General features: G+C 29.0%; 45 protein-coding genes and 1 other annotated feature (1 of these 46 only partly in view). Of the genes, 7 read left to right on the top strand and 38 right to left on the bottom strand.

Annotated elements, in window-relative coordinates; genetic code table 11:
- Nucleotides 1-69 precede the first annotated feature (69 nt).
- The 4 genes from HMPREF2782_RS09155 to cls all read right to left on the bottom strand — a co-directional run bounded on the left by HMPREF2782_RS09155 (nucleotide 70) and on the right by cls (nucleotide 4,483).
- The gene (locus tag HMPREF2782_RS09155) at nucleotides 70-1,323 is read right to left on the bottom strand and encodes a hypothetical protein (protein ID WP_070642581.1); all 1,254 of its coding nucleotides are present in this window, start codon (nucleotides 1,321-1,323) and stop codon (nucleotides 70-72) included.
- Nucleotides 1,323-2,186, bottom strand: a complete 864-nt coding sequence (locus HMPREF2782_RS09150) for an ATP-binding cassette domain-containing protein (RefSeq protein WP_070642578.1) — start codon at nucleotides 2,184-2,186, stop codon at nucleotides 1,323-1,325. Before HMPREF2782_RS09150 ends, HMPREF2782_RS09155 begins: the two co-directional genes overlap by 1 nt.
- The gene (locus tag HMPREF2782_RS09145) at nucleotides 2,158-2,550 is read right to left on the bottom strand and encodes a GntR family transcriptional regulator (RefSeq protein ID WP_070642575.1); all 393 of its coding nucleotides are present in this window, start codon (nucleotides 2,548-2,550) and stop codon (nucleotides 2,158-2,160) included. The genes HMPREF2782_RS09150 and HMPREF2782_RS09145 overlap by 29 nt, the downstream gene beginning before the upstream one ends.
- A gap of 331 nt (nucleotides 2,551-2,881) precedes the next feature.
- Complete coding sequence (gene cls, locus HMPREF2782_RS09140) at nucleotides 2,882-4,483, bottom strand: cardiolipin synthase (RefSeq protein WP_083304918.1); 1,602 nt, start codon at nucleotides 4,481-4,483, stop codon at nucleotides 2,882-2,884.
- Nucleotides 4,484-4,641: 158 nt separating this feature from the next.
- On the opposite strand from cls, the gene HMPREF2782_RS09135 reads away from it, so the two are divergent.
- The 3 genes from HMPREF2782_RS09135 to HMPREF2782_RS09125 all read left to right on the top strand — a co-directional run bounded on the left by HMPREF2782_RS09135 (nucleotide 4,642) and on the right by HMPREF2782_RS09125 (nucleotide 7,151).
- Nucleotides 4,642-5,430 carry a bifunctional hydroxymethylpyrimidine kinase/phosphomethylpyrimidine kinase gene (locus HMPREF2782_RS09135; protein ID WP_019118202.1) on the top strand — a complete coding sequence of 263 codons (789 nt, stop codon included), beginning with the start codon at nucleotides 4,642-4,644 and terminating at the stop codon, nucleotides 5,428-5,430.
- A 16-nt stretch (nucleotides 5,431-5,446) separates the two neighbouring features.
- Complete coding sequence (locus HMPREF2782_RS09130) at nucleotides 5,447-6,787, top strand: MATE family efflux transporter (RefSeq protein ID WP_070642573.1); 1,341 nt, start codon at nucleotides 5,447-5,449, stop codon at nucleotides 6,785-6,787.
- A gap of 139 nt (nucleotides 6,788-6,926) precedes the next feature.
- Entirely contained in the window at nucleotides 6,927-7,151 is a 225-nt protein-coding gene (locus tag HMPREF2782_RS09125; RefSeq protein WP_070642570.1) for a hypothetical protein, read from the top strand.
- Nucleotides 7,152-7,324: 173 nt separating this feature from the next.
- Here the strand turns inward: HMPREF2782_RS09125 and HMPREF2782_RS09120 are convergent, their stop codons facing one another.
- The 5 genes from HMPREF2782_RS09120 to HMPREF2782_RS09100 form a co-directional block, all read right to left on the bottom strand.
- A complete protein-coding gene (locus HMPREF2782_RS09120; RefSeq protein ID WP_070642568.1) occupies nucleotides 7,325-8,365 on the bottom strand; it encodes a GNAT family N-acetyltransferase in 1,041 nt (346 codons plus the stop codon).
- Between the two features lie 333 nt (nucleotides 8,366-8,698).
- On the bottom strand, nucleotides 8,699-8,938 hold the full coding sequence (locus HMPREF2782_RS09115) for a Veg family protein (RefSeq protein WP_019118205.1): 240 nt from the start codon (nucleotides 8,936-8,938) through the stop codon (nucleotides 8,699-8,701).
- A gap of 92 nt (nucleotides 8,939-9,030) precedes the next feature.
- Complete coding sequence (locus HMPREF2782_RS09110; RefSeq protein ID WP_070642566.1) at nucleotides 9,031-10,416, bottom strand: aminopeptidase; 1,386 nt, start codon at nucleotides 10,414-10,416, stop codon at nucleotides 9,031-9,033.
- 9 nt (nucleotides 10,417-10,425) lie between these two features.
- The gene (htpG, locus tag HMPREF2782_RS09105) at nucleotides 10,426-12,270 is read right to left on the bottom strand and encodes a molecular chaperone HtpG (RefSeq protein WP_070642564.1); all 1,845 of its coding nucleotides are present in this window, start codon (nucleotides 12,268-12,270) and stop codon (nucleotides 10,426-10,428) included.
- Between the two features lie 61 nt (nucleotides 12,271-12,331).
- Complete coding sequence (locus tag HMPREF2782_RS09100; protein WP_070642562.1) at nucleotides 12,332-12,664, bottom strand: hypothetical protein; 333 nt, start codon at nucleotides 12,662-12,664, stop codon at nucleotides 12,332-12,334.
- A gap of 99 nt (nucleotides 12,665-12,763) precedes the next feature.
- On the opposite strand from HMPREF2782_RS09100, the gene HMPREF2782_RS09095 reads away from it, so the two are divergent.
- A complete protein-coding gene (locus HMPREF2782_RS09095; RefSeq protein ID WP_004838081.1) occupies nucleotides 12,764-12,979 on the top strand; it encodes a DUF1858 domain-containing protein in 216 nt (71 codons plus the stop codon).
- Nucleotides 12,980-13,025: 46 nt separating this feature from the next.
- Here HMPREF2782_RS09095 and HMPREF2782_RS09090 read toward each other — a convergent pair whose 3' ends face one another.
- From HMPREF2782_RS09090 to HMPREF2782_RS09060, 7 genes are all read right to left on the bottom strand, one after another.
- On the bottom strand, nucleotides 13,026-14,435 hold the full coding sequence (locus HMPREF2782_RS09090; protein ID WP_083304917.1) for an alanine/glycine:cation symporter family protein: 1,410 nt from the start codon (nucleotides 14,433-14,435) through the stop codon (nucleotides 13,026-13,028).
- A 159-nt stretch (nucleotides 14,436-14,594) separates the two neighbouring features.
- Complete coding sequence (locus HMPREF2782_RS09085; protein WP_070642559.1) at nucleotides 14,595-15,122, bottom strand: tryptophan transporter; 528 nt, start codon at nucleotides 15,120-15,122, stop codon at nucleotides 14,595-14,597.
- 52 nt (nucleotides 15,123-15,174) lie between these two features.
- Nucleotides 15,175-15,443 (bottom strand) — a binding site (T-box leader).
- Between the two features lie 8 nt (nucleotides 15,444-15,451).
- The gene (locus tag HMPREF2782_RS09080) at nucleotides 15,452-16,483 is read right to left on the bottom strand and encodes a prephenate dehydratase (protein ID WP_070642556.1); all 1,032 of its coding nucleotides are present in this window, start codon (nucleotides 16,481-16,483) and stop codon (nucleotides 15,452-15,454) included.
- Nucleotides 16,476-17,552 (bottom strand): chorismate synthase, encoded by a 1,077-nt coding sequence (gene aroC, locus HMPREF2782_RS09075; RefSeq protein WP_070642553.1) that lies wholly within the window; start codon nucleotides 17,550-17,552, stop codon nucleotides 16,476-16,478. Before aroC ends, HMPREF2782_RS09080 begins: the two co-directional genes overlap by 8 nt.
- Before the next feature lies 1 nt (nucleotide 17,553).
- Nucleotides 17,554-18,564, bottom strand: a complete 1,011-nt coding sequence (gene aroF / locus HMPREF2782_RS09070; protein ID WP_070642549.1) for a 3-deoxy-7-phosphoheptulonate synthase — start codon at nucleotides 18,562-18,564, stop codon at nucleotides 17,554-17,556.
- Nucleotides 18,565-18,867: 303 nt separating this feature from the next.
- A complete protein-coding gene (locus HMPREF2782_RS09065) occupies nucleotides 18,868-20,523 on the bottom strand; it encodes a putative manganese-dependent inorganic diphosphatase (protein ID WP_070642547.1) in 1,656 nt (551 codons plus the stop codon).
- 7 nt (nucleotides 20,524-20,530) lie between these two features.
- Complete coding sequence (locus HMPREF2782_RS09060; RefSeq protein WP_070642543.1) at nucleotides 20,531-21,784, bottom strand: hemolysin family protein; 1,254 nt, start codon at nucleotides 21,782-21,784, stop codon at nucleotides 20,531-20,533.
- Nucleotides 21,785-21,885: 101 nt separating this feature from the next.
- Between HMPREF2782_RS09060 and HMPREF2782_RS09055 the strand changes: the two genes are divergently transcribed.
- Nucleotides 21,886-23,211 carry an NCS2 family permease gene (locus HMPREF2782_RS09055; RefSeq protein ID WP_070642541.1) on the top strand — a complete coding sequence of 442 codons (1,326 nt, stop codon included), beginning with the start codon at nucleotides 21,886-21,888 and terminating at the stop codon, nucleotides 23,209-23,211.
- A 59-nt stretch (nucleotides 23,212-23,270) separates the two neighbouring features.
- Here the strand turns inward: HMPREF2782_RS09055 and HMPREF2782_RS09050 are convergent, their stop codons facing one another.
- Both HMPREF2782_RS09050 and HMPREF2782_RS09045 read right to left on the bottom strand, forming a co-directional pair.
- Entirely contained in the window at nucleotides 23,271-23,570 is a 300-nt protein-coding gene (locus HMPREF2782_RS09050; RefSeq protein ID WP_070642538.1) for an MTH1187 family thiamine-binding protein, read from the bottom strand.
- 9 nt (nucleotides 23,571-23,579) lie between these two features.
- Nucleotides 23,580-24,866, bottom strand: coding sequence for a M18 family aminopeptidase (locus HMPREF2782_RS09045; RefSeq protein WP_070642536.1), 1,287 nt, complete (start codon nucleotides 24,864-24,866; stop codon nucleotides 23,580-23,582).
- 103 nt (nucleotides 24,867-24,969) lie between these two features.
- On the opposite strand from HMPREF2782_RS09045, the gene HMPREF2782_RS09040 reads away from it, so the two are divergent.
- Complete coding sequence (locus HMPREF2782_RS09040) at nucleotides 24,970-25,542, top strand: xanthine phosphoribosyltransferase (RefSeq protein WP_026074055.1); 573 nt, start codon at nucleotides 24,970-24,972, stop codon at nucleotides 25,540-25,542.
- 82 nt (nucleotides 25,543-25,624) lie between these two features.
- Here HMPREF2782_RS09040 and yihA read toward each other — a convergent pair whose 3' ends face one another.
- From yihA to HMPREF2782_RS08980, 12 genes are all read right to left on the bottom strand, one after another.
- Nucleotides 25,625-26,212, bottom strand: a complete 588-nt coding sequence (yihA, locus tag HMPREF2782_RS09035) for a ribosome biogenesis GTP-binding protein YihA/YsxC (RefSeq protein ID WP_070642533.1) — start codon at nucleotides 26,210-26,212, stop codon at nucleotides 25,625-25,627.
- Nucleotides 26,209-28,539, bottom strand: a complete 2,331-nt coding sequence (lon, locus tag HMPREF2782_RS09030) for an endopeptidase La (protein WP_070642531.1) — start codon at nucleotides 28,537-28,539, stop codon at nucleotides 26,209-26,211. Before lon ends, yihA begins: the two co-directional genes overlap by 4 nt.
- A gap of 43 nt (nucleotides 28,540-28,582) precedes the next feature.
- Nucleotides 28,583-29,791, bottom strand: coding sequence for an ATP-dependent Clp protease ATP-binding subunit ClpX (gene clpX, locus HMPREF2782_RS09025; protein WP_070642528.1), 1,209 nt, complete (start codon nucleotides 29,789-29,791; stop codon nucleotides 28,583-28,585).
- A gap of 2 nt (nucleotides 29,792-29,793) precedes the next feature.
- Nucleotides 29,794-30,381, bottom strand: a complete 588-nt coding sequence (clpP, locus tag HMPREF2782_RS09020) for an ATP-dependent Clp endopeptidase proteolytic subunit ClpP (protein ID WP_004838066.1) — start codon at nucleotides 30,379-30,381, stop codon at nucleotides 29,794-29,796.
- Between the two features lie 33 nt (nucleotides 30,382-30,414).
- Nucleotides 30,415-31,749: a trigger factor gene (tig, locus tag HMPREF2782_RS09015; RefSeq protein ID WP_070642525.1), complete on the bottom strand. Its 1,335-nt coding sequence runs from the start codon at nucleotides 31,747-31,749 to the stop codon at nucleotides 30,415-30,417.
- A gap of 49 nt (nucleotides 31,750-31,798) precedes the next feature.
- Nucleotides 31,799-33,127 carry a CCA tRNA nucleotidyltransferase gene (locus tag HMPREF2782_RS09010; protein ID WP_070642523.1) on the bottom strand — a complete coding sequence of 443 codons (1,329 nt, stop codon included), beginning with the start codon at nucleotides 33,125-33,127 and terminating at the stop codon, nucleotides 31,799-31,801.
- A complete protein-coding gene (locus HMPREF2782_RS09005) occupies nucleotides 33,127-34,059 on the bottom strand; it encodes a CdaR family protein (protein WP_070642520.1) in 933 nt (310 codons plus the stop codon). The genes HMPREF2782_RS09010 and HMPREF2782_RS09005 overlap by 1 nt, the downstream gene beginning before the upstream one ends.
- Complete coding sequence (gene cdaA / locus HMPREF2782_RS09000; RefSeq protein ID WP_070642517.1) at nucleotides 34,052-34,867, bottom strand: diadenylate cyclase CdaA; 816 nt, start codon at nucleotides 34,865-34,867, stop codon at nucleotides 34,052-34,054. Before cdaA ends, HMPREF2782_RS09005 begins: the two co-directional genes overlap by 8 nt.
- Before the next feature lie 385 nt (nucleotides 34,868-35,252).
- Complete coding sequence (locus HMPREF2782_RS08995; protein ID WP_070642515.1) at nucleotides 35,253-36,047, bottom strand: ZIP family metal transporter; 795 nt, start codon at nucleotides 36,045-36,047, stop codon at nucleotides 35,253-35,255.
- A gap of 19 nt (nucleotides 36,048-36,066) precedes the next feature.
- The gene (locus tag HMPREF2782_RS08990) at nucleotides 36,067-38,430 is read right to left on the bottom strand and encodes a glycogen/starch/alpha-glucan phosphorylase (protein WP_070642512.1); all 2,364 of its coding nucleotides are present in this window, start codon (nucleotides 38,428-38,430) and stop codon (nucleotides 36,067-36,069) included.
- Between the two features lie 26 nt (nucleotides 38,431-38,456).
- A complete protein-coding gene (locus tag HMPREF2782_RS08985; protein WP_070642509.1) occupies nucleotides 38,457-39,071 on the bottom strand; it encodes a hypothetical protein in 615 nt (204 codons plus the stop codon).
- The gene (locus tag HMPREF2782_RS08980) at nucleotides 39,072-40,268 is read right to left on the bottom strand and encodes an AI-2E family transporter (RefSeq protein WP_070642506.1); all 1,197 of its coding nucleotides are present in this window, start codon (nucleotides 40,266-40,268) and stop codon (nucleotides 39,072-39,074) included.
- Nucleotides 40,269-40,369: 101 nt separating this feature from the next.
- Between HMPREF2782_RS08980 and HMPREF2782_RS08975 the strand changes: the two genes are divergently transcribed.
- The gene (locus HMPREF2782_RS08975; protein ID WP_070607304.1) at nucleotides 40,370-40,993 is read left to right on the top strand and encodes a thiamine diphosphokinase; all 624 of its coding nucleotides are present in this window, start codon (nucleotides 40,370-40,372) and stop codon (nucleotides 40,991-40,993) included.
- A 16-nt stretch (nucleotides 40,994-41,009) separates the two neighbouring features.
- On the opposite strand, the gene HMPREF2782_RS08970 is transcribed toward HMPREF2782_RS08975, so the two are convergent.
- The 8 genes in view from HMPREF2782_RS08970 to typA are tightly spaced (at most 59 nt apart) and all read right to left on the bottom strand, a layout consistent with a single transcriptional unit that may run on beyond the window.
- The gene (locus HMPREF2782_RS08970; RefSeq protein WP_070642504.1) at nucleotides 41,010-41,363 is read right to left on the bottom strand and encodes a Spx/MgsR family RNA polymerase-binding regulatory protein; all 354 of its coding nucleotides are present in this window, start codon (nucleotides 41,361-41,363) and stop codon (nucleotides 41,010-41,012) included.
- A gap of 59 nt (nucleotides 41,364-41,422) precedes the next feature.
- A complete protein-coding gene (locus HMPREF2782_RS08965) occupies nucleotides 41,423-41,866 on the bottom strand; it encodes an Asp23/Gls24 family envelope stress response protein (protein ID WP_004838054.1) in 444 nt (147 codons plus the stop codon).
- Nucleotides 41,867-41,885: 19 nt separating this feature from the next.
- Complete coding sequence (locus HMPREF2782_RS08960; protein WP_070642501.1) at nucleotides 41,886-42,191, bottom strand: hypothetical protein; 306 nt, start codon at nucleotides 42,189-42,191, stop codon at nucleotides 41,886-41,888.
- A gap of 8 nt (nucleotides 42,192-42,199) precedes the next feature.
- Nucleotides 42,200-42,739, bottom strand: a complete 540-nt coding sequence (gene amaP / locus HMPREF2782_RS08955; protein WP_019118237.1) for an alkaline shock response membrane anchor protein AmaP — start codon at nucleotides 42,737-42,739, stop codon at nucleotides 42,200-42,202.
- A 54-nt stretch (nucleotides 42,740-42,793) separates the two neighbouring features.
- Nucleotides 42,794-44,716 carry a ribosomal protection-like ABC-F family protein gene (gene abc-f, locus HMPREF2782_RS08950; protein ID WP_070642498.1) on the bottom strand — a complete coding sequence of 641 codons (1,923 nt, stop codon included), beginning with the start codon at nucleotides 44,714-44,716 and terminating at the stop codon, nucleotides 42,794-42,796.
- Nucleotides 44,717-44,723: 7 nt separating this feature from the next.
- On the bottom strand, nucleotides 44,724-45,362 hold the full coding sequence (locus HMPREF2782_RS08945; protein ID WP_019118238.1) for a redox-sensing transcriptional repressor Rex: 639 nt from the start codon (nucleotides 45,360-45,362) through the stop codon (nucleotides 44,724-44,726).
- 11 nt (nucleotides 45,363-45,373) lie between these two features.
- Nucleotides 45,374-45,814, bottom strand: coding sequence for a hypothetical protein (locus tag HMPREF2782_RS08940; protein ID WP_004838049.1), 441 nt, complete (start codon nucleotides 45,812-45,814; stop codon nucleotides 45,374-45,376).
- A 10-nt stretch (nucleotides 45,815-45,824) separates the two neighbouring features.
- On the bottom strand, nucleotides 45,825-46,073 hold the 3' portion of the coding sequence (typA, locus tag HMPREF2782_RS08935; RefSeq protein ID WP_070642496.1) for a translational GTPase TypA. It continues 1,578 nt past the right edge of the window; the window shows 249 of its 1,827 coding nt (coding positions 1,579-1,827); its start codon lies off the right edge, out of view; the stop codon is at nucleotides 45,825-45,827.

Genomic DNA, 46,073 nt, shown 5'->3' with positions numbered 1-46,073 from the left:
GTCAGATATTCGTGCTTGAGGGTTTGTTTACGCTTTGAGACTTAAAATCATCTCCAGCCTTTAATTTTTTTAAACTTTTAATTTTAACTTAAACAAAATATTAAATATTTTTGTAAAGACAAAAATTAAAATTGCAAATATTACAAAATTAATTATAGAGAATCCTTTGAAAACAGATTGTTGAAAAATCATTGTTCCACCACATGCGCAAAGCAAAATTATTAAAACTTTCGCAAGATTTTCTATAGGTTTTAACAAAACCATCTTTCCAGATTTTTCTGTTTTTGTTTTTTCTATCAAAGAATATGAAACTGTAAATACAAGTAAGGAAAATATTATTAATCCAGCCAAAGCTAAGTAAGAATTATCATAATTTGAAGCAGGTCTTAAAATCACTTTAATTATTTTGTTAAAATAAGATGTGTCATCAGGAATTTTATTTTCAATTAAATATATTAAAGACCTTTCATATAAAGATTCGCCTTTGAATAACATATTTAAACTGTCCCATATAGCATTTACAATATCAATAAAGAAAAAAGTCATTACGCCTAGTCCAACATGACCTAAAATATTTCCTGCCATAAAACCTACTGACAAAATTGTAAGATAAAGAGCTGACAAAAATCCAAAATTTTTCAAATTTCCTGGAATATATTTGACGCCAGTTTTTAAAATTTCAAAATTTGAAGTTTTTACTATCATATAATTTAAAATTGAGCTTATCAAAACAAATCCAAAAATAATCATAAGCCCAAATATAATTTTCATTAGAAAATCTTTTTTCTTTGTCCATGGATAAGTTCTGGCAAATTCATAATAAGAAGTTGAATGCTCCATTGATGAAAATAAAAATCCCAAAACTAAAACCACAATCATACCCGTAATACTTATAGGAATTGAAAAGAAATTATTTGTTTTTTCCTTCATCTCTTTTGACAAATAGTTATAGCTAGTTAGGTTTTGCAAATATTCTCCATTTTTCAATTGATATTCATCATATTTTTTCATTTCCTCTTCACTTGCTTTTGAAAAATCAAAATTATCATACTTGCCAAATTCATATTTTTTTGCCATTTTTTTAAAAATAATATCATTTTTTTCAAAGAATTCTTTATCTATTACTACATCTTTTTTGTATTTCTTGCCTGTATTAGCCATGATATTTATTTTATTTGTAACATCAACCAAAGAATCATGTTTTTCTTCCAAGGTATTTGTTTGGAAAACTCCATAAAAAAGAAGGCTAACTAAAACAGCAAGAATTATCCAAAATCCATTTCTTATTGTAAGAATTTTAATTTCTTTCTTAAAGTCTTTCATTATTTATTCCTTCCCTTCTCCCAATAAAAATTATCCTCAATTTTTGATTCCAAAACATCAAATTGTACAATAGATTCATTTCTTTTTATATCATCAAGAATATTTTCCCTATTATCAATCAAAATTGTATAAACTCTTCCCATATGAAATCTCAAAACAGATTTTTCAAGAATTTTTGGATCTAATTCATCCTTTACAACCACTTGCAACTTAACAAATTTTTCCTTATTTTGATAAAGATTTGTAAGTTTTCCTTCCTTAGAAAGATAAAGAGTTTCATCAGCAACTTTTGCCAATTCCTCAAGCTCGTGGCTTGATGCAAGAACAGTTCTTCCTTCTTCTTTTAAATCTAAAATATAAGTAAGAATAATCTCCTTATTTAAAACATCCATCCCATCAAGAATTTCATCCAAAAGAATTACTTTTGCATTTGTAGAAATAGTAGCCAAAAGCCCAATCAAATTTTTATATCCTTTTGAAAAAGATCTCAAAGATTTTTTTAAATCTATATTATTTTTTTCAAGCTCTTTTTTTGCAAATTTTTTGTTGAAATTCGGATAAATAACTTCATAATATTCAAGCATTTTTTCAACCGATATATAATCAAAATAATCAAACCTATCAGGCAAATAAACAATATTTTCCAATATGTGCTTATCTTCCGCACAAGATTTACCAAAAACATTAACCTTGCCCAAATCTTTTTGAAAAATATCAGCCATTACTTTTAAAAGAGTAGTTTTGCCAGATCCATTTCTTCCAACCAAAGCATATATTTTTCCTTCTTCCAAAGAAAAATTTACATCTTCCAAAACCTTATTTTCCCCAAAAGATTTATAAAGGCTCATTACTTCCACAGCCATTAGAGTCCTCCTTGCTCTTTTCATAAATATTTCTAATCTTTTCAAAACTTATTCCATAAAAAATACATTTCAAAAAAATATCGTAGAGTTTTTTCTCGAGTTTTTCTTTTTTTACATCAATTATTTCATCATCTAAACTTACAAAAGTCCCAAGACCTTTTTTTGTAAGCAAAATTCCTTCTTCTTTTAATTTGTTGTAGGCTTTTTGAACGGTAGATTGATTAATCAAAAGAGCTTTTGATAAATCTCTTACAGATGGCATAGTGTCGCCATCAATCAAAATTCCTTGAGCAATCATTAATTTTGTTTGCTCAACGATTTGTTCATTCAAAGGAATTTGAGATGAGCTATTTAAATCAAACATAAAAACCCCTTCCTATAATTTCTGTGTGGTGTATGGTGTATCTCCATACACTTCTTAATTCAATTATAACTAGATTATTTTTCTTGTCAAATATTTTTTTGAAATTTATTTTAAAATTTTTCAAAGAAAAAAACCTAGATAAAACTAGGTTCAGACTGTTAAAAAACTAAAAATTTCCCCATTTCGAGCGAACGTAGTAAGTCGAGAAATCTCATGAGATCTCTCCGTGCGTTCGTTTCACTCACTTAGTCGAGATGGTACGTAGCTTAATTTTATTTTTGAATTATTAAACAGACTTTGTCTACGCTCTCAAACCTAGATAAAACTAGGTTTACATTAATGGGGCAAATGGTTTTACTATGAAAGCTATTATTTTTTTATAAATTGGATAAGATTTTACATCGTCAAGGCTTATTTGTTTTCCTATATCAAAACTTATTTCAAAATCTTTTAATATTTCATTAATTACTGGATGTTTGTGAATATAGACTCCACATTCAAAATTTAAATAAAGAGCTCTATAATCTACATTTACTGATCCTACTACTGCTTTTTCATTATCTGAAACCCAAGTTTTTGCATGGATAAATCCTGGCAAATATTCATATATTTTAACTCCGGATTCAATTAATTTTTTGTAATGAGATTTTGCTAGCATATAGGGAATTTTTTTGTCTGGAATTGCTGGAAGAATTATTCTTACATCTACTCCTCTTTTTGCTGCAAAAGTTAAAGATTTTGTCATTTCATTATCTATAATTAAATAAGGCGTCATGATATAGGCGTAATCTTTTGCTGTATCTAGTATGTGCATATAAATATTTTTGAAAAATCTTTCTTTTCTAATCGGATTATCTCCAACTCCAATCATATAGCCTTGTGACTTTTGTGGATATGTTTGTAAATATCTTTTTAAATCTTCTTTTTCTTCGCTATCCCACAATTGCAAAAACATAATTGTAAATGATTGAACTACTGGGCCTTTTAATCTTATAAAAGTATCTTTCCAATGGCCAAACCTTTCTTCTACATTTATATATTCGTCAGCCAAATTTACTCCGCCTGTAAAAGCTACTTTGCCATCTACTACCAAAATTTTTCTATGATCTCTGTTGTTGTGGTAGGTTGATATTATTGGAATTATTGGAGAAAAAACTTTGCATTTTATTCCAAGATTTTCCATCTCTTCTGGAAAATTTTTTGGTAGATTTAAAATTGCATTTGTTCCATCATACATAAGTCTTACTTCAACACCCTCACTTGCTTTTTGTGCAAGCTGTTCAAGAATTGTCCCCCAAAAATATCCTTGGTGTATTATAAAAAATTCTACAAAAATAAAATCCTTAGCGCTTCTTATCGCCTCAATAATATCATTAACTGCGTCATCTCCAACTCTGTAATATTTTGCATCATTATTTTTGCTTACAGGATATGAGCCGTAATCATTTAAATATTTTACTAAATTATAAAATTCCTTATCTTCATTTTTTAATTCTTCTACCAAATCTTCATCGATTGTGTGCAGATAATTGGTTTCTTCTTCGCTATCCATAATTGAGCTTTCTTCGATTTTTTTTCCTATATCAATTCTTGATAAGATAAAAAACATAATTCCAAAAGTAGGAAAGGCTGCAATTAGAAAAAACCAAGAAAGTTTTTCATAAGGATTTACATCCATCGACAAAATTACAAGCAAAGAAATTGCCGCTATCAATGCTGATGATCCAAAAATTACAGATGGGTCGATTGAAAGATGTCTAAGTATTGCCATAAAAATAAAAATTTGAGCAAGTACCAATAAAACATACAAACCCGCCCTGCCAAAAACAACTTTCAATAAAGATGATTTTGTTTTTTCAACAAATTTGTTATCGTTTAATATTTTTTTAATTTTTTCATTATATTTTTTCATATTGTTATTATACTTTTTCATGATATTATTATACCTAATTTCGCCTTATTTTAACAGGATAAAAATTTAAAATATTTTATTAAAAAATCTAACAAAAATCTTCTTATTTGCTTATTTTCATTAATATAACTATAATAGTTCTATAAGAATGAATTAGTATTTTTTTTTAAAGGAGTTATATGAAATCTTGTAAAAATAATGAAAAAATTTTGCTTATTAATGACTTTCTTTCAAGTGGAAATATTGGTGGAAGTCTTTGCAAAAGTGTTTTAAATTTTTATTCTTTTGATGTAGATTTTGTACCTACAGCTTTAATTTCAAATATGTTTTCTCTAAAACCCATAGAAATTTTTGATTCTAGTAATTTTTTGACCAATACTCTTGAAGTTTATAAAAAGCAAAACAGAAAATATAAGGCAGTTTTTGTGGGCTTTGTTTTAAATTTTAATCAGGCAAAAATAATTTGTGATTTTGTAAAAGAAAATAATCTATTTATGGTACTTGATCCAATCATGGGAGATTCTGGAAAAATCTATAGTGGTCTTGATAAAAATATTGTAGAAATTTATAAATATATGGCAGATTATGCCCATATAATTATTCCAAATCTCACAGAGGCAAGGCTTTTGACTGATAATAAATTTAAAAAAGCTCATGATATTGTAGATTATTATGAAAATATCGGTAAAAAATTTATTATTACAAGTGTTGAAGATGGAAACAGACATTTTATTTTGGCTAAGGATAAATATTTTATAGAAGAAGATTATAAATTTTTAGACAAGTCTTTTGGCGGAAGCGGGGACTTGTTTGACTCAATTTTTTTGGCAAATTATTTGAAAAATAATGATTTTTTACTTGCAATTAAAAATACAAGGGATATGATAGCTTGTATTCTTGATATGCAAATTAAGATTGATGATAAAGCAAATGATATTAGTATAAATGAAATTTTGAAAAAATTATAGAAAGTGAGGTAGTTTTTTGATTAAAAATAAATATTGGAAAAGGGCCTTGCAAATTGCTTGGCCGTCTGTCTTGGAGTCATTTTTTATTTCTTTGGCAGGCTTAATTGATACCTTCATGGTTTCATCAATTGGTTCATCAGCAGTTGCTGCTATTGGACTTACAACCCAGCCAAAATTTATCGCCCTTTCCTTTTTTATTGCAATTGCAGTTTCAGTTTCAGCCCTAGTTGCAAGAAGAAAAGGCGAAGAAGATAAAAAAATGGCGAACCAAACTATGGTTACTGCAATGATTGTAGCTGTTAGTTTATGTATAATAATCTCTTCAATTTTTGTAATATTTACTCCACAAATTATAAAACTTGCAGGATCATCTCCTGACACTCACGATTTGGGAGTTTCATATTTTAAAATTATAATGGCAGGAATGATATTTAATGTAATTTCCATGACAATAAATGCAGGTCAAAGAGGAAGTGGAAATACACAAATAGCCTTTACAACAAATCTAGTTTCTTCTATTATAAATATTTTTTTCAATTATTTACTTATAAATGGAAATTTTGGTTTTCCAAAATTAGGAGTAAAAGGAGCTGCAATCGCAACAGTTTTGGGAGCTTTTGTTGCAGCAGTTATGAGTTTTTCCTCATTATTTAGAAGATCATCATATATGTCCTTTGGGCTTATAAAAAAATATAAACTTACTTTCTCAAATTTTATATTTAAAGAAATTTTTGGACTAGGCTCAAATATTTTTATAGAAAATATTGCAGCAAGAATTGGATTTTTGGTTACAGCAATTACAGCCGCAAAACTTGGAACAGACCAATTTGCAGCTCACAATGTAGGAATGAATTTGCTTTCTCTTTCATTTTCATTCGGGGATGGTATGCAGGTTGCAGCAGTTGCCCTTACAGGAAATGCCCTCGGAGCAAGAAAAAAAGAAGAAGCAATAAAATATGGAAAAACTTGCCAAGAAATTGGCTTAACAATTTCAATAATAATATCTGTTATTTTGGTATTATTTAGAAAAAATATTTTCAGATTATTTTTTGATGATGACAAAATAATAGCTATGGGCTCTGTAATAACTTTTTATCTTATATTCATAGTTATTTTCCAAATTTCCGAAATAATTTTTGGAGGAGCTTTAAGGGCAGCAGGCGATGTAAAATATACACTTGCCGTAAGTTTGATTTCAATTACCTTTATAAGATCTGCTGCAACAATATTTTTTGTAAATATTATTCATTTGGGACTTCAAGGAATTTGGATAGGAGTTTTAGCCGATCAAGTTTCAAGATTTATTGGCTTATGGACAAGATTTAGAAAAGGCGATTGGGTCAATATAGAAATTTAATTAAATGAGATTTTAATTATATATTATAAAATAAAAATATTTTTCACATAAATATTTGAATTTTTCTTCAAATCTGGTATATTATACTTACTATCGGTTAAGATAGTAAGTATATTTTTTTAAACAGGGGGATTAAACAATGAAAATTAAAAAAGTATTACCAGTATTAGCATTAACAGTTGCTTTAGTAGGATGTGGAAAAAAAGCTGACACAACATCAAACGCTTCAAGCACACCAGCTTCAACAACAACTACAGAAAAAGCTGATTCTAACGCTAGTTCAATGGAAATGAATTCAAACAGCGCTAGTACAATGGACTCAAATGCTAGTTCAATGGACTCAAACGCTAGTTCAAATAACTAATTAAAATTTGAAAACAAAAAAAGAGCAAGAATTTCTTGCTCTTTTTTGTTTAAAATTTATATTGAAATTTCTTAAATAAATTATATTTAAGTCTAAATAACCATATTCCAACTTATATTTAAAATAACATCCGTATAGATTTTAATTAATATTTTAAAATTTTGATTATTTTTTTACATTTTTATAAATTTGTTTTTAGCTTTCGATAAAAAAAGTTTAGTATAATAACTTGATTTATGAATTACTATTTCTTTATATATAGGAACATCTATTATATCTTTAGAGAATTTTGTCTTGAAAGTATTTAGTGATTTAAGGCTAGGATGGTATTCTGAACCTATCCCCATAAGGTCTAAACTTCTAACTTTAGTCTCATTTTGAAGGTAGTCTAATATATGAGCAATTATTAAATCTGGCCCAAAATTTTGTTGACCTTTTTTATTAGATGCTGCAAAATAATATGTAGCAAAATCATCATATACAATTACTATCGCCCAGGATAGTACATCATTATTTTCATCCCTTACAGTAAAAAGCTTTGAATATCCACTAGATTTTTTATCATTTAGACTATTAAAAAATTTCCAATAATTTTCTTCACTCAAAATATCAAAGCCATCATGTCTTTTTTTAGTGTCTTCCATTATCTTATAGACATCAGAAAAATCTTTTCTACTAATATTACTTTCATCATTTACTCTAAATTTAGCTTCCCTAATGGCCTTTCTTAAATCTCTCCTACCTCTTTTATATATTTTTGAGTAAGTATCATCTAAATTTTCACCTAACTTGATTACGACTGTTTTATCATAGGATAAAACTACATTTTCCTTTTTAGCGAAGTCATAATCATGATAAATTCTAAGTCTAATATAATCAAAATAATTACTCTTATTTCTAACAAACTTTTCAAGTTGTTTTATAAATATCTCCTCTACATCTCTACTTGGTTTTTTATTCCATACAGGAGCAGATCTTGCCCACAAAAAATTCATTTTCTTTGCTCTATATTCTCTTAAACATAGTATAGAACGGTACTCCCCTCCCATAGAAAATTCAAAATATCCAAATATCTTCCTATCTTTTTGATTTTGTTCATAAATTTTAAAATAAGAACTAGCCTCAAACTCATAGGTGGGATATAATTTAATTTTATAATCATATTCCTCTTCGCTAATTTCATTAAATGTATAAGAATTTACTTCTTTATTCATAATATCTCCTAAATAATAAAAATATTTTCATAAATGTATCTTACTCTTTTCATTTGTTTTATCTAATAAAATATATTTATAAATAATTTACTATAAAAATATTGCAAAACATCAAATATTAAGCTGTTATTAAAATTTTTATAATTTATTTTGTTTTAATCTTTTTTTATCAACATAATCAACAATGGTTCAAATATTTTTACAATATATAAATTTTATCCTAACTAACGATTATGATCTAAAAAATTTCAAAAAAAGATAGATGAAATATTTGTTTCATCTATCTTTTTGTTAAATCACCTTTAAGGATGATTTTTTTGAATTAATCTATAATTAATTGTTTATTTGTAATCTTACTGTAGATGTTAAAACATCTGAGTAGCTGTATGATACAGTTCTTTCTGCATCAAAATCATTATTTACTTTTATTGTAAATACACTTGGGAAAGCGTCTAAAATTATACCGCTTTTGGTAACAATTCTTTTTCTACCCTTATCAGCTTTTAAAGTAACTTCTTTTCCTACGTTTTTTTTAACTTCTGACCTTATTTCACTAACTGATTTAAATTCCATATATCCACCTTCCATGCATTTGTATATATTATACAACAAAATTGTGGATAAGTCAAATTAGCGTAATATTATACGCCAGATTAAAAATCTTGTCAAATATTTTTATAAAAGGCTCTGTAAGCTGTAAAGGTTGAGTAGAAGTCTGCTTTCGAAATTAATTCTATTGGTGCGTGCATAGAAATTACTGGTGTTCCACAATCAACTACATCCATTCCATATTCTGCAAGAATATAGGCGATTGTTCCTCCGCCACCTTGATCAACTTTTCCAAGCTCTCCTGTTTGAAAAATTACTCCATCTTTATTAAAGGCAAGTCTTACTTGTGATAAATATTCTGCATCCGCATCATTTGATCCGCCTTTTCCGCCGGAACCTGTATATTTTGTAAGAGCAACTCCGTGAGAAATTTGAGCTGCGTTTTGGCTTTCTGTTGCATCTTTAAAGTTTGGATCTTCTGCCAAAGTTACATCAGCTGATAAAACTTTTGAATTTCTCAATGCCCTTTTAAATTTAATCAAATTAAATTCTTCTTTTAAATTCATTATTTCTAAAAGAGTATTTTCAAAAAATTGTGAGGTCATTCCTGTTGCTCCAACTGAACCAATCTCTTCCTTGTCAACAAAAAGTCCTACCAAAGTTTTTTTACTTTCTTTTATATCAAGCAAAGCTCTCAAAGCTGCGTATGAGCAAACTCTGTCATCATGGCCGTGGGCTGCTATCATTGATTTATCAAAGCCAACTTCTCTTGCTTTTCCTGCAGGAACTACTTCAAGTTCTGCTGTTATAAAATCTTCTTCTTCAATTCCATATTTTTCATTTAAAATTTTCAAAATATTTTTCTTTACTGGATTTTCTTTTTCATCTAATAGTGGTCTATTGCCAACTATAATTGACAATTGCTCGCCTGTTATAACTTCTTTTGCAGATTTTTCCATCAATTGTCTTGATAAATGTATTAAAAGCTCTGAGATGAAAAATACTGGCTCATCTTCTTTATCCCCAATTGAAATATCTACTTTTTCTCCATTTTTTGTAAAAACTACTCCGTGAAGGGCAAGGGGCATATTTGTCCAATTATATTTTTTTACTCCCCCATAATAATGAGTTTTTAAATAAGCAAGGCCGTTTTCTTCTGTAAGTGGAACTGGTTTTAAATCAAGTCTTGGTGAATCAATATGACCTCCAACTATAGCAAGTCCTTCTGATAAATCTTCACTTCCTATGTGAAACATAGCTACAGCTTTATTTTTATTTACTGCATAGATTTTATCTCCAGAATTTATTTTTCCAGTTTTTATTTTTTCTTCAAGGTCAACATAACCTGCTTTTTTTGCTAAATTTATAATTTCTTTTGCAGCAAGTCTTTCAGTTTTTCCCTTGTCCAAAAAATCCATATAATCTTTTGAAAGACTTTCTAATTCTTTTTCTTGGTCTTGGGATAAATTTTCCCAGACATTTTTTCTTTTGTACTCTGTCATTTTTTTCTCCTAAATTAATTTCCATATATTTTTTGCATACTCAAGAGGATTATCAATTTCAAGTCCTTCTATAAGTTTTGCTTGATCAAATAAAATATTTACTATCATTTTAAATTCGTCAGAATTTTCTTTCAAATCTTTTTCTAATAGTTTATAGGCCTTGGAATTTTTATTAATTTCTAAAACTTTCTCCGCCTTTATATCTGGGGCATTTACTTGAGATTTTAAAGTTTTTTCCATCTCAATTGAAACATCTCCCCTTTGTTTTATCATTGAAATTACATCTTCTGATAAATTATCTGAAATTTTTACATCTACTACTTCTTCTGGTAAAATTTCTTTTATTTTTTCAATCAAGTCCTTGTTTTCCTCGTTTTCTTCTTCATCTTCATCAACTTGGTTTATTGATTTAAAAGGAATTTCCTTGTAAGCATTTAGCATTTTTATTAAAAATTCATCCAATTTTTCATCAAGTAAAAGAACATCCTTGTCCTTGTCTACTGATTTTAAGGATGGAGAATTTTTGATTTTTTCTAAATTTTCTCCAACTGTATAAAGGATATTTTCATCTGTTGATTTCAAATCTTCCTTGTATTCATTTAATGAAATCATCTTATCTTTCCTATAGGAATTAAACAATAATAAATCTTCTAGCCTATCTTTTTTTCCTCCAAAAGATTCATAAATTGCAACTTTCAAATTATTGCCAAATTCTTTGAAAAATATTTGGTATTTTTCCCTATCGTCTTTCATCAAATCCATTAAGTGAGATCTGATTTTATTATTTATTTGTTTAGCAATAAATCTTAATTCTCTTGTTTCTTGAAGGGTTTCTCTTGAAATATTTAGGGAAATATCGTCACTTTCAACAACTCCCTTGGCAAAAGAAAATTCATCTTCAAGTAAATCTTCATGCCTATCTTTTATTTTTACTCCTGATGAATAAAGTTGTAGACCTTTTTGATAATCTTTTGAATAAAAATCAAAAGGTGCTTTTCTTGGAATATAAATTATCGCCCTAAATTCAACAGTTCCTTCTATGTTTAAATGAATCCATGATAAAGGATCATCAAAGCCAAAGCCTTGGTCCTTGTAGAAATTTATATAATCTTCATCAGTCAAATCTTTTTTAGATTTTTTCCAAATTGGAATTTCAGAATTTAAAACTTCTACTTCCTTGTAATCCTCATATTCTGGATTTTCATCAGTAGAATCTTTAGTTTTTCTTGACTTTGTAACTTCCATTTTGATTGGGTATCTGATGTAGTTTGAATATTTTCTTACAAGTTCTTTGATTTTATATTGGTCAAGATAAATATCATAGTTTTCGTCTTCCGTATTTTCTTTTAAAAATAAGGTAATATCTGTTCCATTTTCTTTTTTGTCGGATTTTTCAATTTCATAGCTTTCGGCATTTTCACTTATCCATTTATAAGCTTGGTCATCTTTTTTGGTATTTACGATTATTTTTTTGCTTACCATAAAGGCTGAATAAAATCCAACTCCAAATTGTCCAATTAAATTATTTAAATCTTCGCTTTCAATTTCTTTTTTGAAAATTTCTGTACCAGATTTTGCAATTGTTCCAAGATTTTCTTCCAAATCTTTTTCATCCATTCCAATTCCAGTATCCCTTATTGTTAAAGATCTTTCTTCCTTGTTTGGAATTATTTCGATATAATAATCTTTTTTGTCTACGTTTTTATCTGATTTTAAATCTTTATAATATAATTTATCAATAGCATCTGAGCCATTTGATATTAATTCCCTAAGAAAAATATCTTTGTTTGTATAGATTGAATTTATCATCAAATCCATAACTTTTTTGGCTTCTGCTTTAAATTCTTTTTTCATAAATCCTCCTTAGCACTTCACATTGCCGACTGCTAATATTATACTTACTCTAAAATTTTTTTCAATTTTCTAAATCTTTGGCAAGGCTGAATATTTCAGCTTGAATTTTAATTTTTTCCCTTTTTATTTTTTCAATTTCCTCATTTTGTTTTTTTGAAATTAAAATCGACTGAACAAAATTTGAAATAATAAAAGCTCCAACAAAAACTATAATTTTTGTAGGCGTTTTTGTCTTAGCCAAAGATATAATTAATAAAAAAATCAAAGAAAAAAATAAAGATTTAAGAAAAAATGAAAAAAATGAATTTTTCTTTTTTATTTTTTCCAAATTCTCATCTAGATCTTGGAGTTTTTTCCTTAATTCCATAATATTTTTTAAATTTTTCTCATTCATAACATCACCAAAATAATTGTACCCCAATTCCTAGTATTTTACTTTGATTTTTAATTTCTCTTATAGTAAAATAAATTTTAGACATAAAGGAGGGTTTTTATGGCTTTAGAAGATAGAAAAAAAGAGAAGGTGGAAATCACACACGATATGTTAATCGGTGATATAATCCAAGCAAAACCAGAATCAATTAACACTTTCCTTTCAATAGGAATGGGTTGTATTGCTTGTCCTTCATCTTTGTACGAAACCTTAGATGAAGCTTGTATGGTTCACGGAATTGATCCAGATTTCTTGCTTGAAAAATTAAATAAATAAAAAAAAAGACTTTTGCATATTTTTTTGCAAAAGTCTTTTTTGTTTTTTAATTTTTTTCAAAATATTTTTCCCACTTATTATCATAAGTCCAAAAATAATTTCCTTTTTTTTCTGAATCTTTGTACTTATCAAAATCATTTAAAATTTTCCTATAAGTTTTGCTCATTATAATCAGTGCCAAAATATTTGGAATAACCATCAATGCATTTGCTGTATCAGCAACCGACCAAGCAAATTTCAACCCGCCGATTGAGCCTAGATAGCAAAAAATAATATAAATATATTTGAAAAAATCAGAAAGTTTACTTGAGCCTGTCAAATATTTTACACATCTTTGCCCATAATAGCACCAAGAAACTGCCGTTGTAAAAGCAAATAACACTAAAGCCAAAGAAACCAAATATTTTCCCCAAAAAATTGACTTTGAAAATGATTCAGCCGTAAGGGCAGCACCTTCAAGGCCTTGTGTTTTATAAATTCCACTTGTAATAATTACAAGGGCAGTCATGGTACAAATTATCATTGAAGAGATAAAAACTTCAATCGCTCCCCACATTCCTTGTCTAATTGGATGGTCGGTATGACTTGTTGCATGAGCCATGGGTGCTGTGCCAAGACCTGCTTCATTTGAAAAAATCCCTCTAGCAAGCCCCCACCTAATAGAAATTAAAATCCCAGAGCCTGTTGCTCCTCCTGCAAAAGCTTTTGGATTAAAAGCTCCAATAATAATTTCTTTAAAAGCTGGAATTAAATTTTCAATTTGCAAAATAAGAATCAAAATACAAGCTACAATATAAAAAACTGACATTATAGGCACAATTTTTGATGCAAAAGCTCCAATTCTTTTTATCCCACCAACAAGAACCAAAAGCATAAAAATAACAATCAAAATTCCACCAAGGTGCAAATTTAAACCTGTCATAGCATTTAAAGATTCAGAAATAGAATTTGATTGAACCAAAGCTCCTGTTCCAATAATCGCAATAAAAGCAAAAAACGAAAAAATTTTCGCCAAAAATTTTGACCCAGTTCCCTTTTCGATATAATACATTGGTCCGCCAATATATTTTCCATCATCATCTGAAACTCTTGTAGCAACAGCCATAGTAACTTCAACCATTTTTGTTGTCATACAAATAAAACTTGCAATCCACATCCAAAAAATCGCCCCAGCGCCACCAAATCCAATTGCTGTTGCAACTCCTACAATATTCCCAGCTCCAATTGTTCCAGCAAGAGCTGTCGAAACCGCCTCAAAAGGAGAAATAGAATTTTCATCAGATTTCGAATCCTTAACAAGTCTTCCAAAAGTATTTTTAAAAATATAAGAAAAATTTTTAAAAACCCAAAAATTTGACCTATAATTTAAAACTATTCCTCCAAAAATCAAGACGATAATCATAGGATAACCCCACAAAAAATCGCCCAACTTAGCATTTAATTTTATAATTTCCAAAACGGACTAACCTCTTTCTAATTAATATAAGTTTATTCTTATTATTATAAAGGTTTTTTAAAAAAATAAAATAATAATTTATATTTTTTCCATTAAAAAAATTTTTATCCTATAAAAAATCAAAAATTTTTCCTTAATTTAAATTGTCTACGCTCTAAATCAAATTTGCGCTAGACTTCTTGCAAAATTTTTATTATACGTGCTCATAACTTTATCAAAAAATAAGCCTACAAAAATATTTATACCAGCTGTTGGAAGAACTAGGCTTACAAACATTAATTTTATACCAAATCCTTCTGGCAAAGCTCCTGTTATATTCATCAAAAATAAAAATACAAGTCCAGATACTGCTGTTCCAAGAAAATATAGGCTCCCAATCGAAAAAATATTTTCCATTTTTATTTTTTCTAAAAATTTTACAGCAAAATATACAAATAAGGATGAAATAATTTTATCTATAATATTTGGCACAAAACCACCTGGCGCACTTGTTGTAATTCCTGCCAAAATTCCACCAGCAAGACCTACTGCAAGTGACATTTTTAAATCCTTATTTAAAATAATAATTGTAAAGACACACACCAACATAAAATCAGGTTTTACCATGCCCACAAAGCCTGGTATTAAATGAAGTATTGTTCCTATTGCAAGTAAAATTGACGCTTGAGTTATAGTTTTTGTTTTCATAATTTTCTCCTTTAAATTTTTTAAAATTTTCCAATAAAAAAACCACTTGCTCCAAAGGAGCAAATGGTTGAATTCGCGGTGCCATCCTTTTTATGTAAAATAAATTTCAATAAATTAATAAATCTTACATATCTTTATTCTGATACTAATTTAAAATAATTTCATATCATATCCCTATAACGTGGGAAGACGGCCTCGGGTACTTTTTTCACCTTAGCACTCTCAGATCCATTCAGTTTTACTTCTTTGCTTGTTTCCACCACACACAAGCTCTCTATAAAAGATTTATAAAACTTACTTACTTCTGATCAAAGTTTTATTATTTTAACTTATAAGTTATTTTGATTATATATTGAATTTATATTTTTGTCAAATGCTTTGTTAAAGTCAATATAAGCTCCCATAAATTCAAAATCTCTAGTATTTTCATATAAAAAATCCAAAAGACTCCTAATTCTTTTCTCTTTAATAGAGCCTTCAAAGTCAAAATAAAATACAAATTCAAAATCAGAACCAGGAATTGGAGAAGATTCAAGCTTAGTCATATTTACACCCAAAATTTTAAATTTTTCTACAATATTAATAAGAGAACCCGGCTTATCAAAAGCTTTTAGCCTTACAGAAATTTTATTTGCCTTTTCATAAATTTTTAAATTTTTAGACACTATAATAAATCTCGTATAATTATTTGATTCATTTTGAATATTTTCGTCAATTATTTTTAATTTATAAACCTTAGCACAAAATTTTGAGCCAATAGCTCCAAGTTTTTTATCATTTTTCTCTTTTATATATTTGCTCGCAAGTGCCGTATTATAATATTCTTTTTGAATAAAACCGTGTTTATTTATATATTTTCCACATTGGCCAAGAGCTTGCGGATGAGAATAAACTGTTTTTATATCAGAAAGTTTTGCATCTAAATTTCCCAACAAATAATGATTTATATCTAGCTTATAATTTCCAATTATAAAAAAATTTCTTTCAAGCATTAGATTATAAACTTCTTTTACAGAGCCAAAAGATGAATTTTCTAAAGGCAAAATTCCAAAATCACATATATTTTCATCTATTGCATCAAGAATTTGGTCAAATTTTTTGTAATAATTTATTTTACCTTTGGGAAAAATAATAAGGGAAACTTGATCGGCATAAGAGCCTTTTGCCCATCCTACACCAATTTTTCCTTCTTTAGGAAAAATTTCTCTTATAAATTTATCTTGTAAATATTTAGAAAATTTTCCATCACAAAGGCTCATCATATAATCTTTATATTTTTCTTTTACAAATTTATCAAGATTTTCCAAATCTTCTTTTTTATAATTTTCTTTTTCTAAATTTTTAATAATTTTTTCATTCATTTAACAAGTCCAATAAGGTTAAAGCCAAAATAGATTCTCCAATAGGAGGAGTTCTAAGGGCAAGGCATGGATCGTGTCGTCCTTTAATTTGCAATATTTTTTCTTTTTTTTCTTTTATAGAAAATGATTTTTGGCAAATAGAAATTGACGGAGTTGGTTTGAAAATTAAATCAAAAACTACAGGCATACCATTTGTAATTCCTCCAACAACTCCACCAGAATTATTTGTTATAGTTTTTACCTGTCCATTTTTAATTTCAAATTGGTCGTTGTGCTGAGAACCTTTCATTTTCATTGCATCAAGTCCCGAACCAAAAGAAACTGCCCTAAGAGCAGGAATCCCATAAGAAAGATAGGAAATTTTTGCCTCAAAAGAATCAAAGAGAGGATCTCCAAGTCCTTTTGGAATATTTTCCCCAAAAACTTGGCAAATTCCCCCAATAGAATCTCCATCTTTTTTTACTTCTTCTAAAAGATTTCTAATTTCTTTTTCTTTTTTTTCGTCCAAAACAGGGATTTCTTTTTGAGAAATTTTTTCCAATTCATCCATAGGAGGATTTGCCAAATCAATATTTTCATCTTCAATTCCTCCAATATTTTTAATCCTTGATGAAATTTTTATATCTTTTTCTTCTAAAATTTGCTTGGCAATTCCTCCTGCAAGACAAAATGGCGCAGTTAATCTTCCAGAAAAAGGTCCTCCCCCATTCATATCCATATCATTTCCATATTTTATAAAACTTGTATAATCAGCATGAGATGGCCTTGGAATATCATTTAAATTTTCATAATCTTTGGATTTGTAATTCTCATTTTTTATTATTGCTGTTATGGTTTTTGAAATTATTTTATTATCCCTTACTCCAGAAATAAAATCTATCTTGTCACTTTCTTTTCTTTTTGTTGTAAATTTTGATTTTCCTGGAGCTCTTCTTTGCATAAATTGATCTAGTTTTTCCATGTCAATTTCAAAACCAATTTCCATATTATCCATAACTACGCCCATATATTCTTGGTGGCTTGAGCCAAATATGGTTATTTTTAAATTTTTGCCAAAGCTTTGACTCATTTTAAATTTCCTTTCTTAAATCATGGATTTTTTTTGTAGCCTTTACTATTTTGTCAAAATCATCTGGAACTACGCATTGAGCTCCATCAGAAAATGCTTTTGCAGGGTTTTCGTGAACTTCTATCATAAGTCCATCCGCCCCAACTGCCGTTGCACTAAGAGATAAATCTTTTACATATCTTGCAATTCCCGCCGCATGAGATGGATCGATTATTATTGGAAGATGAGTTTTTTCATGCAAAAATGGAACAGCTGTGACGTCCAAAGTATTTCTTGTTGCTGTTTCAAAAGTCCTAATTCCTCTTTCACAAAGAATAACTTTTGTATTTCCCCTGCTCATAATATATTCTGCTGCCATCAATAATTCTTCATAAGTTGCTGCTAAACCTCTTTTTAATAAAATTGGTTTATCAACTTCTCCAAGCGCTTTTAATAAATCAAAATTTTGCATATTTCTTGCTCCAACTTGAAGAATATCTACATTATCAAAATATTTTAATTGGTTAATTTCCATAATTTCTGAAACGAGGGCAAGGCCTGTTTCTTCTTTTGCTTTTAAAAGATAATCAATAGCTTTTTTGCCATAACCTTGAAAAGAATATGGACTTGTTCTTGGCTTAAAAGCTCCTCCTCTTAAAATTGTTGCGCCAGATTTTTTGATTTTTTTTGCAATTGATACAATTTGTTCTTCGCTTTCGACTGAACATGGTCCTGCCATATAAACAAAAGAGCCACCACCGATTTTTGTTCCATTTTCGAGAGTAATTATTGTATCTTCTGGGTGAAATTTTCTGTTTGCTTTTTTATAAGGCTCTTGGATTCTTATTACATCATCAACAACACTTTTTGATTTCATATCATCTTTTGAAACCTTGGAAGTATCTCCCAAAAGCCCCAAGATAGTCGTTTTAAAACCAACTGCCTTACTTACTTTAAGCCCCATATCTTCAATTTCTTTTATAAGATCTTGTACTTCTTTTTCATTTGCACCATTTTTTAATTTAATAATCATTTTCTTCTCCTAATAAAATCTCTTTTTTCTTTTAATATTTTCATATAAGAAAAATTTTTTATGTAATTTTTTAAGCTAATTTATTATTTCAAAATAAAAAAGCTTCCTGGCTATTACCAAGAAGCTAAAATTCAAAAAAACTTAAAATGTTTTAAAATTTTGCACATGATAAATAGCCTTACTTTTGTCAAAAGTAAAGTTAAAAAAGTAAAAGCTAGTTTGTGCAAAATTTAAGTTTTTCATTATTTTCTCCTGTTTTCTAAATTTTCTATATTATAGCATAGAAATTTTTTTCAGTAAAGTTTAATTATTGTGGGAATTCATAATAGCTTCAGTTATTTTTGGTATAACTTGTTTTTTTCTAGATAAAACACCAGGAGCTGAAATTGTTCCATTGTTTACCTTATTTCCAAAAACTTTTTCTATATCATCAAGATAGTTTCCCACGACTAATAATTCAGATTTTTTATTGAAAATATCTGTAAGGACAAGGACAAAGGTGTTTTCTCCCTTAGCATTTAATCTATCTTTCATAAGAGCAATTAATTTATCTTTTATAGGATTTAACTCTTCTGGATTCATTGTCATAACTTGTCCAACTCTAATTTTGTCATCTCCAATTGTAAATGCTTTTACATCTCCATCAATTAAATCTTCTGGCGATTTATTTTTAAGACTTGTTCCAGCCTTAAACATCTTCATAGCAAAATCTTCTGGATTAATATCTGCAATTTTTGTAAGTCTATTTAAAACTCTTTTGTCAGTTTCTGTTGTTGTTGGAGATCTAAATAATAGAGTATCGGAAATTATTGCTGCTGAAAGAATTCCTGCAATTTCTTTTGTAGGTCTTATTCCTGATTCAAAAAACATTTTTGCAACTATGGTTGCAGTTGAACCCACAGGCTCTGCCCTAAAAAATAAGGGTTGATTTGTTACAACATTAGCTACTCTGTGGTGGTCAATTATTTCAATTATTTCTGCATAATCAATATCATCAACTGATTGGTTTCTTTCGTTGTGGTCAACCAAAATTAATTTTTTCTTCTCATCAGAAATCAAATGGTATCTTGAAATTGCCCCAAGAACTCTTCCTCTTGCATCAACAATTGGATAAGATCTAAATCTAGTTTTTCCCATAACTTCACGAACTGTATCAACTGTATCTTCTGGAGAAAAATAAACTAAATTTTCTGTGCTCATAACATTTGCAATCGGAACTGCCATTGGCAAAAGTCTTGCTGTCATAAAGGTATCATATTCTGTTGAAATAATTGTAATATTATTTTTTTCAGCCTCTTTTTTTAGCTCCTCTTTCATATCAGAGCCATTGGTTAAAATAATTAAAGAAATATTTTTATTTATCAAATACTCTTGAGCTTCAAGCCTATTTCCTGTTATAACCAAATCTCCATCTCCAACCAAAGAAGTTTCTGGTGAATCTTTTTCATTCATGGCATAAACCATCATTTTACCTGTAAAATCTCTAGGATTTTTTGGATTTACCATAAGCTTTGCAGATAAAATATCCACTATATTTTCTATTGGCGTGTGAGTTCTTCCAATAATTCTATCATCCCAAACTTCCATATAAGAATGGGTCAAATTTGAAAGGGATGCAACTCCAATTAATCTTTCCTTATCATCTACTACAAAAAGAGAATTCAATTTATTTTCTTGAATTATTGACCAAGCATTTCTAATTGGAAGAGATTCATCAACATTATAAGAATTGTCATAGTCAATATCTTTTATTTGAAGTTTCATAGAATCCTTGTGAAGAGGAGCCTTAACTCCAAAATAATCAAGAACAAATTGAGTTTCTTGATTTACATGACCAAGTCTAATCGGAATTGCCTCGCTATCTCCCAACCTATTTTTTAGATTTGCATAAGCAAGGGCTGAGCAAATAGAATCAGTATCCGGATTTTTGTGGCCTGTAATATAAACTGTTTGTTTCATAGTACCTCTAACTTTCGCTATCAAATTTAACTCTAAGTAAATTTATCTTGTAACGTTCAACCTTCTCACAAATCAAAGTAACATCATCAACCTTTACAATATCTCCAGTTTTAGGAAGTCGGTTAAGGTAATCAATTACCAAACCTCCAACCGAATCATTTTTAACTTCTTTAATATCTCTATTAAAATAATCATTAAAATCATTTATGTGCATACTTGCATCAACTATAAATTCATTATCAGAAACCTTGTAGACTTTTTCATCATCAGGATCATATTCATCGTAAATATCTCCAACAAGCTCCTCAATTATATCTTCAATCGAAACAAGCCCTTCCGTTCCGCCGTATTCATCAACAACAATGGCAAGGGACACATTCATTTTTTTCATTGATTTAAAAAGATCAATTATATTCATATTTTCATAAGCATAGTAAGTTTGCCTTAGCATATCTTTAAGCCTTGGCTCTCTGCCCTCAGCAACAAAAGTAACAATATCTTTCATGTGCAAAACGCCCACAATATTATCAATACTTTCGCCATAAACAGGAATTCTTGAATGCTTAGATTCAATTAAAAATTTATCCAATTCTTCCTTAGTCGCATCAATAGCTATTGCCTCCATATTAGTTCTTGGAGTCATAATATCAGATGCAAAAGAGCCAGCAAAATCAAAAACATTATTTATAATTTCGCTTTCTTCATTATTAATAACACCTTGCTCTTCCCCAACATCTACAATAGTTTTCAAATCTTCTTCTGTAACCTTATCAGAATTATCAGCCCCATCAGATAATTTTTTTGTAAGATATTTTGTAAATAATCCCAATAAAAATACCGTAGGCTTTAAAATTATAGAAACAATATAAATAGCTTTTGAAAATCTAAGAGCTATTTTTTCGCTATTAATTTGAGCTGCAAGCTTTGGAGTAATTTCTCCAAAAATTAAAACTGTTATAGTTACAACAACTGTAGAAATAAAAGCACCAGCAGCTCCAAAAATATCAGTAAAAAATAATGCAGCTATGGTAGTAGTAACAATATTTACAATATTATTTCCAACAAGAATTGTTGTAATTGTGTTTTGGCTATCATCAACGAGTTTTCTAAGCAATGATGCGTTTTTTACATTTTTTTCTTCAAGTTGCCTTAATTTAAATTTGTTTACAGAAGTAATAGCAGTTTCTGAAGATGAAAAAAATGCAGAAAGCAAAATCCCCAAAATCATTACAAATAACTCAATTATATTTTTTGTCGTCAAAACTTCCTCCTTGAATACATTATATGAGAAATTTATAAAAAAATAAAGTGATTAATTAAAGTAATTATGATATAATATGCTCGAAAAAAAAAGGAGGAATTATGGAAAAAAATTCGAACGAATCACTTGCCGAAAAAATTTTCAGATTAAAAGAGAAAAAAACAAATGTAAAAACTGAAATTATGGCGGGAATTACAACATTTATGACTATGTCATATATTTTGGCAGTAAATCCACAAATTTTGGGAGATGCCGGAATGGATAAGGGCGCAGTATTTACTGCAACAATAATTGCATCAATAATTGCAATTTTAATTATGGCACTTTATGCAAATCTTCCATTTGCCCTTGCACCTGGAATGGGATTAAACGCATTTTTTACCTACACAGTTGTAATGACTATGGGAAAAAGTTGGGAATTTGCTCTAGCAGCTGTTTTTATTGAAGGAATTATCTTTGTATTTTTAACATTTTTTAATGTACGTGAAGCAATTTTTAATGCCATTCCAAGAAGTTTGAAAACTGCAGTATCAGTAGGAATAGGATTATTTATTGCTCTAATTGGTTTATTAAATTCTACTGTAATTGTAAAAAATGATGTTGGACTTGGACTTGGAAATTTAGTTAGTAAAGAAAGTTTTATATTTTTTATGGGACTTTTGATTATGGCAGTTTTAACAGCAAGAAAAACAAAAGGAGCCTTGTTAATAGGAATCGTAATTTCTACAATTATTGCCATATTTACAGGAGTAAGCAAGCTCCCAGAAGGCGGAATTATTCAATTGCCACCATCACTTAGTCCAATTGCTTTCAAATTAGATTTTTCATCAATATTTTCACTAGAAATGTTTTCTGTTGTATTCGCATTTTTATTTGTAGATTTATTTGATACAATAGGAACACTTACAGGAGTTGCAACAAAAGCAAAAATGTTAGATGAAAATGGACAGTTGCCTAATGCTGGACGTGCACTTTTTGCAGATAGTATTGGTACAACTCTTGGAGCACTTTTGGGAACATCAACTGTAACAACATTTGTAGAAAGTGCAACAGGAGTTGCAGAAGGTGGAAGAACAGGACTAACTGCCTTGTCAACAGGATTTTGTTTTTTCCTATCAATATTTTTCTATCCATTAATCACAATAATTCCAGCTCAAGCAACAGCAGCTGCTCTTGTAATGGTAGGATTATTTATGATAGATTCAATTGTTGATATAAATTTTGGAGATTTCACAGAATCATTCCCAGCCTTTATGACAATAATAATGATGCCATTTGCTTATTCAATAGCAGAAGGAATCGCCTTTGGAATGATTTCATACGCAAGCGTAAAATTACTTACAGGAAAAGGAAAAGAAGTTTCCCCATTAGTTTATGTGCTTGCCTTAGTATTTTTACTAAGATATTTACTTCCATTATTTTCGTAAATAAGCAAACAAAAATTCCCCATTAATTTTGGGGAATTTTTAAATTAAGATAAAATATTTTACATCTTATCTTCAACTGATTTTATTTTTTGGTCAAGACTTGCTTTTTTGTCGCGTCTGTCGTCTATTTTTATTACTGAGTAAACCCTATCTGCTCCATTTTTAAAAACTGATTCTTGACAAGCTCTGATTGCTTCAAAAGCTTTATCTATATCTCCATGAATTACTGTTCCCATTGGATTTAATCTTACTTCCAAATCTTCGTATTCTTTCAAAACTTTTTCGCATCCTGCTACATATTTTGAAACTGAAGTTTCTTTTGTTCCTATTGGTACTACTGTTAATTCTATAACTGCCATAATATCCTCCTAATATTTTTTATTGTAAAAATCTTCAAATATTTTTATAGCTTCTATGTGATCATCTACTCCACCAAGCTCTCTTATTGAGTGCATAGCAAGAATTGGTGTGCCGACATCAATTGATTTTATTCCGGATTTCGCAGAAACAATTGGACCAATTGTAGAGCCACCGACCTTGTCAGATCTGTTGTGAAAAGTTTGAACCTTTGCCCCAACATTTTTTGCATGTTTTAAAAATCTCGCCCTAGTTTCTACATTTGTTGTATAAGCACCATTAGAAGCTACCTTTATTCCTATACCCATATTTATTCTTGTATTATTAGTTTCGTCATATAAATTACTATAATTTGGATGAATCGAATGAGAAAGGTCCGCTGAAATTAAATATGAATTTGCAAGGGCAATAAAATAATCTTCCCTATCATAACCCAAATTCATTACGATTCTTTCCATAATTTCATCCAAAAATGGAGAAGATGCTCCTGTCCTTGTCCCTGATCCAATTTCTTCATTGTCATTTAATACGCACATATTAAATTTTTTATTTTCACTATTAATTAAAGCTGCTAGTGATTGGTGAACACTTGCAAGATTATCAAGTCTTCCAATATGAATAAATTCATCATCACTTCCCATAATAGATCCTTTTTGCCTATCATAAAGTGCCAAATCAAAATCTATTATTTTTTCTTCATCTACTCCAATTTCTTTTGCCAATAATTTTTGCAAAAATCCTTCTTTTTTAAAATCATCTTTGATTGTTTTTATAATTGGAGAAAGTTCATCCTGCATATTATATTTGTAACCTGAATTTAATTCTCTATTTATATGGATAGCACAATTTGCTATTGTCAAAAGATCTTTGTCAATTTTTAAAAGCTTCGTTTTAAATTCTCCATTTTCTTCATAAACAACTTTTCCCGCAAGGGACAAGTCCCTATCAAACCAAGAAGATACAATCATTCCACCATATCCTTCAACATTAAATTTCAAAAATCCATTTGAAGTCATTTCTGGATTTGATTTTATTTTAAAAGTTGGAGAATCTGTGTGAGAACCAATAATATCAAACCCCTTTCTTGGATCATCTCCCACACTAAAAGCAATTAAAGCTGTATCGTCACGGCTTACAAAATATTTTCCGCCTTTTTCTAGTTTCCATTTTTCATTTTCATTTAGTTTTTTAAAACCATTTTTTTCTAAACGATCAATAGAATTTTTGACAGCAAAATAATTTATTGGACTTTGGTCAATAAATTCTATTAAGTCATTGATTATTTCATTTCTATTCATATAATATATATTACCCTATAGATTGCTTTATAAAAGTGATTTTTGACTTTTTGTTAAACTTTGCTTTATAATAATAAAAAGAGTACGGAGGTAAATGTTTATAATGAAAAAATTAGAAGAAGTAATATTAAGCCATGGCAAGGTTCTTGGCAAAGATATTTTAAAAGTCGATTCTTTTCTAAATCATCAAATAAAACCAAAATTAATAAAGGAAATGGGAGAAGAATTTGCTGAACATTTTAAAGACAAAAATATAAATAAAATTTTGACAGTTGAATCATCAGGAATCGCCCCAGCAGTTATCACAGGTCTTGTCCTTGATTGCGATGTAGTTTTTGCAAGAAAACAAAAATCACTTACAACCGATGATAATACATTTTCTTCAACTTGCTATTCTTATACAAAAGAAGAAATGAAAAGACTTATTGTAAGCAAGGATTATTTACACGAAAATGAAAATGTCTTATTGATAGATGATTTTTTGGCAAATGGTCAAGCTGCAAAAGCTATGGTTGCAATTTGTAAACAAGCAGGTGCAAATGTGGCTGGTATTGGAATAGTTATAGAAAAATCCTACCAAGACGGAAGAAAACTTCTTGATGATATGGGCATAGATGTTTACTCTCTTGCAAGAATTTCTCACATGGACGGAAAAGAAATAGAATTTATAGATTAATCTAAGATGGCTTTTGCCATCTTTTTTATTTTAAAATTTCAAAATAAAAAATCCCACTTGCGTGAGATTTTAAAATTTAAATTTATGAATTTACTATTACTTCAACTTGTTCTAATAAAACATTTTTATTATGAGAAGTTATTGATGAATAGGCAAAAATCAATCCTTCATCATCAATATTTAAAGTTTTCATTATTTCTTTTATGTGTTTTTTTAAGTGTGTTTTAGGAATTTTATCGTATTTTGTTGCTATAACAAATCCTGTAAAGCCAGAATCTATTATCCAATCATACATTTCTTTATCTTGTTTTGTTGGAGCGTGCCTTATATCTACCAAAAGAAAAACTTCTTTTAAATTTTCTCTTTCATATAAATATTGGTGAATTAAATTATTCCATTTTTCTTTTTCTTTTTTTGAAACTTTGGCGTAGCCGTAGCCTGGAAGATCGACTAGCCTAAATTTATCATTTATTTTATAAAAATTTATGGTTTTAGTCTTGCCCGGTTTTGATGAAGTTTTGGCAAGATTTTTTTTGTCCAAAAATGAATTTATAAATGAAGATTTTCCTACATTACTTCTTCCTGCAAAGGCAATTTCTTCAAAATTATCATTTGGAAATTGGGAGGGAAATCCTGCAACTTGATCTAAATTTACTGATTTTATTTTCATAGCAAGGCTTCCTTTAAAACTTCTGAAACTTTTGATACTTTTATAAAGTTTATTTTTTCCCTAACTTCCTTGTCAATATCTTCAATATCTTTTTCATTTTCTTTTGGAATAATTACATTTTTTATATCATAAGCGTAAGCTGCAAGAGCCTTTTCTTTAAGTCCACCAATTGGCAAAACTTCTCCTGTGATTGTAACTTCGCCTGTCATTGCAAGGTCAGATCTTACTTTTTTTCCTGTAAGAGCTGATGCAATTGCAGTTGTCATGGTAATTCCTGCTGATGGGCCATCTTTTGGAGTAGCTCCTTCTGGAACGTGAACGTGAATGTCTTTATTTTTATAAAAATCTGGATCAATACCTAAATCTTTTGAATTTTTTCTCAAATATGAAATTGCCGCTTGAGCAGATTCTTTCATAACATCTCCCAAACTTCCTGTAAATAAATTTGCCCCTTTGCCGTCCATGGCATTTACTTCAATTGTTAAAATTGTTCCGCCAACTTGAGTCCAAGCAAGCCCATTTGCAATTCCAATTTTATCTTCTTTAAGTCTTTGGTCTTCAAAAAATCTTTCTTTACCAAGATACTTTTCATAATTTCTCATAGAAACATTGACTTTCTCTTTGCCTTCAAGAATTTCTTTTACAGCACGTCTTGCTATTTTTGCAATATTTCTTTCAAGTGACCTTACTCCTGCTTCTCTTGTGTAGGATTTTATGATTTTTTCTATAACCTTATCTGAAATATTCAAATCATCTTTACAAAGTCCGTTGTTTTCCATTTCTTTTTTAATCAAATATCTTTTGGCAATTTCTTCCTTTTCTCTTTGGGTGTAGCCAGAAATTTCTATAATTTCAAGCCTATCAAAAAGTGCTGGAGGAATATTTGAAATGTCGTTTGCTGTTGTTATAAAAAATACTTCTGATAAATCAAAACCTATATCAAGATAACGGTCAATAAATTTATCGTTTTGTTCAGGATCTAAAACTTCAAGTAAGGCTGATGAAGGATCTCCCCTAAAATCTGAACCTAACTTATCAATTTCATCTAGCAAAAATACAGGATTTTTTACTTTTATTCTTGATAAATTTGATAAAATTCTTCCAGCCATAGCTCCAACGTAAGTTCTTCTGTGACCTCTAATTTCTGATTCGTCAGTTACTCCACCAAGACGCATAGAAATAAATTTGCGATTTAAAGCTCTTGCGATTGATTTTGCAATAGAAGTTTTACCAACTCCTGGAGGGCCAGCAAGACAAATTATTGCAGCTTGATTATTTCCTTTTTTCTTTCTAACAGCAATTGATTCAAGAATTCTTTCCTTGACTTCCATAAGTCCATAATGGTCTTCATCCAAAACTTTTTTTGCATGAATTATATCCAAATTATCTTTTGATTTTTTTGACCAAGGAAGAGAGATTACAAAATCAAGATAAGAAGTTATAACTCCATAATCAGGGCTCATTTCAGGAATCATTTCAAGTCTATCAATACTTTTTAATAAAGTTTCCTTGTCTTCCTTGTCGATTTTTAATTTTTTAATTTTTTTCCTAAAGGCATCTGCCTCATTTAAATCTTTTCCTGTTAAATCATTTAATTCATTTTTAACAACATCAAGTTTTTCTCTAAGATAATATTCTTTTTGTCCCTTATTAATATTTTCTTGAACCTTAGAATCTATTTTTTTTGACAAATCTTTTAGCTCAATTTCTTTTTGAATTAGCCTATGAAGATTAATAAGTTTTTCTTCAATATCAAGCTCTTTTAAAATAGAATAATTTTCTTTTGGACTTAGAGGAAGATAATATGTTATCAAATTTGCAAGTTTATCAATATTTTCAATTTCTACCAAAGAAAAAGCAATTTCTGGTGGAATAGTATTATCCATTGAAACATAAGATCTAAAATCTTCAACCAACATTTTTTTCAAGGCTTCTATATTTTCGTTACTTTCAAAATTTTCTTCATCGAAAATATATTCTTTAACCTCTGCCTTAAAAAATCCATCTTCAATTTTTACATTCAAAACTTCGCCAACAGATTTTGCTTCAATCAAAACCCTAAGCTCTCCATTTTGCAAATTAAAAGTTTGTTTTATGCTTGCAATTGTTCCATAATCATAAATATCTTCTTTTTTTGGATTATCTTCTAGAATATCTTTTTGATTTACCAAAAAAATTTCAGATTCATTTAATAAAGCATCTTCTACAGCTTTTTTTGAAACCGCTCTTTGGCAATCAAAGTGGACTACTGTATCAGGAAAAGCCCACAAGCCCCTCACTGGGACCATCGGATATTCTTTTGTATCTATTTTATAGATAAAGCTCATTTTATCTCCTTGTAGTAAAAAGGGAGCCCAATGTCTCCCTTTTTTATTTGTATATTAATTTTTTCTTATCTTTTATAGCACCTTTTGATACAATAACTTCTTTTATATTTTCTTTTGAAGGAATCTCAAACATTACATCCAAAAGCAAATCTTCCAAAATTGTTCTAAGTCCTCTAGCACCTGTTTCTTGCTTGAAGGCTTTTTCGGCAATTTCTTTGACTGCTTCATCTTCAAAAGTTAATTTTACTCCATCAAGCTCAAATAATTTTTGATATTGTTTTAATAGAGAATTTTTTGGCTCTTGTAAAATTTTTACAAGACTATTTACATCCAAATCTTCAAGTGAAACAACTATAGGAACTCTTCCAATAAATTCTGGAATTAATCCAAATTTCAAAAGATCTTCAGTTGTAACGTCTGCCAAAGAAACTTCTTTATTTTCACTATCTTCTGAACCAAAACCAATTGATTTTTTGTTGGTTCTTTGTTTGATTATATCTTTAATTCCATCAAAGGCTCCACCAACAATAAACAAAATATTTGTTGTATCAACTTGGATATATTCTTGGCTTGGGTGTTTTCTTCCGCCTTGTGGAGGAACATTTGCAACAGTTCCTTCAATTAATTTTAAAAGTGCTTGTTGAACTCCTTCTCCACTAACATCACGAGTTATTGAAGGATTTTCACTTTTTCTAGTTATTTTATCTATTTCATCAATGTAGATTATTCCTGTTTGGGCAAGCTCAATATCATAATCAGCAGCTTGAACTAATTTCAAAATTATATTTTCTACATCTTCTCCAACATATCCTGCTTCAGTTAAACTTGTTGCATCTGCAATTGCAAATGGAACATTTAATTTCTTGGCAAGAGTTTGAGCAAGAAGAGTTTTTCCAGAACCTGTTGGTCCTAGCATCAAAATATTTGATTTTTGTAGCTCAACATCATCTTTGCTATCATAATTTGAATTTATTCTTTTGTAGTGATTATATACTGAAACTGATAGAGTTTTTTTTGCCATTTCTTGTTGGATTACATATTGATCCAAATAATCTTTTATCTCACTTGGTGTAGCAAGATCAATATCCATGTGGCTGTGTTCAACTAATTCTTCTCTTTGAATAATTGATGAGCAAAGCTCTATACATTCATTACAAATAAAAGCATCTGGTCCTGCAATTAATCTATCAACTTCATCAGCGCTTTTCCCACAAAAGGAACATCTGTTTTCTTCAAATTCCATTTTACCCATACTTATTCTATTACCTTGTCTATTAAGCCATATTCTTTTGCTTCATAAGCATCCATAGCAAAATCTCTGTCTGTATCTTTTTGAATTTTTTCAATACTTTGACCAGTATTATCTGCCAAAATTTTATTTAATCTTTTTTTCATTTTTAAAATTTGTTCAGCTTGGATTTGAATATCGCTTGCTTGACCTTGAGCTCCACCTGATGGTTGGTGGATTAAAATATTTGAATTTGGCAAAGAAAATCTCTTTCCCTTTGCTCCAGATGAAAGTAAAACTGCTCCCATTGATGCAGCTTGACCTATACAAATTGTAGATACATCTGGTTTTATATAATTCATTGTGTCATAGATTGCAAGTCCTGCTGTAACTACTCCACCTGGTGAATTTATATAAAATTGAATATCCTTGTTTGGATCTTGGCTTTCCAAAAATAAGAGTTGAGCAATAATTATATCACTTACTCCATCTTCAACAGGACCTGTTAGAAAAATAATCCTATCTTTTAATAATCTTGAGTAAATATCATAAGCACGCTCGCCCCTATTTGTTTGCTCTATAACTGTAGGAACTAAAAAGTTTTTTGCGTTCATAAAATCTCCTTATCTTTTTGGAGTTTATGATTACTAATCTTCTTTTTCGTCTTCTTTATTTTCTTCTTCTTTTTTAGCTGGAACTAATTTTACATTTTTTTCTAGAAGTTCTACAGCTTTTCTTCTTTTAACATTTTCTATAACTGTATCTCTAGAAACATTCTTTTCGAAGATTTCTTTGAATTTTTCGTAATCGTCTACTCCATATTGTTTAGCGGCATCTTTTATTTCATTTTCTATTTCTTCATCACTTACTTCAATATTTTCTTTCAAAGCAACTTCGTCCATTACAAGATTTGCTTTTACTTTATCTTCTGCAACAGCTCTATATTGATCTCTAATTGCAGACATGTCCATTTTTGTCATTTCAATATATTGTTGTAAAGAAATTCCCATTTGACGTAATCTTTGGTCAAGATTTTGCATTTCAAGATCAATTTCTTGGTTTACTAATGGATCTGGAGCATTTACTTCAGATTTTTCTACCAAAGCTTTGATTGCTTCATTTTGAATTTGACTTTTTACAAATTTTTCTTTATCTTCTTTAAGATTTTTCTTTGTATCTTCTTTTAATTCTTCTAATGTTTCAAATTCAGAAATATCTTTTGCAAATTCATCGTCAATTTTTGGAAGTTCTTTTCTTGAAATTGAATTGATTTCCACTTCAAATCTTGCGTCTTTTCCTTGGAATTCTTTTGCTTGATAATCTTCAGGGAAAGTTACATTAACGTCAAATTTATCTCCAACTTTGTGGCCTTCAACTTGTTTTTCAAAATCGCCAACAAATGATTTTGATCCAAGAACTAAATCATGATTTTCAGCTTTTCCACCTTCAAATCTTTCTCCATCAAGAAAACCATCAAAATCTATATTTACTGTATCTCCATCTTGAGCTTCGCCGTCTTCTATTGGAATAATTCTTGCATTTTCTTCTTGTTGATGTTTTAGTTCGTGTTCTACATCTTCATCTGTAACTTCTGTTGGAATTTCTGTAACTTCAAGTTCAGAATAATCTCCAAGTGTTGGATGTGGTTTTGTTTCAACTTCTACTTTAAATACAACGTCTTTTCCTTTTTCTATATCGTCAAAATCAACTGATGGTTGATCTATTACTTCAAGATTTAATTCATCAATTGCCTTGTTATAAGGTTCTGGGAAAACTTCTTGAATTGCTTCATCGTAGAATACTTCTACTCCATACATTTTTTCGATTATTCTTTTTGGAACTTTTCCTTTTCTAAATCCATCTACCCTATATCTAGACTTATTTTTTTTATAAACATTATTAACTGCTTTTTCAAAATCTTCAGCAGCTACTACTAAGTCAAATTTTGCTATATTATTTTCATGTGATTTTAATTCTGTCATCGTTTTGCCTCCTAAAACACTACATACTCATTAGTTTAATATACTACTTCTAATAATTTCTATCAAGATTATTGTATTTATTTTTTATATATTTAACAATTTCACTTTTTTTATTTTCTAATTTTTCATCCATTACCAAATTATAAACTTCATTTAAAATCTCTCCAAGCTTTTTTCCCTCTTTAAATCCCATTTCTATTAAATCATTTCCTGAAAAATCAATTTGATCTTTTTTTCTTGGAGTATTTGAATTTAAAATTTCTTCTAAGAGTTTTTTTGCATTTAAAATATTTTCTGTATTATCGTGAACTGTCGAAAGAACATCTGCTTTTTGCAAATCAAACAAATCGTAAATATTTTCATCTCCGACTTTTCTCAAAAGTTTTCTTACAGATTTTTTTGTGTATGTATTGGTATTATCCATGTGCCTTTCTACCAATAGCGAGGTGTTTTCAATAAATTTTTTGGGATATTTTAATTCCTTTAATCTATTTTTAATTATCTCTTTTGAGATTTCTTGGTGTCCAAAAAATCTCCCTTCGCCATTTTCATCTAGAAAAAATGTATCAATTTTTCCTGTATCGTGAAAAAGCCCTGCCATTCTTGTTTTTAAATTTGCTGGAGTCATATCCAATACTTTCATAGAATGTTCAAATAAATCAAATTTATGGTGGGAGGAATGTTGATTAAAGCCTATCATTTTTTTAACTTCTGGAAATATATATTCTAAAAGACCAAGCTTTTCTAATAATCTAATTCCTCTTGATGGATTTTTAGATAATAAAATTTTATCAATTTCATCTCTAATTCTTTCTTTTGATATTTCTTTTATATTATTTTTCTTATTTTTTATTGCATTTTTTAAATTTTCTTCAATTTTAAAATCCAAAACTGTAGCAAATCTTACTGCTCTTAAAGCTCTTAGATAATCTTCTTCAATTCTTTCGTAAGGATTGCCAACAGCTCTTATTATCTTATCCTTTAAATCTTTTTTCCCATCAAATAAATCTATTATCTTGCCATTTCTTTCTGCCATGGCATTTATGGTAAAATCTCTTCTTTTTAAATCTTCTTCAATTGTATTTGAAAAGGAAATTTTATCAGGATGCCTTTTGTCTTTATATACAGATTCAGCCCTAAAACTTGTAATTTCAAATTCTTCAGATTTATAAATAACCTTTATTGTTCCAAATTTTTTCCCTATATCTATTAATTTCATATCAGAAAAAATTTTCATTATTTGTTCTGGTCTAGCTCTTGTTGTTAAATCAATATCGTGGATTTTCTCTCCCAAAAGCTTATCCCTTAGTGCTCCGCCTACAAGATAAGTTTCATAACCAGAATCTTCAAGCCTTTTTACTAAATATTTATAGGACATTAATTTTTCTTTCCTAATTTCACATAGACATTTACAAAATAATCTCCCTCATTTAGCTCGACAGCTTGTGGGATTTCAAGCTCTACTCTTTGCTCAAATTCGTCGTTTTTCAAATTTGATAGGTCGATTTCTCTAGTTTTTATTGCACTTATTTTATCAACTATACTTTTTTCTCCCTTTACTATAACCTTGCTTGGAGAAATTTTACTTTCTTCAATTTGCATATTTTTTGGAAGATTATCGTAATTTAATTCTACGCCTACTTCCTTACTTTGGAGAACATCAAAAGAAATTGACACATCATTTTGTGACAAATCTACATTTTCTACAGTTTTTCCATTTTTATCTACAGGTTTTACTCCAATATCATGAATTTTCCCATCAAGATATTCTTCTTCATTAATATTTAGTACAATTTTATCAACCTTATCAACATAATTTCTAAGACCAGATACAGTAATTTTTTTGGTAGATTGCTCGCTTACATTAATAATTTTTGATTCTTTTAACCTATCAGAAATTTTTATATCTACAGTCAAATCCTTTTTTACAATTTTTTCCATTTTCAAATTAATATTTGACGGACTGACACTTTCGATCCTAATTCCTGACGGAACATCAACATTTACATTTAAAGTTTTTATTCCTTCTGTTGGAACGCCCAAATCTATGCTTGCAACCAAATCTTCTGCTGACAAAGATGCAAGATCTGATCTTGAACCTTCAACTTTTACATTTACACTTGCCACCTCATCTTTACCAACCAAGGCGTATCCATCTTTTTGCATTACTTCTTGATTTTTAATTGTTAAAGGAACATTTCTTATAGTTTTTGATAAAGAAGGATTTGTTGAAGTCATTACAAAAGCCCACATAATGACAGCGACAAGAATTGATAAAACAATCAATTTTCTGTCATTTTTATTATTCATTTTCAATCCTCCTTTTAAAATTTAATTTATTCTCATCATCTCTTAGCTCTTTCATAAGCCTATCTTTTAAAGACTCGTCATCAAAATATCTATTTATAACACCATTGCTTACTATAGAAATTGTTCCAGTTTCCTCGCTAACAACAACGACAAGGCAATCACTTTTTTCGCTAATTCCAATAGCTGCTCTGTGACGAGTGCCAAGTTCTTTTGACAAAGTATTATTTGTAGTTAATGGCAAATAACAAGCTGCCGCTTCAATCAAATCATCACGAATTATAACCGCTCCATCATGAAGAGGTGTGTTTGGAATAAAAATATTTATCAAAAGTTCGCTGGAAATTTCAGCAGAAAGATTGGTTCCACTTTCGATAATATCATTAAGTCCAACTTCTCTTTCAATTACAAGCAAAGCACCAATTTTTTGCCTAGACAAGGAGCTCATAGCAGAAACAATTTCATCAATAGATCTTTCATTCTTATTGTAAGAATCACTAACAAAAAAACTTCGTCCCCTACCAATTCTTTCCAATGCAGACCTTAATTCTGGTTGAAAAACTACAATTATAAATACCAAAGAAACAGTAAAAAATTGATTCATAAGCCATGAAACAGTATTTAATTTAAAAATATCAGCAATTGATGCAAAGATTAAAACAAAAATAAATCCCTTCATAACTTGTTCAGCTCTAGTATTTTTGAGAAGCTTTAACAATTTATATGCAATAAAAGCAATAAGCGTTATATCAATTATATCTGTAATCCTAATTAGCGATAAATACGCTACAAAATTATCTATGTAAGACATGTCTACCTCCTAAGTCTATTTATATTATATACTTTATTGTGAAAATTTGTAGAAATGAAAAGACTAAATTATTAAATTTAAATTTGATAATTTTTTTGTTGATTAAATTTACTGAAAAAAAATCACAAAAAAATACCAAGCTTTTAGCTTGGTGTTAGTTTTAATCTTGTTTTCAACTATTATCTTTTTTGTATTTAAATTTTATTCTTCGTTTTACTCCGCGGGGCATTAGTAGAAATTGTGCCACAGGCACAATTTCTAGCCTAACATACGCTCTTTGGTCGCGTTAAACTTAATTTGGTTTTTTATTATTTTAAAACTTGATTTTAATTCTTCGTACTTACTCCGCGGCATGCTTGTAAAAAATGTGCCACCGGCACATTTTTTAGCCAAGCATGACATCCAGGATCATCATTACTGAAAAGCCTACTGAAAACCAAATTACTCCTAAATTTGAGTGGTCTTCGCCTTCGCCTGTTGCTTCTGGTATTAATTCTTCTACTACTACATAAAACATTGCTCCGGCTGCAAAGCTTAAAAGGTATGGCAAAATCGGAATCATTATTTGGGATAATAATATTGTAAGAACTGCTGCTACTGGCTCTACTGCTCCTGACAAAACTCCCATTATAAATGATTTATTTTTTCCTATTCCTTGACTTTTTAATGGCATAGAAATTATTGCACCTTCTGGAAAATTTTGAATTGCTATTCCAAGTGAAAGCACCATGGCTCCTGCCATTGTCAAATCTGTATTCCCTGACAAAACTCCTGCAAATGTAACTCCTACTGCCATTCCTTCTGGAATATTGTGAATTACAACTGCAAGTACCATCATTGTTGTTTTTCTTAACGAATCATTTTTTGGTCCTTCTGCCACATCGCTATCAACGTGTTGATGGGGAACTACATTATCTAAAAATAATAAAAATATAATTCCAACAGCAAATCCTACCACAGCAGGAATCCACGCCATTTTTCCTAGCTTTTGATCTACCATATCCATTGCTGGTATTAAAAGCGACCAAATACTTGCCGCAACCATTACGCCTGCAGCAAAGCCTGATAGGGATTTTTGAATTTTACTTGATAATTCGTTTTTCATTAAATAGACCATAGCCGACCCAAGGCTTGTGCCTATAAATGGAATTAGTAATCCTATTACTAAATCTTTGCTCATTTTTCTCTCTTTCTATTTTTTATAATTTCCAAATATCTTTTGCATATTCAAGAATTGTTCTGTCTGATGAAAAATATCCTGCGTTTGCAATATTTTTTAGGCTCTTTCTTGCCCATGTTAATCTATCTGAATATTCTTTATTTATTTTTTCGTGTGTTTTTTTGTAATCTTCAAAATCTTTTAAGACAAAATATGTGTCAGCTTTTTCTCCACCTTGTGGATTTATTAGACAATTGTAAATATCTAGGAACATATATGAGTCATTATCGTTTAACTCTCCTGATAAAAGTGTATCTACTGCATCTTTGATATCTTCATTTTTGTGATAAAACTCTTTTGGATTATAGGAATCATAAATTTCATTTAATTCTTCAACTTTTGCTCCAAATAAATAATTATTTTCTACTCCTGCATTTTCAAAAATTTCTATATTTGCTCCATCATAAGTTCCAAGTGTCAAGGCTCCATTTAGCATAAATTTCATATTGCCTGTTCCTGAAGCTTCTTTTCCCGCTGTTGAAATTTGCTCTGAAATATCTGCTGCTGGGAAAAGTTTTTCGCCGTAGCTTACCCTATAATTATTTACAAATACTACTTTTATTTTGTCGTTTACTTCTTCATCGTTATTTATAACTCTTGCAATTTCGTTTGCAAGTTTTATTATTGCTTTTGCTCTAAAATATCCTGGTGCTGCTTTTCCTCCAAGAATAAATGTTGTTGGATAGAAATCCATATCAGGATTTTTCTTTAATTTATGATATAAATTTATAATGTGAAGAAGGTTTAAATGTTGTCTTTTATATTCGTGAATTCTTTTTACTTGTATATCAAAAATTGAATTTGGATTTATACTTATTCCTTCATTTTCCAAAATATATTTTGCCAACTCTTTTTTATTTTCAAATTTAATTTGATTAATTTCTTCTAGAGTTTTTTCATCGTCCAGGTATTTTTCTAGGACTTTTAATTTTGTAAGATCGTATTTCCAATCATCGCTTCCTAATTTTTCTGTGATGAAATTTGATAATTTTATATTTGAATATACTAACCATCTTCTTGGTGTAATGCCATTTGTTTTATTGTTGAATTTTTCTGGCATTATTTTATACCAATTTTTAAAGGTATCATCTTTTAGAATTTGTGTGTGAAGTTTTGCAACTCCATTTACAGACTTACTCATTACTATTGCAAGATTTGCCATTCTCACTTGGTCAAATCTTATAATTCTATAAGGATCGATAGCTTCTTCTGAAAGTCCTTTTTCTTTAAATTCTTTTACTAAATTTTCATTTAATTTTTTAATTATATCAAAACATCTTGGACATACTTCAAGCATTATATCTTTTGGCCAAGATTCTAGGGCCTCTTGCAAAACTGTGTGGTTTGTAAATGCAAATGTATTTTTTGTTATTTCTACAGCCCTTTCAAATTCAATTCCATTTTCATCAACTAAAACTCTTATAAGCTCTGGTATGGCTATAATTGGATGGGTGTCATTTAATTGGATTATGTGATATTTTGAAAAATCTTCAAATTGTAAATCGTGGTCAAAATATCTTTTGTATTTTGAAACCATATCTTGAATTGATGCTGAGCAGAAGAAATATTGTTGTTTTAATCTTAAAACTCTTCCTTCTCTTTGCATATCATTTGGATATAAAACTCTGGTTATATCTTCAGCCCTATTTTTTTCTTCAACTGCCTTATCATATTGAAAATTATTAAAATATGAAAAATCAAATTCTTCAAATGGTTCTGCTTGCCAAAGTCTTAATGTATTTACTTGTTCATTTTCAAAACCTAGCATTGGCATATCGTAAGGAACTGCTTTTACAGTTTGGTCTCTAAACTTTACAATTTTTGAATCAGATTCAACTCTTATTGACCAGCCATCGCCATCTTTTATCCAATGATCGCCACCTTCAACTTGAAAGCCGTTTTCTATTTTTTGTTTGAAAAGTCCTTCTCTGTATCTTACTCCGTATCCATACATATCAAGCTTTTGAGTTGCTGCTGAATCCATAAAACAAGCTGCAAGTCTACCAAGACCACCATTTCCAAGAGCAGCATCATCTTCAAAATTTTCTATTGATTCAAAATCAATGTCAATCTCACTTAAAATTTCTTTTACTTCATCATAAATTCCAAGATTTATTAAATTATTCCCAAGAGATCTTCCTACCAAAAATTCCGCAGAAAAATAATAGGCTTTTCTTGATCTTCTTGTCCTATTTTTGCAATTTCTCCATTCTTGATTGATAAGCTCCATTATTGTATCGCAAAGAGCAAAATATCTGTCCTTGTCTGAAGTTTCTGCAAAATTTTTCAGCGTAATTCTCTGTAAATTTTCGATATAACTTTCCATAAATTTGTTTTTGTTCATTTTTTCTCTCCTATATTTTAAATTTTTTATATATTATCTTTTTCAAAATAAATAAAACCAGTATATGTCCTATTTTGTTCCAAAAATTCTTTTAATGAAATCTTATAAACTTCTCCCCATGATGAGATTGTAAGTTTATAATCATCTTCGCATTTTTCTATTTCTGTAATTGTAACTCCATGATGTTTCATTACCTTAATTGACCTACTGACCCAATTAAAAAATATAACTGGCAGATCTTTTTCTATGGCTTGGAAAATAAAATTTGCAATCTCTTCCATTGATTTTCTTTTTATTGGATTATCTTCTAATATGTGTGATTTTAATTTCAAATGGTAGGATTTTCTAAATTTATTTAATTTGAAATCCAAAAGCCTTGCCGTTGGCACTCCATAAACTCTTGGTTTTATAATTTGAAAAAACCAATATTGGTAATCATTAAATTGATCTAGGCTAAATTTTTCATCTTTTCTGTAAAGATATAGGTAAGTGTTTGTAAATGCCGTAACTACACAAGACCTATCCCTATAAAATTTACTCACTCCTACTTCTTTTAAGTCATTTTGGTAGCCACCATAGTAAATTTTATTATTTTTAATTACTGGAACAAATTCGCCTTTTTTAGATCTTTTTAATTTCATCTATTTTTCTTCCTTTTTGTAGTGAACTTTTTCTGATAATTCTTTAATTTCATTTTCTGAAATTTCTTTTTTTGCCAAAGTCTTATCCATTTTTTCATTCATCAAAGTGTACAAAATTGATGCAATTGGAATTGATACAAGCATACCAACAATTCCAAACAAACTTCCACCAATAGCTATTGATACAATTACCCAAATTGATGGCAAACCTATTGTTTTTCCAGCCAAAGCCGGATAAATTATTGAGCCTTGAACTTGTTGGGCTATTAATAAAAATATTAAAAATACCAAAGACTTAAATGGTGATTCTATAAAAATTAAAATCATCATTATGACAGTTGCAATAAGTGGTCCAACATAAGGAATAAAATCTGCTATTGCAACCAATATCGCAGCCATAGCTGCAAAAGGAATTTTTAAAATTAACATACCAACAAAAACCAAAATTCCAAGTATCAAACTAGAAAGAGCTTTGGAATTAATATAAGATGCAAATGAAGAATAAGAAAGACTTGCCACCTTGTTAATTTCATTAGCAGTACTCCTTTTAAATAAGGAATAAATAATTCTATTAGCTAAAATTTTCAAATCTTTTTTATTAATCAATACAAATACTGAAAATATTGTAGCAGCAGCTATGGTTATAATAGTTGATGATACAGAATTTATAATTGAAGTTGTTTTATCAAAAATATTTCCCGCCTCTCCAACAAAATAATCCTTAACTTGAACTAAGGCATTGTTCCAATCAACACTATTTATATATTTTTGAGCATCATCAGCAAAGTTTTTTGTAAATTTATTATTATTTAATAAATCTATCAAATCATCTAAAAATAACGGAAATCTTTCAATAAGAGCAGTTACCGCCTTAGATATTCTTGGAATTAATACATTCAAAAATATTACAATACCCAAAATAAATAAAATCCAAGAAGATATAAGTGAAAAAACTGGAACTAACTTTTTTGTCTTTTCTGTTTTAAAAATTTTAGAATACACTTTTCTTTCAAAGAAATTCATAGGCAAATTAATAATAAAAGCCAGCATAAATCCAATCAAAAAAGGTTGTATTACAGCAATAAATACCGTCAAGCCATTCTTAACATTTTCAATATACCAAAATGCAAAAAATACCAAAATAGATATAAGAATAACTTTTAGTAATTGTGAATTCTTTTCATCTAATTTTTTCATTAAAGTTTCCCTTCTCCCTATTAATCATTTACCTATATTCTACCATAGAAATTTTTCATCTTCCATTTTATAATAATGATATAATAAGCTTGAGGTGGATTATGAAAAAATGTTATATATTTGCCGGCGGAGATTTCGACGGATTTTTTGATAAAATAGGAAAAGATGATTATGTAATAGGAGCAGATAAAGGCTATACATATATAGAAAAAATCGGAATAAAAATAGATACAATAATCGGAGATTTCGATTCAGCACAACAACCAGATTTTGAAAATAAAATTACACTAAAACCCGAAAAAGACGAAACCGATTTGTACGCTGCAATAAATTTTGCAATAAAAAAAGGCTACAAAAAAATAATTGTCTATGGAGGACTTGGAGGAAGAATTTCCCACACAATAGCAAATATAAAAATAATGGAAGAATTTAAGAAAAAAGGAATTGATATAGAATTAAAAAATAAAAATCAAAAATTATTTGTAATAGATAAAAATTTTCAAGAAAAAAAACAAATAGAAAACACCTATATTTCTCTTTTTGCCCTAACAGAAAAAATAGAAAATTTAAATTTAATAAATTTAAAATACGAGCTAAAAAATTTCACCTTAAAAAACGACATGCACCTAGGCGTATCAAATGAGCCAATAGGAAAAGAATTTAAAATAGAATTTGATAAGGGAATGATTCTTGTAATTTATGAAAACAAAAATGTATATAAATAAGGCAGAATTTCCTGCCTTATTTTTCAAAATATTTTTCTATATTTAATCTACCAACTACAACATCATCGCCGTAAACTAAAATTGGTCTTTTTAATAACATGCCATCTGATGCTAATAAATCTAATTTTTCATCTTCTGTCATATCTTTTAATTTGTCTTTTAAATTCAACTTCCTATAAATTTGTCCAGATGTATTAAAAAATTTCTTTATATCAAGACCACTTTTTTCATACAAGTCTTTTATTTGGTCTTTTTCCGGTTTTTCTTCTTTTACATCTTGAAATTTATAATCAATTTTCCTATCTTCCAAAAATTTTTCAGTTTTTTTGCAAGTTGAGCAAGATTTATATCCTATTAATAATGCTTTCATATTTTTCTCCTTAAATTAATCTTTAAAAAAGAGGTTGACCTTGCAACCCCTTTATTTTTTTATTTTCTATCGTCGTTATCTGATTTTTTAGATTTGTATTCTTCTCTTGTCATAACATCAACTACATCAACATTTACTGTTACAACATCAAGTCCTGTCATTTGCTTTACATTTTCTTTTACAACTTTTTTGATATTTTCAAAAATATGTGGAGCAGATTTTCCATATTCTAAGATTATTTGCATATTTACTTTTGCTTCTTTTTGTCCAACTTCAACATCTACTCCTGATGTATCTTGTTCACTTGATGATTGGAAAACTGATGAAACTGAATCAAAAAAACTTGCCTTCATATCCAAAATTCCATCAACTTTATTTACTGCAATTCTAGAAATTTTTGCTACAACCTTATCAGCAATTGTAAGTTTTGAAACTTCTTTTTCGATTTCTTGATCCTCTTCGATTCCTTTTTCGTAATCTTTGTCAAATGTTTTTTCTGTCATAATTTTCCCCTATCTTTTTTTATTGAAATTTTTTTAATAAGCTAATTACAAATCCTATAACCTTAGGATCTTTGTCGAGCCATCCGCCCAAGCAATAACAAAATCCTAGCACAATCCAAATACCAACAGTTCTAAAAAATCCAAAATCGAATAGCGAACCTATTGTTGCAATTCCCAAAATCAAAGAAATAATTTTGTGTTTATTTTTTTCTTTAAATTCCTTGCATTCTTTTTCTTTTTTCTCTTTTATATCAAGTTTTCTCATTTCTACATCATAGGCGGTTACTTGTTTTTCTAAATCTAATTTTGTTTTTTCTTTTTCCATAATACCACCTACCTAAGCTCTCTTTCTTGACTTTTATGAGCTTTATTTAATTGAACATGAGCATTTGCATTTTCAAGTCCTGTAAGCATTCTAAGTCCCATTTCAACTTCAGCTTGAATCTTTCTACCTAAATCCTCAAAGTCCCTATCTCCAAAAACGTCACATTTAATTTTTGCTTCTACAGTTTCGCCTTTTATTATTTTAACTTTTGAATCTGTAAGTTCTGTTCCCATAAATTTATTTACTGCAGAATTTACTGCTGAATCCAAGGAATTTCTTGTAATAAAAATATCGCCTGTATTATCTTCTACTAGATATTCACGCTTATCATTTTGATTTGCTATAATATCTATCAAAAGAATAATTGCAAAAATCAAAATTGCTATAGCAACACCGAGAAGTACATATCTATAATTTTGAATTTCTAAATATGATAATAAATCATGCCTTACTCCATCATCTGCGAGAGCAAGCGTTCCAAGTATGGCGGAAATTATTATCAAAGCTATGGTCATAAGTGACCACAAAAATTTTTTAAATCCTCCCATAAAGCCTCCTTACTTATAATTTACCCATGCTTTAGCTTTTGAAACAAAACTTTTTTAGTCATCTTCTAATTCCAAAGATAATTCTAACCACCTATCTTGGTATCTTTGCTTCTTTTCTTCAAGGTTTTTTATCTTAGCAAAAGTTTCTATGACTTTTTTTTCATCATCATAAAAACCTTCTTTGAGGCTTTCTTCTGTAAGTTTATGAATTTTTGCATCAATTGTATTGGATTCTTTTTCTAATTTTTCTATTTTTTCTTTTATTTTTTTTACTTCAAGCCTTTTAAGTTTTTTCTTTTTTTCTTCTTTTTTTATTTGGGTTTGTGTCATTATTGGCTTTTTTTCATCTTCTAATGATTCTTCTTTTAATTTTTCTACATAATAATCGTAATTACCCAAATACTCTTTTATATAATCCTTGTGCATATCAAGAATTTTTACGGCAATTTTATTTAAAAAATACCTGTCGTGGCTTATCACAAGAACTGTTCCTTCGTAAGCAATAAGAGCATCTTCCAAGGCTTCTTTTGAATCTATATCAAGATGGTTGGTTGGCTCATCCATCAAAATAAAATTACAATCTGAAAGCATAAGTTTTAAAAGAGAAATTCTTGCTCTTTGTCCTCCAGACAATTCATTTATTGGTTTATCAACTTCATCTTGGTAAAACATTATTTTTGCAAGATATGATCTAATTTCATAATTTGTAAGATCGGGATAAGCTTCTCTTATTTCTTCAAACAAAGTGTTTTCTGTATTTAAGGACTTTTGTTCTTGGTCAAAATATCCTACTTTTACGCTAGAGCCTAATTTTATTTCCCCATCATCTTTTCTTTCTTGGTTTAAAATAATTTTAAAAAGAGTAGTTTTGCCTACACCATTTTCTCCAATTATTGCCACCCTATCGTTTCTATAGATATTAAAAGAAATATCTTCAAAAATATCCTTATCGTAAGATTTTTTTAATTTATCTACACTTAATACATCAACTCCCGAAATTATTCTTGGAGTAAATCTTATATTTATGGATCCATTTAAGTTATCAGGCTTTTCTACCCTTTCCATTTTATCCAAAAGTTTTTGTCTTGATCTTGATTGAGAAATTCCTCTTTTTCTTTTTGAACCGCCAAGATTTTTTAACCTATCAATTATTTCTTCTTGCCTTTTGATTTCTTTTTGCTGAGTTTTGTAAAGATGGTTTTGGACTTTCAAATCTTTTTTTCTTTGAGCCATAAATGATGTATAATCTCCATCATAAATTTTTAGTCCACCATTTTCCATCAAAAATATTTTTGAAACTGTTGCATCCAAAAAATATCTATCGTGGCTTATAACTATAACTGATCCCTTAAAATTTTTTACAAAATTTTCCAAAAAATTAATCGCCTTTATGTCAAGGTGATTAGTCGGTTCGTCTAATAAAATTAGGTCAGGTTTTTCCAATAAAAGACAGGCAAGTTCAACCCTTGCCTTTTGTCCTCCTGATAAAAGCGAAATTTCTTTTGAAAAATCTTCTTCGCTAAAGCCCATTCCTATAAGTACTCCTCTTATTTCCGACTTATAGGAATAACCATTTTGTTTTTCAAATTCTTCGCTTTTTTTTGCATATTCAATCATTATTTCATTGAGCTTATCTGGATTTTTTTCCCCGCTCATTTTTATTTCAAGATCTCTAATATTTTCTTCTAGTTTTATAAGATCTTTAAAAACTTCCAAGCAATAATCATATATACTTTTATCTGACATAAGTCCTAATTGTTGTTTCAAATAACCAAGGCTTACATCATTTGGTATATGAATTTTTCCAAAATCTTTGGAAATTTCTCCTGTCAATATATTAAATAGTGTAGACTTTCCAGAACCATTATTTCCTATTAAACCAATTTTATCTCCCTTATTTATTGTAAATGATATATTTGAAAATACGTCTTGGGTTGGATAGGATTTTTCTAAATTTGATACTGACGCTACAATCATAATTTTTTTAGAAAATGAAATCTTCTGGTGTGTTGATAAAATATGTTAGGGTAAATAATGATTCATCTAGATGAACATTTTCTATTACCACATTGTTTTTTGTTTTCAAATCAACTGGTGCGAAGTTCCAAATTCCTTTAATTCCTCCTTCACAAAGAATATCACAAACTTCTTGTGCTCCATCTTTTGGCGTTGTGATAATTCCTATATCTATTTCATTTTTTTCTAAATATTCTTTTAAATCATCTGTTGACAAAACTTTTAAATTTTCTGTTGAAACTTCTTCATTGTTTTTGTCAAATACTGCTTTTACATTGTAGTCTAAAGTCTTAAAACCTGAGTATTGGAAAAGAGCATGGCCAATATTTCCAAAACCGATTATTATCATAGAATATTCTTTGTTTACTCCAATAATTTTTGCAAGCTCTTGCATTAATTCTTTTACATTATAACCATAACCTTGTTGACCAAAGCAGCCATAGTGATTTAAGTCTTGTCTAATTTGGCTTGCTGTTAAGCCTGTAATTTGTGAAAGTTCTTTAGATGAAACTCTTACAATACCTTTTTCATTAATTGCTTCTAAATACCTATAATATTTTGGTAACCTTTTTATTACTGATAAAGAAACGTTTGACCCTTTTTTCATAACAACCTCCGTTAATCATTATTTTTTATTTCTTTAGACCTTAATCTGTTTAAAAGTATTACATTCAAAAGATGAACTATATAAATAATTATTAGTCCACTATAAAACAACTCTTGCCAATAACTTGATATTCTTTCATCTACTGCTATGTATTTTGGTAATAATGGTGTATAGTTACTTACCACAAGTAGGGCGTGGTAGCTTAGGATTGCAAAAACTATAATGCTTATTATTGCTACAAAAATTGAATAGCCTCTTGTTTCTTTTTCCATTAATATATAAAGAGGATAAATAAGCATTATAACCCAAGAAATAATGAAGGAGATACTCCAAACATTATTTACTACTTGTGGGTTAATTTTTGTAAGAATTAGGATTAAATTTGATACTAAAACCACTAATACTGATAAAAGCAGAGTACTTGAAAGAAATCTTTCAAATCTCTTTTTCATCTTTAGCTCCTTACTTACTATATTTTTTTGATTTATATCTTAAATTATTATCTAAGATTTTTTTTCTAATTCTTAAATTGTGTGGAGTGATTTCTATTAATTCATCTTCTTCCACAAATTCCATCATCTCTTCAACGCTCATGATTTTTGCAGGAGATAAAACAAGGGCTTCATCAGCTGCTGATGCTCTGACATTGGTTTGTTTTTTCTTCTTGCAGACATTTACGTCGATGTCAATTCCTTTTGCATTTGAACCTAT

The organism is Anaerococcus sp. HMSC068A02, from assembly GCF_001811125.1.
In the GTDB taxonomy this organism is placed as follows: Bacteria; Bacillota; Clostridia; order Tissierellales; family Peptoniphilaceae; genus Anaerococcus; species Anaerococcus vaginalis_C.
The sequence above is the reverse complement of the archived record's forward strand: the minus strand, read 5'-3'. Positions and strand labels throughout refer to the sequence as shown.

Bases quoted from the DNA above. Each gene is read 5' to 3' on its own strand.
- HMPREF2782_RS09095 (WP_004838081.1), top strand. From the start codon at position 12,764: ATGGCTTTAGAAGATAGAAAAAAAGAGAAGGTGGAAATCACACACGAT.
- tig (WP_070642525.1), bottom strand. From the start codon at position 31,749: ATGACAGAATTAAAATCACATGAAAATAATATAGCAAAATTTGACTTA.
- HMPREF2782_RS09065 (WP_070642547.1), bottom strand. From the start codon at position 20,523: ATGAAACAAACAGTTTATATTACAGGCCACAAAAATCCGGATACTGAT.
- HMPREF2782_RS09010 (WP_070642523.1), bottom strand. From the start codon at position 33,127: ATGTCCTATAAATATTTAGTAAAAAGGCTTGAAGATTCTGGTTATGAA.
- HMPREF2782_RS08945 (WP_019118238.1), bottom strand. From the start codon at position 45,362: ATGAAAAAAGGGTCAAACGTTTCTTTATCAGTAATAAAAAGGTTACCA.
- HMPREF2782_RS08970 (WP_070642504.1), bottom strand. From the start codon at position 41,363: ATGAAAGCATTATTAATAGGATATAAATCTTGCTCAACTTGCAAAAAA.
- htpG (WP_070642564.1), bottom strand. From the start codon at position 12,270: ATGAAAAAAGAATTTAAAGCAGAAGCCAAAAAAGTTATGGATTTGATG.
- HMPREF2782_RS09110 (WP_070642566.1), bottom strand. From the start codon at position 10,416: ATGACAGAGTACAAAAGAAAAAATGTCTGGGAAAATTTATCCCAAGAC.
- HMPREF2782_RS09055 (WP_070642541.1), top strand. From the start codon at position 21,886: ATGGAAAAAAATTCGAACGAATCACTTGCCGAAAAAATTTTCAGATTA.
- cdaA (WP_070642517.1), bottom strand. From the start codon at position 34,867: ATGTCTTACATAGATAATTTTGTAGCGTATTTATCGCTAATTAGGATT.
- HMPREF2782_RS09135 (WP_019118202.1), top strand. From the start codon at position 4,642: ATGAAATCTTGTAAAAATAATGAAAAAATTTTGCTTATTAATGACTTT.
- HMPREF2782_RS09125 (WP_070642570.1), top strand. From the start codon at position 6,927: ATGAAAATTAAAAAAGTATTACCAGTATTAGCATTAACAGTTGCTTTA.
- cls (WP_083304918.1), bottom strand. From the start codon at position 4,483: ATGAAAAAGTATAATAACAATATGAAAAAATATAATGAAAAAATTAAA.
- HMPREF2782_RS09145 (WP_070642575.1), bottom strand. From the start codon at position 2,550: ATGTTTGATTTAAATAGCTCATCTCAAATTCCTTTGAATGAACAAATC.
- abc-f (WP_070642498.1), bottom strand. From the start codon at position 44,716: ATGATTGTAGCGTCAGTATCAAATTTAGAAAAATCCTATCCAACCCAA.
- amaP (WP_019118237.1), bottom strand. From the start codon at position 42,739: ATGGGAGGATTTAAAAAATTTTTGTGGTCACTTATGACCATAGCTTTG.
- HMPREF2782_RS09085 (WP_070642559.1), bottom strand. From the start codon at position 15,122: ATGAAAACAAAAACTATAACTCAAGCGTCAATTTTACTTGCAATAGGA.
- HMPREF2782_RS09120 (WP_070642568.1), bottom strand. From the start codon at position 8,365: ATGAATAAAGAAGTAAATTCTTATACATTTAATGAAATTAGCGAAGAG.
- clpP (WP_004838066.1), bottom strand. From the start codon at position 30,381: ATGAACGCAAAAAACTTTTTAGTTCCTACAGTTATAGAGCAAACAAAT.
- HMPREF2782_RS09040 (WP_026074055.1), top strand. From the start codon at position 24,970: ATGAAAAAATTAGAAGAAGTAATATTAAGCCATGGCAAGGTTCTTGGC.
- HMPREF2782_RS08985 (WP_070642509.1), bottom strand. From the start codon at position 39,071: ATGAAATTAAAAAGATCTAAAAAAGGCGAATTTGTTCCAGTAATTAAA.
- HMPREF2782_RS09050 (WP_070642538.1), bottom strand. From the start codon at position 23,570: ATGGCAGTTATAGAATTAACAGTAGTACCAATAGGAACAAAAGAAACT.
- HMPREF2782_RS09045 (WP_070642536.1), bottom strand. From the start codon at position 24,866: ATGAATAGAAATGAAATAATCAATGACTTAATAGAATTTATTGACCAA.
- yihA (WP_070642533.1), bottom strand. From the start codon at position 26,212: ATGAAAATAAAATCAGTAAATTTAGATCAAGTTGCAGGATTTCCCTCC.
- HMPREF2782_RS08965 (WP_004838054.1), bottom strand. From the start codon at position 41,866: ATGACAGAAAAAACATTTGACAAAGATTACGAAAAAGGAATCGAAGAG.
- HMPREF2782_RS08980 (WP_070642506.1), bottom strand. From the start codon at position 40,268: ATGAAAAAATTAGATGAAAAGAATTCACAATTACTAAAAGTTATTCTT.
- clpX (WP_070642528.1), bottom strand. From the start codon at position 29,791: ATGGGTAAAATGGAATTTGAAGAAAACAGATGTTCCTTTTGTGGGAAA.
- HMPREF2782_RS09080 (WP_070642556.1), bottom strand. From the start codon at position 16,483: ATGAATGAAAAAATTATTAAAAATTTAGAAAAAGAAAATTATAAAAAA.
- HMPREF2782_RS08990 (WP_070642512.1), bottom strand. From the start codon at position 38,430: ATGAACAAAAACAAATTTATGGAAAGTTATATCGAAAATTTACAGAGA.
- aroC (WP_070642553.1), bottom strand. From the start codon at position 17,552: ATGAGTCAAAGCTTTGGCAAAAATTTAAAAATAACCATATTTGGCTCA.
- HMPREF2782_RS08960 (WP_070642501.1), bottom strand. From the start codon at position 42,191: ATGGAAAAAGAAAAAACAAAATTAGATTTAGAAAAACAAGTAACCGCC.
- HMPREF2782_RS08995 (WP_070642515.1), bottom strand. From the start codon at position 36,047: ATGAGCAAAGATTTAGTAATAGGATTACTAATTCCATTTATAGGCACA.
- HMPREF2782_RS09005 (WP_070642520.1), bottom strand. From the start codon at position 34,059: ATGAATAATAAAAATGACAGAAAATTGATTGTTTTATCAATTCTTGTC.
- aroF (WP_070642549.1), bottom strand. From the start codon at position 18,564: ATGATTATTAAATTAAAAAATGGTGCAAATGAAAAAGAAGTACAAGAT.
- HMPREF2782_RS08940 (WP_004838049.1), bottom strand. From the start codon at position 45,814: ATGAAAAAGAGATTTGAAAGATTTCTTTCAAGTACTCTGCTTTTATCA.
- HMPREF2782_RS09100 (WP_070642562.1), bottom strand. From the start codon at position 12,664: ATGAATGAGAAAAATTTAAAAAATATTATGGAATTAAGGAAAAAACTC.
- HMPREF2782_RS09150 (WP_070642578.1), bottom strand. From the start codon at position 2,186: ATGGCTGTGGAAGTAATGAGCCTTTATAAATCTTTTGGGGAAAATAAG.
- HMPREF2782_RS09155 (WP_070642581.1), bottom strand. From the start codon at position 1,323: ATGAAAGACTTTAAGAAAGAAATTAAAATTCTTACAATAAGAAATGGA.
- HMPREF2782_RS08975 (WP_070607304.1), top strand. From the start codon at position 40,370: ATGAAAAAATGTTATATATTTGCCGGCGGAGATTTCGACGGATTTTTT.
- HMPREF2782_RS09115 (WP_019118205.1), bottom strand. From the start codon at position 8,938: ATGGAATTTAAATCAGTTAGTGAAATAAGGTCAGAAGTTAAAAAAAAC.
- lon (WP_070642531.1), bottom strand. From the start codon at position 28,539: ATGAGCTTTATCTATAAAATAGATACAAAAGAATATCCGATGGTCCCA.